Genomic DNA, 57,671 nt, shown 5'->3' on the forward strand with positions numbered 1-57,671 from the left:
TACCCGCTTGTGCTCCTTTCGTCCATTTAGCTACTTTATCAGTATTTGCTTTAATCCATTTGTCAGCTGCTTCTTTTGGATCCATACCACCTGATACATCTACCATTACTTTCTCCATATCACTTGTGTCCCAAGAGAATTGATCAAGTATTGTATATGCACCTGGAGCATCTTCTTTTAATCCTTTTCGTACGAGTGTATTAATTTCTTCTGCGCCACCAAATGTCCCATTAGGATCATCGAGATATTTTAAATCGAAGGAAGCAAACATCCAGTGTGGAGACCAACCTGTAATAATAATTGGTTCTTTCTTTGAATATGCTTTTTTCAATTCAGCAACCATTGCGGCAGAAGAACCTTCAACAAGCGTCCAATTATCTAATTTATAATCTTTCATCGCCGTTTTTGCTTGTGCCATTAGTCCAGCGCCAGGTTCAATACCAATAATTTTATAATTTGTCGATTCACCAATTGCAGAACCAGTACCTTTAATAGTGTCCTCTTTTGTAAATGTATTAAATAATGCAGCAACTACAATGAGGATACCGACGATACTAAGGACGATTTTACGACTTACAAGTTTTTCATATGCAGGTTTACGGATGTTTTGCGTAATGCGGTCTAAAATGATGGCAATGAACACAATAGAAAGACCTGCTTCAAAACCTTGTCCAACATTTATCTGACTCACCGCACGGTAAACATCTGCACCAAGTCCAGGCGCACCTACTAATGAAGCAGTAACAACCATTGATAGGGCAAGCATAATACTTTGGTTAATACCTGCTAATATGGTTGGTGTTGCTAAAGGTAATTGAACTTTAAATAATTTTTGACTAGATGTTGAGCCGAATGCATCTGAGGCTTCAATCAAATCTTTTGGTACTTCTTGAATACCGAGATTCGTCATTCTTATAGCAGGCGCAATCGCGAAAATAAATGATGCAACAATACCTGGCACTACACCAATTCCGAAAAATAGTATCGAAGGAATAAGATAAACAAATGCAGGCATTGTCTGCATAAAGTCTAAAATAGGTGTAACGATATTTTGTACAGTTTTATTTTGGGCACACCATATACCGATAGGAATACCAAGTAAAATGATAAAGAATCCTGATACTAACACAATCGCTAAAGTTTGAATCGTTGAATCCCAATAACCTAAGTTATCAACTAATAACAAACTCACTACAGTAAATATACCTAATGGCCATTTACTGGTGTAGCCGACTAGTAAGGCTAACACAATAATTAAAACAATCGGGGGACCTACACTTAATACGTCAACAATTATATTTAACAGTCCATCGATTAAATTTGTAAAGAATGAAAACAGTGCAGCAAACGTGACTGTGATCCAATCTACTAAAGAATCTACCCATTCACCTAATGGAATTTTTGTCATATTCATCGTTTACTCACTCTCCAAATCGTTCAAGGAATCTTTGTTACCAGCTAATGCACCTATGACAGCTCCGCGAATAACAATTCCTTTGATTCTGTGTTTATCATCTACGACTGATATTGGAAGTGCGGAGGTTGCCATAACATCCATTAAGTCAACAAGGAGTGCATCTTCAGGTACTGTTGGTACTTCGGTTGTCATGACTTCTGATATTGATAAGTTTTGATCAATTGCTTGGCGTGCTTGTTCGGCAGAGATAGCCCCAAGTAATTTTTGCTTACGATCCACTACAAATATACTTGAATAACCTTCTTTACGCATGATCTCTAGAGCAACACGTGGACCTCTATCGACACCGATTTTCTCTGGTCGTTTCATAATATGTGAAGCTGTTAAGACTTTAGATAAATCGACATCTTCAACGAATTTTTCAACAAATTCATTTGCTGGGTTCATCATGATTTGTTCCGGTGTACCAAGTTGGATGATGCTACCGTCTTTCATTAAAGCAATACGGTCACCAATTCTTAGTGCTTCGTCTAAATCATGTGTAATAAAGATAATCGTTTTTTTGAAATTCTCCTGAATCTCAAGTAGTTCATCTTGCATGTCTTTACGGATTAATGGATCTAGTGCACTAAATGCCTCATCCATCAGCAAGATATCGGTGTCACTAGCAAGTGCGCGAGCAAGACCTACCCTTTGTTGCATACCACCGCTTAGTTGTGAAGGTAATTGATGCTCATACCCTTTAAGTCCAACGATTTCTAAAGCTTGCATAGCCTTCTCACGTCGATCTTTTATAGGTTTCTTTTGGATCTCAAGCCCAAATTCAGTGTTTTCTAAAATTGTTTTGTGGGGGAAAAGAGCAAAGTTTTGAAATACCATACTAATTTTCTGTTGTCTTACTTCTCTCAGACGGGAAGCACTCATTTTTACAATATCTTCATTATCAATTAGGATCTCACCAATGGTTGGGGCAATCAGACGATTAAACATTCGGATTAACGTAGATTTACCACTACCAGACAAGCCCATAATTACGAAGATCTCTCCAGGGTAAATACTAAAGTTCACTTTATTTACACCTAATGTTTGTCCAGTCTCTTTCAAAATTTCTTTTTTAGAACGACCTAATTCTAAAAGCTCCAGTGCTGCTTTGGGAGACTTACCAAAAATCTTTGATACGTTTCTTACTTCTACAAAAGGATCCATTTAAACACCTCGTTCTTAATATTCTTTTTGAAAACAGAAGCAGTCATGAAATAACGATTATTAAATTTAATTATCTTGAAAAATAAATAAGAAGTTATTGATTTATCATGTGCGAAGTTGACCAAATCAATCCTTCTTACTTGAATTTCCAATTGTTTAATAAAGTAAATGGAAATTAGTCATTATATTTATGCTTGCTTTACTCATATTTTTACCAATTATTGATATGTGTTGATGATGAGGGTAAAGAAAAAAGGGGAAAAACAACATCAAATAAGGGATTTTTTTATGGGCAAAATAGAGTGTTTACTTTATTACTATATCGTTTACTAAACTTCATTTCAAATGATAGCCGTACTTAGATCTATTGATTTCAATAACTTTTTCGCAGTACTGAAATATTTGAAATATAATATAAACGTTGGTGTGTATGTGATTATGGCTTTTTTATCAGCAAATTTAATAGATAGAATAATAGATGAAATATATTTGTAAAATGTGAGTTTAGACCTATTTAATTTTCCGGGGTAAAATACTAGTTTGCAATGGTGTATAAATGGATATTTTTATTTTTGAAAGATGGATAAATAGCTAAAAATTAGCAAGTGATAAATTGAATATTTTTACTTATATGTAATTTGATTTTTTGCCGAAATGGAAAATAAAAAACGATGATTTTGATTGCTTATTAATAAAATTGAATGAAGAGTTACTATTAATAGTGCGACAGTTTCAACGACTAGGACTGAACTCTTTCTATTAACAACGAATTATCTAAAATACTTATGTATAATTCAACCATTTATATAGGTCCTTCATTTTCTAGGTTAGTTATTATGGTATTCAAAAATACCCTTATTTGCTATTTCAGAAAATTCGTGTTATAAAGATAGCGGAAACTATTTTTCATTGTGTAAAATAGTTTGTTTAATTACATATTAATTGGAGGTCTTTTATATGGGACGTTTAAGCGGTAAAGTGGCAATTATTACAGGTGCAGCATCAGGTATGGGTGCTAAAGAATGTGAGTTATTCGCTAAAGAAGGAGCATGTGTAGTTGCTACTGATATTCAAGAAGAACTTTTAAATGAAGTAGTTGAAGCAATTAATGCAGCTGGCGGTCAGGCAATTGCATTTAAGCATGATGTAACTTCAGAAGAACAATGGAAAGAAGTTGTAGCTTTAACTGTTGAGAAATTCGGTAAAGTAAATATTCTTGTTAATAATGCTGGTGTGTCTTGCACGAGTGTAATTGCTAATATCGAGATGTCTGAATGGAATAGAGTAATGGATATTAACTTAAATAGCTGTGTACTTGGTATGAAATATGCTGTTCCTGAAATGCAGAAAAACGGCAGTGGTTCAGTTGTTAATATTTCTTCTATTGGTGGACTTGTGGGGATGGCAGGCTCAAGCCCTTACACAGCTTCTAAAGGAGCATTGCGTGTATTATCAAAAGCTGCTGCAATTGAATACGGTAAAGATAAAGTTCGTGTAAACTCAGTACACCCGGGAATTATCGTTACTCCAATGACAGAGCCACATATGGGACCTGCTATGCCTTATTATGAAGCACATACTCAACTTCCTTATATGGGTAACCCAGAAGATGTTGCGTACGGTGTATTATTCTTAGCGAGTGATGAGGCACGTTTTGTTACTGGTTCAGAACTTGTTATCGATGGTGGATGGACTGCACTTTAATCTTTAATTTGATAGAAAAGGGCTGATTATTCAAAGTCAGCTCTTTTTTTTATGAGTAATTTTGTTTGAATTAAGTTATTTCGCTTTTTCATATTATTTTTTGTATAATATTGGAATACGTACATTGATCGGGGGTATTGCGACTAATGAAAGAAGGATTGGATCCAAGAGAAATAAGAAGCTTAGAAAGTATTAAAAATGCATACTTTAATATGCTCACTTCTTCAGAAACTATTTCTATTAAAACACTCTGTGAAAGTGCTAATATTACACGTCCGACATTTTACAAACATTATTCGTCTATTAATGAACTAATGGATAAATTTTCTGAAGAGATGTTAAATGATTTAACATCACATATTGCAGTTCAGCAAAAAATGGCCATTCGCGATTTAAGTTCAACCAACTTACCTGAAAACATGGTGTCCTTATTTAAACACATTAAGGATAATCATTCTTTTTATGAAAGGTTCTTATTACAAAATCGTAAGACAAAATTTGCGAAAGAATTTAAGCGTATTATTCGTTCTTTTGTAGAAGAAGGTATAGGAGCGGCACAAGAATCAGGTATGACAGTAATAGTACCTAAAGATATACTGATTCAGTATGCTACCGGTGCATTTTTAGAAGTAATCATCTCGTGGTTAGCAGACCTTGATAGGTATACGCCAGAAGAGCTCACAGAAATCCTTTTGAAAATCTCAATTTCTGGTCCTTATATAGAAGATATTAGCTAGTTTAATATAGGAAGAATTCATTTTTAAGGAGTGTCTCTTATGTGGCCATTCAATAAAAAACGTAAAGAAAATAAAAGTATTAGCCTAAAGAAAGAAGCTGATTATTCACTAGCTGGTAGCAATAATGAAGTAACAAATACAGGTTTTTTTGCCTCCGTATTTGGTGATTCATCTAATTCATGTGGAAGTTCTTCAGCAAGTTCGGATTCTTCTGATTCAGGATCTTCTTGTGGCGGTGGGGACTAAAAAAATATTGAGCAGTTTTATTAAATCACCTCTTTGGTTTTTCTTTGAGGTGATTTTTCTAATTTAATGGAAATAAAAAATATTGGAGGAGTGTGTTTGGAATTAATTACGAGTAAGCTTTATTCTTATGATTGAGACTTTAGCCTATTCTACGCGAATTTCTGGTACAAGGGTAATATTACCTTCCTAAGCTTTACATTTAGTTTATTAATTCGACAATTCTTTTTTGGGGCATATTTGACCTTAACAGTGTAATGATTTTTACACCTACAACAAAAAAAGAACTGCCCTAAAAAGCACAGTTACTTGTAAAAGTTTATTTGATAGCTTTAAAAAAAGCTTTACCTTTGTTGTAGACAAATCTTTCCCATTTAGCTAACATACCATTACCATTCTCGCCACGTGCTATTTCTAAAGCGTGATTTTTGTGGAAATCTAATACCCGTTTATTATGCTCTTTTTGCCGTTGGTGCAAAATATTACTTTTCATTTTTTAATCTCCTTTTCAACTAGTCTTTTAATTATATGATTGGTATGGATAAATGAAAAGTAATTTATATTAAGTCGATTGAATAGAAATTGATAGCTAATTTTAGTATGTTGCGGGAAGCGTTGGCTGAATTAGCTGATTAAATTTTTTGAAGACGAAGAAGTAATTTGATGTATGAAGAATAATTCTAGGATCGATCGAGAAAACAGAAAAGGGTGTGAATCAATGTTAATTAAAGGTCATATTGTCAATATTCCTAAGTTATATTGGAGTGAGTTACTATAATATTTTTTTGATTGGCAATTGCAATACTTAAGCGTAACTGAAGCTGAAGATTTTGGGCGATATGTATTTGTCTTATGTCTAAGTTTTTGCCAAGGATTTATTTACATTTTATTAATTAGGTTGTTAGTCTCTTTATTAAAAAATATATTTATTAATAAAAAGCAGAATTCTTCATCATAAGTGGTTGCTATAATGAACAGCAACTTCAAAAATATAAAGAGGCACTTCTTAATGCTTCAAAAATTATCTCTTTAACTAAAGGATAAGCATCTCACGCATTACAGATTTGAATGGAAGTTAAGGGGAGACAACACTTTTAGGGGTTTATGTGCTATTTCAATTAACAAATACTTCTTTTTTAATCAATAGTTTTAAAAGAAGTACAGACAGAATATAAAGTTCTTGCTACTTTAGACCCATTCCTAATCAGTCTATCAAAACGAGTTTTCTCCTTAAGTTTATTTAGCATGCGATTAATTGTCTCTCCACTTACAGTCTCTCTACAATAATTGTATAGTCTTTTAATGTGGAGGATTTAATTATACTTTTTACAATGGACTCCATTTCCTTTTTAACCGAATTAAAATATTCTTCCTTTCCTTCAACTTGTATCAACAATTCTTTATTTGAATTCATTTTTACAACAAACCCCTCGTATTTTTCATGTAGTTTTTCACTTACTCTTTTCAAGGTAGTTATATTGAGTACTTCTTCTTTAGTAGCTAAAGGTTCTTGTTTCTCTTTAGTTGGTACAGAAGTATCAACTTCTAAAGGTTTATATAACAGGCTAAATGAGGCTATTCCCACTATAAGTATTCCAGCAATAATCAATATCCTTTTTAACAAATAATCCCTCCCGTAAAGAAGGTATGCCCTATATCACCTCAAAATGCCACGAAAACATAATGTCTTTCTGTATGTGTGTATTCTGATGAATCAAAATGGCTAATGGTTGTACTCTTACAATTATTTATTTTTTGCTACGCAATTTCTTTTCAGTAATGAGTGATGAGATAAAAACGCATATTGGTATTTTGATAAGTATCATTATAAAAAAACTAACTTTTCTAAGTATATAGGTGGTAAGTTTACTGTTTAAAGAAGTAATGACTCGGGTAATGAGAAAAATGATAAAGAAAATAGTGAAAACTTCTTTACGTATATAATTCGGTTGTGAACTATATTGAAAGAATAGAAGAAATTAAGGTATAACCGTAATACATAAATATACTAAAGTTTCAAAACTTCTTGTACCTTGTGATTTAGTATATATTCGGGCGTAATAGATAGAACAGTGCTTTATTAAATAGTAAATGATAAAGAAAAAAACAAGGTATGTGTTTGTATTGTTCTATCCAAATTCATTAAAAACTTTGTATCAATTTTAAAAAAATAATAATAGTAAATAAATTGGAGGAGTAAGAATGAACGGTGAAGTTATTCAAACACGCTATGGAAAAGTAATCGGAATACCATCAGATACGCAAGGTGTAACTGTATTTAAAGGGGTACCAATTGGTGCAGACACGGGGAAAGAAAATAGATTTCGTGCTCCTCAGCCTCCAGAATCTTGGGAGGGTATAAGAGGCTGTGATCATTATGGAGATCGTTTTTTGCAAAATCCAGATCCAAATTGCCAAGGAACATTTTGGTATAGTGAATTTAACTATGCTTCAGAATATAGACCATCAATAAGTGAAAACGGTCTAGTAGTAAATATTTATCAACCAGAAGTACAAGATGGAAGAAAGTTACCTATATATGTTTGGATTCATGGTGGTGCAGGTAATTATGGTAGTGCATCTGATATTAAATTTGATGCAACAAAACTAGCTGCAAAAGGTGTTATCGTTGTATTAGTTCAATATCGATTAGGTTTCCTTGGATGGTTGACGTTACCTGAACTGTGTGAAGAAAATGAGCATGGTGTGTGTGGTAACTACGCTGTACTTGATAATATATTTGCATTGCAATGGGTTCAAGAAAATATCGAAGCTTTTGGTGGGGATAAAAATAAAGTTACTATTGGTGGGCAATCTGCAGGTGCTATGCAGGTTATGAATCTCCTACGTTCACCACTTGCAAAAGGTCTTTTCCAACGCGCTATCATTCAAAGTGGATTAACTGGACTCCTAAATGACCCAGGCGCTATGGGAAAAGTACTTGGAATGAGAGAACCATTTCCTACAGTAGAAGAAGCTGTCTCTCTTTCAAAAGAAGCTATTCGTGAATCGTTTGGTCGCGATGTTACGTTGAAGGAGCTTCGGGAAATGGAAATGGAGGAATTCTTGAAACCGCCAGTTGCTAAAAATGTTGAAAAGGGAGTAATGCAGTCCGCAACTATTTTGGAAGACTTAGCTGACAGAATACAAGGAACGGTACTTGATGGTTATGTGTTCAATGAGGAGTCTATTGACCTTATGAATCAGAGAAATATTGAAGGTATAGATATTATTATGGGTGGAACTACAGATGAAATGACATCCTTGATGGCAGTTAATTCTACAGAAATCCCAACTTCAAATGAGATATTAATTACAAAACTTAAAGGGATGTATGGAGAGGACATCCTGTCTCTTTACCCAACTTCAACAAAAGAAGAAAGCTATGCTTCTTTTTTACGTGCCTTCAGTGATGATGGGTTACAGAGATTGTTATTATCAGCCGGGCTGAACCAAGTGGCTAAAAAACCTTATGTTTATTCCTTTGCTCATGTAGCTCCAGGTAAAAATGAAGATTTTTATGGAGCCTATCACTCTGGAGATTTATGGTTTACAATGGGTTCTCTAAAGCCCGGGAGAGCTCATAGAGAATGGAGAGAACAGGACTGGGGGATGATGGATGTTATTACAGATTATTGGTCTAGATTCATTAAAACTGGAAATCCAAATAAGGAAAGTTTATCTGAATGGATACCTTGTGATGAAAAAGATGGATATCCATTCATGCAGTTTAAGAGTGGGCAAGCAAATCTAATAACTACAAGTGGAGAAGAAAAAAGAGAAAAGTACTTAAGAAATATTATATTAGAAAGTTTGATTTTAAAATAAATTTTAAAATAATAAGTTTAATTTTCGAGGGCCGAATAGTTAAACATAAGCCCTAAACTAAATTTTTGATTAGTTTAATCTCATTACTTAATGGTATATCATTATTACCTATTGATTGAAATTGCGAAATAGAAGTGCAGACTACCAAATTGTTTAGAAACATTAAATGAAATAGATAATTGAAAACATATATTTAAACAGAAAAAATAACCAAAGAATGGCTATTTAATCGGTGTTTAAGCAAGAAGACTCCATATGTATTTGACTCCATCCCATATAGCTAAGGCTAAGATAAGTGTTAGGATACCTTTAAATATATCTTTCATGTGGACACCTCCATAGAAGTCTTATTTAAATATTTACGAAAGAAAGTTCTAAAAGTTTCATTTTGATAATTTCATTGAAACACAGTAAGTTTCTTCGCATTTCGCACATTATAGGTCCCTCTAGAAAAAAACGGTTCCATAAGTCTTATTTGAGCTTGTCTCGGATAATGGAGGGAGTATCATTCAGCTGCACTTCTTCCCAGGCTTTCACATAAGTTCTCTTTGTATCAACTTTTAAGTATGCTCCCTCACGTAATTGTTTACCGGCAGTGAAAGTAATCTTTATTTTCTTGCCATCTTCATTAATTCCGTCTAAGGTATACTCGTATGTTTTTTGATCAATCGTTTTTCCAATTTGATCAATCTTTACAAAAACATCCTTTTGATGAATAAAAGGGTTTAACATATCCGCAAGCTCGTTTTTAACCAAAAGAGACATAAACAATATTATAATAACTGCTACAATCAGCGTTCCAATTGCTATCTTTAATGCTTTCATAGTAGAATTCCTCCTTATTTTCTTCTTTCTTACATTTTATAAGAAATAAAAAGTAGTAGCCTTCGATTAGAGTTACAAATTAAACGAAGAAGTTACGATATTGTCACTTTCTACGTAAGTACGGTCTAATATCTGCAGTTCATCATACAAAATAGTGATTCTCGGAAAATAAATGGGATAATGTCCATCCTTGCATTATTTATTTTTTGTTTCCATTTACATTTTTAAACTAACTGGTGCTTTAGTAGAAAAACTTTGAGCTGTTCAGACAGCTTTTTTTATTCACCTAATGGGGGGGAGTTGAATGGGAAATGTTATAATTTGGATGTAAGCAAAGAGAAAGAGTATTTCTATAGTCGATTAGTTAAACAAAAGGAAGTTTTGATAAAGGATGTTTTCTAAAAGTTGCTATACAACTAAAGAAGCAGTTATGTATAAAAAAGATACCTTTTGAAGGTGGCAGATTATTAGTTGGGGGTTATAAAAATGGCAGCAAAAAAGTTTGATATTTTAATGTTATTTCAAATAATTTTTTCAATCCTTGTTATGTTAATTAGTATTTACAGTAAGGTTACGGAAAACTACAACTTACTACCATTGATGTTAATACTTATGAGTGTAATGTTACTTATAATAGGATTACGAGAATATAAAAGAACACAGAGTTTATTGTGGGGTGTCTTCTATTTATGTACTTCGTTATTCATTTTATTCGTTGCGTTTAAAGGTTTTTGATTAATTAAATAGAAGTGATATTAAACTAAAGGGGCAGGAAGGTATTCATTTTTGAAGAACCGGAAGTCTATAAATAGCAGCCGGTTCTTTTTGAAAAAAAAGTACGAAAAAATATTTTTATTTTCATCAATTAGCGAGGGATATATACCCTCGCTTTTTTATTTTCGTACAACAAAGAAGGACTTTCAGAATCCACTAATTTCACAAATAATTGTCTTGCAGAAGAACAGAGTCTTAGTTTTTCCACAAGTTGAGATAGGTTATTTTGTACTTAGTATTAGTAGTAATAGACTCATAATGTGCAGATTTACTATCTCCATACTCCATCTTCGTGTTTATTCTGCAATTCACAATAATCAGCTATATCATCACTATAGATACTAGTAAAATCCTGTATTAATTTAAACAGGGTTTTTCTTTTTTGGGTTTTGTTAATTTAGTTAAATTCCAATCATGTTACTCCAGAAAAGTGCTATTTAGTTGAAGAAGAAGGAAAAATAAATTGAGGAGGAAGAGGTTTCTTTCCCTGTTGAATCAAGGCGATGGGGATATTTTCTTATTGCTAGGAGTAGGGGGGCAAGAAGGCACCCGTAATGCGCACATGAATGAAAATGCGCAGGAGTTATCAATACATTTATTGGATGTGCACCTTTCTATTTTGCCACTTTTGATTAAAAAGTCCTTACGCTTTCCTTTGAAGGGAACAAATCTGGTAAATAATAGGACTTTATTAGTGAATCACTGGATTGTACTTGACCATTAACTATTTAATATATATCATTACCTGTATGTTCCAATTGATAATGATTATCATTATTATTTAGGATATTGCAATTTACAGTAATAGTTAATGGATTAAGTCATGAATCTCCCGTTTATGAGGGAGATGGTAATTGGGCTACTATAAATTGAACTTTTGGATTAGGAAAGGAAGTGTCAGTGTGGACTTTTTAGAATGTAGTGGGAAAGTTGCACTTGTAACGGGCGGTGCTCAAGGTATCGGTGCAGCAGTCGTCCAGGCTTTAGCAACGCGGGGTATGATGGTGGCGGCAATTGATTATAATGCCGAAAAGCTAAATGGCTACGTAAATGAATTGAAGTCTCAAAGGTTGGACGTATATGCCTTTCCAGCGGATGTAAGTGATAGTCACGCAATCATTAGCATAGTTGATGAAATTGAACGTGATATTGGTCCAATAGAGATACTGGTCAATGTAGCAGGTGTGTTGTGTACAGGAATGATCGAATCATTTAGTGACCAAGATTGGGCAAAAACCTTTGCTGTCAATTCCACTGGTGTTTTTAATGTCTCCCGTTCAGTGAGCAAATACATGATAACTAGAAAAAGAGGTTCGATTGTCACTGTGGGTTCAAATGCAGCAAGCGTCCCAAGAATTTCATTAGCTGCGTATGCTGCTTCCAAGGCAGCTGCCGTCATGTTTACTAAGTGTTTAGGGTTGGAATTGGCTAAATATAATATTCGCTGTAACATCGTCTCACCTGGATCTACTGATACTGAGATGCAATGGTCGATGTGGAACGATGAAATTGGCGAACAAGATGTTATTAATGGGATGCCTGAGACATTCAAAGTAGGGATACCACTGAACAAAATAGCTATGCCTTCGGATATAGTCGACGCCATTCTATTTTTCATATCTAATCAATCGAACCATATTACGATGAGTAATTTATGTGTGGATGGTGGGGCCACTTTAGGTGCTTGACAAGGACCGTTCATTATAAGGTTGAATATTACATGAATTTGGAGGGTTTTAAAAAATGATGAAGATTAGAGAGAATTCAACTGTTTTGAAAAAAGAGTTGTTGGACGATTACAAGGAAGGTGACTTTTTTCTGGCGACGCCTTCCCAAACATTACTTGGAAAAGGTTCCTTTCTGACAGTTCCAAGTGATAAGGAGAACCGTAATCAAATGAAAAGCCTTGCAGAACGAGTGGCGGCTGTATTAAAAACTGCAAAAGAGCAAGGTCATGCCAATCCAATGGTAACTGGTGCCGTACCCTTCGATTATAGAAAGGATGCCCAACTGATAGTACCCGCAAATATATGGTCATCAGTCCCAATGCAAGACAAATGCACCGACCAGCCTACGAAAACGAAGAAGCCTATTTATGAAATCAAATCGGTACCGGAGCCTTCTCAATATATGGCAGGTGTGGAACGGGGCCTTACTCATATTAAAAGCGGTCATCTTGACAAAATTGTACTATCAAGATCCTTGCACCTTACTTCATCAGAAACGGTGAATATCAATCGGTTACTTCAAAATTTGGCATGCCACAATAAGAATGGTTATACCTTTGCCGTAGATTTACCTCAGTCGGAATCGAAAATAGTGGATTCCCTAATCTCGAAAACCCTTATTGGGGCTAGTCCTGAATTGCTTGTTTCAAGAACAGGATTAGAAGTTGTGGCAAACCCTTTGGCGGGTTCTAGGCCAAGGAGTGATGATCCAATCGAAGATAAGAGACGAGCGAGCGAGTTACTCTCTTCCACTAAGGATTTACATGAACATGCTGTTGTTGTCCATGCCGTAGCAGAAGCTCTACGACCATTTTTCAAAAAGATAGATGTACCAGAAAGACCAATAGTGATACATACCGAAACCATGTGGCACCTTTCTACAGAAGTAACAGGAGAGCTTGAAGATCCTGCAACTTCCTCGTTGGAGCTAGCAATCGCGCTTCATCCGACTCCTGCCGTTTGTGGCTCACCGTCTGACTTGGCCCGAGTAGCCATTCAGGAAATCGAACCGTTCGATCGTGGATTTTTCACGGGTATGGTCGGCTGGTGCAATGCAGAAGGAGACGGCGAGTGGATCGTTACCATTCGGTGCGCGGAGGTGGAAAAACAAACTCTTCGCTTATTCGCTGGGGCAGGGGTAGTTGCAGAATCGAAACCAGAAGAGGAATTGGCGGAAACTTCAGCTAAATTTCAAACGATGCTGCGTGCAATGGGAATAGATGCAAAGTCATTAAACTAAAGTATGTAGGGGGATAAAGAATGTTAGCAGGGTGTTCTTCTTGGCCTAAAGATTATTCAGATTTATATAAAAGGGAGGGATGTTGGAAAGGGGAAACCTTCGGGGAAATGTTGCGTGATCGTGCCCAGAAACAAGGTAATAGAATCGCCGTTACATGCAGAGACAGAAACGTGAGCTATGCGGAATTGGATAATAGGGCTGATCATTTGGCTGTAGGATTACAGGAACTGGGGATAAAGAAAATGGACAGGGTAGTCGTCCAGCTTCCCAACTTAATCGAGTTCTTTGAAGTTTGTTTTGCATTATTTAGATTAGGCGCTTTGCCTGTGTTTGCACTTCCTTCACATCGAAGCAGTGAAATTAACTATTTTTGCGAGTTCGCTGAGGCGGTTGCCTACATCATCCCTGATAATCACGCTGGTTTCGATCATCGTACTCTAGCAAGAAGTGCAAAAGATAAGAATGAAAAATTAAAAGTTATTGTCACGGGTGATGCAGAGGAATTTGTGAATTTGGCGGATTTATATATTGATTCCCCTAAAAAAGTTGAAGCAAAAGTGGCTTCAAGTGACATTGCCTTTCTTCAATTATCCGGCGGAAGTACAGGTCTATCAAAACTGATCCCAAGAACACATGATGATTATATATACAGTTTGCGGGTTAGCGCCGAAATTTGTCAGTTAGACAAGGATAGTGTATATCTGGCCGTGCTACCAATCGCCCATAACTATCCACTGAGCTCGCCAGGTATTTTTGGCACGCTATATGCGGGAGGCAGGGTGGTCCTTTCATCTGGCCCTAGTCCTGACGAAGCATTTCCGCTTATTGAAAAACAAGGCGTGACGATTACTGCTCTTGTACCGCCCCTTGCCTTGAGGTGGCTTGATGCGATATCCACCCGTGACCATGATTTATCCAGCCTCCAAGTCCTGCAGGTTGGAGGAGCGAAGTTTAGTGCGGAAGCTGCTCGTCGGATATATCCTGCTTTTGGCTGTAAGTTACAACAAGTATTTGGCATGGCTGAAGGACTAGTTAACTATACAAGATTAAACGATCCAGAAGAGATAATCATCAATACTCAAGGCAGGCCGATGTCGAAATATGATGAAATTCGTATTGTTGATGAGGAAGACAGGGATGTTGAGCAGGGAAAAGTAGGGCATTTGTTAACCAGAGGCCCTTATACCATCCGTGGTTACTACAAAGCCGAAGAGCATAATGCGAAGGCATTCACATTGGACGGATTCTACCGAACAGGTGATTTAGTAAGTATGACCTCTACCGGCTATATAGTTGTAGAAGGCCGAGATAAGGACCAAATCAACCGTGGCGGAGAAAAGATTGCCGCTGAGGAAGTTGAAAATCATCTCTTGGCACATGATGCGGTACATGATGTAGCCATCGTTTCCATGTCCGATGATTATTTAGGGGAGAGATCATGTGCCTTTGTGATACCGCGTCAGAAGGCCCCTACGGCAAAGGAACTTAAACAATTCCTGAAGGAGCGGGGACTTGCGACTTTTAAAATTCCTGATCGAATAGAGTTTACCAATTCTTTTCCAAAAACGCCTTTAGGAAAAGTGAGTAAAAAAGCATTACGACAAATTATATCAGATAAACTGAACAATCGAATTACGCTGAAGTAAATAAAAAACAATAGAAGGAGTGATTTGATGGCTATTCCTGCTATCACACCGTATGCAATGCCTGTGGAATCCGAGTTACCAAAAAATAAAGTTTCGTGGAAAGTAGATCCGTCGCGTTCGGTACTTCTTGTTCATGATATGCAACAATACTTCCTAGATTACTATACAGTAACCGAATCACCGATAACGGAACTGATATCGCATATACAGTCAATAAAAAGTCGTTGCGTAGAACTAGGCATCCCTGTCGTTTATACAGCACAACCGGGCAATCAAAACTCTGAGGATCGCGCACTGCTTACCGATTTTTGGGGTCCAGGGCTTGATGACGATATCAATCAAACAAAAGTCGTTGACGAGGTTGCTCCAAGCGAGGATGACATTGTCCTTACTAAATGGCGTTATAGTGCATTCAAGCGGACAAATCTTCTCGAAATGATGAAGGAGCAAGGCCGTGATCAACTTATTATTTGTGGCGTATATGCACATATTGGCTGCCTTCTGACAGCAAGTGAGGCCTTTATGCTGGATATAAAACCATTTTTGGTATCTGATGCAGTAGCGGACTTTTCATTAGAAGAACATAAAATGGCGATTAAATATGCAGCTGAACGCTGTGCTGTAACAATTTCTACATCTCAGTTGCTTGAACAATTGAAAAGCGGAGAGCAAGTATTGGCTGGGACCTCACAAGAAAATGATGAGCATTGTTTGACTTTGGATGGTCTAAGGATTCAAATCGCTGAACTCCTAGGTGAATCACCATCGGATATCGGTGACAACGAGGATATAGTGGATATAGGTATGGATTCGATAAGAATGATGACCCTTGTTGAAATTCTAAGAGGAAAAGGGGCAGAGATAAATTTCATGCAGATGGCTGAAAAACCTACGATTGCCGCCTGGTGGGAACTATTATCTTCACAAAAGGTGTTAGCTTGAATTAAAAATAGGAAGGAGGTAAGGCAGAGTGCTTAATATTCAGGATCAAGATGTGCGCTGGACGTTGTCCGGCGCGCAATCCGGTATCTGGTTCGCTCAGCAGCTTGAGCCAGATAACTCGATTTATAACACAGGGGAATACATAGAAATTGTTGGACAGTTTGATATAGAGCATTTTGAACATGCACTGAGGCAGGCGGTTAAGGAAGCGGAGTTTTTACATGTCCGTTTTGGCGAGGATTACAATGGACCGTTTCAAATCAGTGGAGAATCGGTTGATTTCCCTTTTAATTTCATGGATATGAGTAGAGAGGAAAATTCTCAGGAGAAGGCTATACAATGGATGAAAAAAGATTTGGCTCATCCTATTGACCTGAAAAGTGACCCGCTCTTCAATCAGGTCTTATTCAAGGTGGATTCGGACCGCTTTTTCTGGTATCAACGCATTCACCATATTGTCATGGATGCATTTGGATTCTCACTTATATCACAACGTGTAGCCAAACTATACACGGCACTGCAAAAAGGACAAAGTTTGGACGAAGGTGCTTTTTCTCCTTTACGTTCACTTCTTGAGGAAGATAAGTCGTACCGAGAATCCGAAAAGTTCGACATTGATCGTAAGTTTTGGCAAGAACGTTTTGCAGATCAGCCGGAGGTTATGAGCCTAGCAGATCGAGCACCTAGGACCTCTAAAGGCTTCCTTAGTCAAACGGGTTATCTATCATCTTCCGCGACACAAGCCTTAAAAGCGAATGCGCATATATATTCGGGAAGTTGGCATGAAGTGGTGATTGCAGTAACGGCTGTTTATGTGAACCGTTTGACAGGTTCGGAAAAGGTCATCCTGAGTTTACCGATGATGGGTCGCTTGGGTTCTTCCTCTTTGAATATCCCTAGTATGGTAATGAATCTATTGCCACTTCGGTTGTCTGTACAGCCAGAGATGAGTTTTAAAGAGTTGGTGAAGCAGGTTTCTAAGGAAGTCCGCACTATCCGCCGCCATCAAAAATACCGACATGAAGAATTGCGACGTGACCTTAAATTGCTTGGTGATAATCAGCGATTATTCGGACCACAAATTAATGTCATGCCTTTTGATTATGGACTCGATTTTTCAGGGAGTAAGGCGATTACACATAAGCTAGCCACCGGTCCTGTCGATGATTTGTCGATTAACATCTACGACAAGTCTGATGGAAAAGGGCTGAGGATTGATCTAGATGCTAACCCCGATGTATATAGCATAGAAGATTTAAGTACACATCATTCGCGTTTTTTGAGTTTTCTTGAAAAGGTCGCGATTGCAGAGAAGAATCAATCGATTGGGGAAATTGAGCTTCTTTTTCCTGAGGAACACCAGCAAGTCCTGCTTGAATGGAATCGAACGGCAAAAGATCTTTCATCTGGGCTTTTACCAGGATCGTTCGAGGATCAAGTTTCTAAAACACCTGATTTGACAGCAATAATGGATGGAAATACTAATCTTACTTATAAAGATTTAAACAAGCGAGTCAATCGACTGTCGCACCTCCTTTTGGAGAAGGGACTGGGACCAGAAAAATTCGTGGCTATAGCTCTGACGCGTTCTATGGATATGGTTATTTCCATGTTGGCTGTGTTAAAAACCGGTGCAGCATATTTACCTATCGACCCAGATTATCCATCAGATCGAATCGAATTTATGCTTGATGATGCCATGCCTGCAGCAATCATAACTAGTAAAGGGATTGCTTCTAAATTATCTGTTACCGAAGGAACGGAGCGCATCATATTGGATGAGAAAAAGACCATTACTGCTCTGAGGAATCAGCCAGATATAAATGTGGAGGATGAAAAAAGAAATGGAACCATGTCCCCACTTAACCCGGCTTATATGATTTACACGTCGGGTTCTACGGGGAAGCCAAAGGGTGTCGTAATCCAATCGGCAAGCCTTATCAATTTCCTTACTTCGATGCAAAGCAAATTTTCTTTAAATCAACGAGATCGGCTATTGGCAGTTACAACCATCGCTTTTGATATATCTGTTTTGGAAATCTTCATGCCACTTCTGAATGGGGCAAGCTGTGTCATAGCTACTAAGGAAACGGTTCAAGACCCTAGGACTTTGTCTGAGATAATCGTTCAACATGATATAAGCATCATGCAGGCCACACCTACACTTTGGCATTCACTTGTAGCGAATTATCCTGAAGTGATAAAGAATCTTAGAGTGCTAGTAGGAGGAGAGGCACTTTCAATCAGTCTAACCAACGCCTTACACCAATTAGGATGTGAAGTGACGAATCTGTACGGACCGACGGAAACGACAATATGGTCCACATCCATTACGCTTGAACCGAATCAGGGTGGTATGCCCTCTATCGGCAAGCCCATTTGGAATACACAGGTTTATGTGCTGGATGCTGCTTTGAAGCCTGTTCCTAAAGGAACTGTAGGTGAATTATATATTGCCGGTGCAGGGCTAGCACGTGGATATTTAGGTCGCCCGAATTTAACTGCTGAGCGATTTGTCGCTAATCCTTATGGTTCAAAGGGTAGCCGTATGTATCGAACCGGCGATCTTGTTCGTTGGCGTGGCGAGGGCTCACTGGATTATATAAGTAGGGCTGATCATCAAATTAAAATACGAGGGTTTCGTATTGAAATAGGGGAAATTGAAGCAAAGCTTACCAATCATCCTGACATTGAACAGGCTGCAGTCATCGTTCGCGAAGATCAGCCCGGGGATAAACGCATCGTTGCCTATATCGTTCGTTCTATAGATGCACCAGTAAATATTGTGGAAATTCGGGAATTTGTAGGCAGTGGTTTGCCGGAATACATGGTTCCATCCGCTATTGTTGAGATGAATGAGTTGCCATTGACTCCAAATGGAAAGCTCAACCGGAAGGAATTACCCGTGCCTGATCTCACTACACTTGTTTCTGATCGCGCTCCTAGAACACCGCAGGAGGAAATAGTCAGTGATCTTTTCGCCGAAGTTCTTGGTCTTTCACGAGTAGGTATAGATGATAGTTTCTTTAATTTAGGCGGTCACTCTCTTCTTGCCTCCACTTTGATGGCGCGAATAAGAGATACATTCGGAGTTGAAATAGGCATTGGTAAACTGTTTGAGACACCGACCGTTTCTGGTCTTGTCAAACAGCTTTCCAATGGGAGGAGTGCGAGGTTGCCTGTTAAAAAGGCACATAGACCAGAACAGGTCCCTCTTTCCTTTGCCCAACGGCGATTATGGTTCCTTCATAGTCTTGAAGGACCTAGCCCGACGTATAATATTCCGCTCGTTGCTGAATTGTCCGGCGAAATTGATACCAGGGCTCTCGAAGCTGCTATTAATGATGTAGTCGAGCGCCATGAAGCTTTACGAACGATCTTTCCCGTTACATCGGGTACAGCTCATCAATATGTGCTAGATTCTCCCGAGGTGCATGTGGAATTATTGGTATCACACATTTACGAGGCTGAGCTTGAAGCAGAAATTTTTATCGCTACGAGATACAGTTTCAATCTTGCAAAAGAACCGGCCATTTGTGCCCAGCTTTTCACAATGGCACCTGACAAGCATGTATTGGTTTTATTATTGCATCATATTGCAGGAGATGGATGGTCACTTACACCGCTTACTCGCGATCTGACCGCCGCTTATGTGGCGCGAAGTAAAGGTGTCGAGCCTAACCTATCGCCGTTGCCAGTACAGTATGCAGATTATGCGCTCTGGCAGGAAAATCTTTTAGGAAGTGAAAGTGATGAAAACAGTTTAGCCAATGAACAAATGGATTACTGGAAAGAGACATTAGCTAACTTGCCAGACCAATTAGAACTGTCTACTGATTATCCACGTCCCCTGGAATCCAGTTATCGAGGGGGTACGATTGAATTTTCGATAAATCCCGAAATGCATCAACGTTTATTGGATTTGGCTCGTGAAAATGGTGTCAGCTTATTCATGGTGTTGCAATCCGGTCTGACTGCCCTTCTCACTCGACTTGGAGCAGGTAACGATATTCCGATCGGAAGTCCGATAGCAGGTCGAAGTGATGATGCTTTAAGCGACCTGGTAGGGATGTTTATCAACACCTTAGTCTTACGGACGGATACATCCGGTAACCCTACTTTCCGAGAGCTTCTTGACAGGGTGCGAAGGGTCAATTTACATGCTTATGAGCATCAAGATTTGCCATTTGAGCGTCTGGTGGAAGTATTGAATCCAGTTCGGTCCCGATCTAGGCATCCATTATTCCAGATTATGTTGGCGCTGCAAAATACACCTGATCCTAAATTGGAGTTTCCAGGGGTACAATCCAACCTGAAGTTATATAGCGTAGGTGCTTCGAAATTCGATTTGACCATAGAATTCCGTGAAGTGCATGCTGAAAACGGCAGTCCGGATGGGATTAGCGGATTCCTTGAATATAGTACAGATCTATTTAAGCGGGAGACCGCCGAGATGTTAATATATCGTTTATTAAGGCTATTGGACGGCGCCATTTCGGAACCGAATCAGCATATTGGACTTTTGGATATACTGGCACCTGATGAGCGTCAAAAACTACTTGTGGATTGGAATGGGAGTTCCGAGGAAATAGCGCAGACGAGCATACCTGCACTACTTGAAGAACAGGTGAGAAAGTATCCTAACAATATTGCATTGGTATATGGGGACGCTTCATTGACATATGAAGCGGTAAATGAAAAAGCCAACCAGCTTGCCCATCTGCTGATTGCAAATGGTATTGGGCCGGAGCAGTTTGTCGCATTGGCCATGCCTAGATCATTGGAAATGGTTGTAGGATTGATAGCTGTACTCAAGGCAGGTGCCGCATATTTGCCTCTAGATCCTGAATATCCAAATGATAGATTAACGTTTATGCTTCAAGATGCTCAGCCAACTTGTGTCCTAACAAGTTCGAGTGTAGCTACGAAGCTTCCCGAGATGCATGATATTAGGCAAATCATACTTGATGAAGAAAGTACGATAGAAGAATTGGTACAACATTCTACACTTAATCCAACGGATAGTAATCTAATTCAATCATTATCACCTTTAAATTCAGCTTATATTATTTATACTTCCGGTTCTACCGGTGTACCAAAAGGAGTCGTAGTTCCCCATCAGAATGTAATTAGACTGTTTGCATCAACGGAACATTGGTACCAATTCAATTCTGAAGATGTCTGGACCATGTTCCACTCTTACGCTTTTGATTTTTCGGTTTGGGAGATTTGGGGAGCATTACTTAACGGAGGCAAGCTAGTTGTTGTTCCTCATTCAATCAGCAGGTCACCGGAGGAATTTTTACAACTACTTGCAAAAGAAAGAGTAACGGTACTAAACCAGACCCCATCAGCATTTTATTCATTAATGCAGGCAGATCGGGAAATGCCGACAATAGGTCAGGAACTTGCATTACGTTACGTAATCTATGGTGGAGAGGCACTTGAACTAAGTCGTTTGAAGGACTGGTATAGCCGTCATCCGGAGAATTCGCCATATCTAATCAACATGTATGGAATCACGGAAACTACCGTCCATGTCAGCTATCTTGAGCTTAATCAGAATATTACATCACTAAAAGCAAATAGCCTCATTGGCTGTGCAATACCTGATCTGGGGGTGTATGTGTTAGATGCTAGCTTACAACCAGTTCCGTCAGGAGTGGTGGGGGAACTCTATGTTTCCGGACCTGGTCTAGCCCGTGGTTATTTGGGTCGCCCAGGTTTGACGGCGGACCGTTTTGTCGCGAACCCATTCAGTTTATCTGGTGACAGGATGTACCGCACTGGAGATTTGGCTCGATGGCGCGAGGATGGATCTTTGGATTATATGGGACGTGCTGATCATCAGATTAAAATCCGCGGATTCCGTATTGAGTTGGGTGAAATCGAAGCATCGATTGCTCAACATTCCGATATTGAACAAGTTGCAGTAATGGTTCGTGAAGACAACCCAGGTGACAAGCGTCTTGTCGCATATGTAGTACCTGCATCGAATGTGACCTTTGATCCTACACAAGTACGTCGCTTTGTTGCTGAAGGCCTTCCTGATTATATGGTTCCTTCCACTTTTGTTGAAATGGAAGAATTACCTTTGACACAAAATGGTAAGTTGGATCGCAAGGCATTACCAGCGCCGGAATTCGGTGTCATTCGATCAGGGCGCGGTCCGAGAACCCCACAGGAAGAGATTCTTTGCGACCTTTTTATGGAGGTTCTCAATTTGCCTCATGTCGGAATAGAAGACGGATTCTTTGATCTTGGTGGTCACTCGTTGCTAGCTGTCCATTTAATGAGCAAAATCCGTGAAGCGCTTGGAGTTGAGCTGAGTATTGGTAACCTATTCGAGGCTCCGACTGTTGCGGGGCTCGCTGAGCGACTTGAAATGGGTACAAGCCTAAGTGCTTTGGATGTCCTGCTGCCGCTTAGGGAAAATGGGGTAGAACTTCCGTTATTTTGTGTACATCCAGCAGGTGGACTTAGCTGGTGCTATGCGGGGCTGATGACTGCTCTAGGACCTGACTATCCAATCTATGGGTTACAAGCACGTGGCATATCACAGAAAGAGCAATTACCGAAAACGCTGATTGAAATGGCAGCGGACTATATAGATCAGTTACGGACTATCCAGCCAAAAGGACCTTACCATCTATTGGGATGGTCTCTCGGAGGCAATGTCGTTCATGCAATGGCAACCCAACTACAAAATGAAGGAGAGGACGTTCGCCTTGTCGCAATCCTCGATGCATATCCAAGTCATTTCTTGCCGATAAATGAGGCACCAGATGATGAGGAAGCTTTAATCGCGCTGCTTGCATTGGGTGGATACGATCCTGATAGTCTAGGAGACCAGCCGTTGGATAATGCCAGTGCCATAGAAATACTGCGTAGGGACGGAAGTGCATTGGCTAGTTTAGAAGAAGAAACGATTCTGAACCTTAAAGAGACCTATGTGAATTCAGTTCGGATTATGAGTGAGTATAAACCAAAGACCTTTAAAGGGGATGTACTGTTCTTTAGATCGACGATTATTCCGGACTGGTTTAATCCCATTCACCCAGAAACATGGAACCCATTCATCCATGGGGAAATTGAACAGCATGATATCGATTGCCGCCATAAGGATATGTGTCAACCAGGACCGCTTGCTGAAATAGGCAAGGTGATTGCTGAAAAACTTTTCAATATGAAGAAGTTAGCTGAGATTAATTAAGGAGGAAATAACGGATGAGCAACCCTTTTGAGAATGAAAATGGTATCTATAATGTATTGATAAATGAAGAAGGTCAGCATTCCCTATGGCCCTCCTTTCTGGTTATTCCAGAAGGCTGGTCCATCATATACTGGGAGGAAAGCCGACAGGATTGCTTGGAGTACATTAACAAGAACTGGACGGACTTGCAGCCAAAAAGCTTGAAATTAGTTGCGAGTAGTGATGGAACAAAGTGAAAGCAAGGATACAGCTTGACCCTAAATTAGTAGTGAGCATCGTTTATGTAGCAGCGATGTTCATGGTTTCGATGGACGGGACGATCGTCAATGTGATCTTGCCAACGATCAGTAAGGAATTTAACATTGAACCCTCGTCAACGAGTGGTATTAACGTCGGATATTTAGTAAGTCTGGCAGTATTCCTCCCTGTAGCTGGGTGGCTTGGCGATCGTTTTGGGACCAAGAAAATCTTCTTGATGGCCTTGGGAGTCTTTACGGCGGCCTCCCTTTTATGCGGAGTTGCTAATAATCTTCAAACCTTGAACTTGTTCCGGATTTTGCAAGGGGCAGGAGGAGGTGTCCTGACACCAGTTGGGATGGCCATTTTATTTAGAACGTTTCCTGCTGAAGAACGACCTAAGGTATCCAGGTCCCTTGTGCTTCCCATTGCCTTCGCACCAGCCATTGGTCCGATCATTGGCGGTTTTTTTGCGGAACAGCTGTCATGGCGCTGGGCGTTTTATATAAATGTCCCTTTCGGAATTATCGTCTTGTTATTTGGTTTATTGTTTTTAAAAGAACATAAGGAGCCCGCCACTGGTAGGTTGGACCTCCCAGGATTCTTGCTATCGGCTGTAGGCTTTTCAATGTTAATGTATGCACTTAATATAGGGCCATCTAAAGGGTGGAGTTCCCCTGTCATAATGTATACAGGATTTGTGGGTTTCGTATGTGTTTGTTCGTTTGTACTGATTGAATTGCGTGTGAATAAACCAATGCTCGATTTGCGTTTATTAAATGATCGACTGTTTCGGACCTTAGGCATCATTTCATTATTTTCAATGGCCGGATTATTGGGATTGCTCTTTGTGTTTCCACTAATGTACCAAAATGCAACGAATGCCACACCTTTAGAAAGTGGACTTGCTACTTTTCCAGAGGCACTGGGTTTGATGGTTGCGTCTCGAATGATGCCTTGGACCTCCAAGAAACTAAGTATAAATCAGGTGATTTGGATAGGACTACTGTTGACAACTATGATTTTTTCACTGATAAGTATTGTTGGTCCTACAGCGAATTCTTGGTTCCTTCGGGTCCTATTGTTTAGCGTTGGCCTATGCTTGGGACATACTGTGGTTGCAGTCCAGTTTTCAACTTTTACTAATATCACTTCGGCTTCTATGGGAAGGGCCACTACATTGTTCAATGTTCAAAACAGAATTGGTTCTGCCTTTGGAGTAGCCATCTTAGCTAGCATTTTAGGGGCGGTGGGCAATGGATTGGTGGAAACATCTGGTGGAGAACCTTTTAATTTGGTTTCCTATCAATTAGCTCTATTCGGTTCTGTAGTTTTCCTCATAATAGCTCTATTATTTGCACTAAGTTTAAGGAAGGAAGATTTTAAGGCGGTTATATCGAAACAGGTTACTCCCAAGCCTTCTCATATAGAACCAGTCATAAGAGGAAGGGAGTAAATCAGTTTTTATAATGGGGGGGTTGCTGTGATTTTAAACAGTGACCTCTTTGTCTCTTTGTTTTCAAACATTTTGACACTCAATTTATCGGTCAGTTAAGCGGTAGGAGGTAGGAGAATTGATTGAAGTATATATTTGTAAATTACCTGCAAAAAGAGATAAAACGACTTTAAACAGTTTGCTTTCTTATGTATCAGCGGAAAGGCAAAATCAAGTGAAGAAATTCATGAAGATTGATGATTCGTACCGCTCATTGATAGGAAATCTGATGGTACGTATTCTTCTTAAAGAACGATACGGTTCTAGTATTGAGGAAATAGAAGTGTGTATAAATACATATGGTAAACCTTTTTTATGTGGGTATCCTTCTTTTCACTACAATATTTCCCATTCCGGTGAGTACGTGGTTTGTGCTGTTCATGATGAAGAAGTTGGTGTGGATATAGAAAAAGTAAGACCATTAGACTTGCAGCTTGCAATGGGATTATTTACAGAAGAAGAATATCGGGATTTGTTGAACGCCAAAGAGGATAGAATTCATGCTTTTTATGATATATGGACCTTAAAAGAAAGTTATATTAAAGCCATTGGTAAAGGACTGTCGTGTCCCTTAAATTCTTTTAATGTAAAAAAACATAACCTTGACTCTATTCAATTAACGGATGTACTTATAGGTAAACCAATTACTGATTATATTTGCAAACAATATATGATCGATAGTGACTATAGCCTTTCAGTTTGTGCACATCAGGCGAATATCAATCAATTTAACCAATATCTTAATTTAGTTTCCTTTAAAGAAATATGCTGTGCTTTATGAGTTATCTAAAACGTTAACTTTCTTCTGAATACTTTTGCTACCTATTAAAATCAGTAATTCTAGTCTTTTTTAATCAAACTTAATGATTGGTTTCATAATCTTGAGATATTGAACGGTAACATTATCTTGGAACATGCGCTTTAGTAGAAGATCTTTGAGCTGTTCAGACGGCTCTTTTTTCTTCTTCAACTAAAGGGGTAGATTAATTTAATAAGAGACAATACTTAGATTTTATAATTAAATATCACTTCACAACTTATATTGATGATAATGTATGAAAATATTCTTGAATAGTATTTGTGCAAAATAGATTCAGATATGTGCATTGAGGAGGTTCTATGTAAGGAATATAATGAAAAGTGAGTCAAATGATAATGATTATCATTTCGTGGCTACAAAAACTAAATAAAGGAGTGAGCATATAATTATGGCGATGCGAAAAATAGGAAACATTCGTTGGTTGATCGTCCTACTAGTTATTATAGTAAGTTTAACAGGTTGTAACGGTGAAAAGGAAACTTCGACGAATAATGAAGAGAATAATGAAGATAATAAAAAAATAAGCAATAAGGAAGAGGGTAATGATACAAGGAAGGTTAAAGATGCTTTTGGCGAAGTAGAAATTCCTGTCAAGCCGAAAAGAGTAGCAGGAATTTATTTAGAGGATTATATGTTGGCACTAGGAGTGGAACCGATTGTACAATGGTATCATCCAAGTTGGGGTAAACAAGAGTATTTAGGACTGACAGATGTTCCTTTATTCGATATAACAGGAAGTTTGGAAGCTATGCTGGAAAAAAAACCCGACTTAATTATATTGCCGGGGGCAATGGATGAATCTTATCAATTGTATTCTAAAATCGCGCCTACTTATCGCGTACCTGACGATGTGCTTGGGGATGCAGAAGAAACACTCAAAACAGTTGCTGATTTATTAGGTATTCCAGAAAAGGATACTAGCGTACTAGCAGATTACAAACAGAAGATTGCCGACACCAAAGTGAAGTTAGAAGAGGTTATTGGCAGAGAGACAGTTGCTGTCGTACGTCTCGATGTTGGGGACAAGCCGGAGTTCCGTTTATTCGGTCTGAATAATGCATATACGGGCATGATTTACAAAGACCTTGGTTTGGAACCGTTCAAGTGGGTGAAAAAGATTAAGGCACATGATGTTATATCACAAGAAAAAATCCCAGAGTTTACCGCTGATCACATTATCATCTTCCCATCTAATGGTACGTGGGACTCCGAGTCCAATGAGAAGGCAGTTGCACTGCTTGATGATCCGTTATGGAAAGGTATTCCCGCTGTTAAAAACGGACATGTTTATCAACTGGAACGATCTCATTGGCAGTCAGGGGCGATTACAGCGAATTCTATGAAAATGGAAGATTTGCTAAATTTGATAGTGAACTAATAGCTTTAGTAATAGGGTATCGAGAAACAAATGAGAAAGCTCTTTCAGCTTCATTGAAGAGCTTTCTTTTTAAGATTATCATAATCGAAAGGGCGATGTATGATGTGTAGTGGAGTGGTGCCTCCCTGTTATCCGGCAGTTTTTTATATTATGGTTGGTATCAGGCATATCAATTTGAATATGTTGAACAGTGTAGAATTTATTGATGCTGAAGAACACATGCTATTTGCAATAACGGACGGCGAGGCAAACATGGATATTGGATATGGTGCCCAAGAAATTGGTAGAGGGAGTCTAGCTATAGTGAAACCAAATCAAGCCGTTCACATCGATCCATATAAAAATAGTATTTCTTTTTATGTTATTACATTCAAAGTGATTCAAATTCCAAATTCGAATACTTCTAATCATAAGCGCAAATCTTCAATTTTTCCAGACACTGGTCCGTGGAATTGTGTTCCATTTTCGAAATGCATTGATTTGTTAGAAGATATTGAACGGCATAGTCATGAGAAAGACGAATTGTTGCAATTTTACAATCATGTACGATTCGAAGAATTACTTAGTTTTGTGCTTCAGCAAAGTGTAAGTTTTGCCTCCGCACCAGATTTACGGAGTGCTGTTAAAGGCTCGATTGCTTATTTAAAAGACAATTTTGCTGAGCAAGTGACAGTGGCTAAGCTTGCAGAAGAGGTGAACATGTTTCCGTGGCAATACTCGCAAATATTCAAAGAGCTTACTGGACAAATTCCTCTTAGTTTTGTAAATAATCTGAGAATCGATCAAGCGAAGCATTTACTATTAAAAACAGAGGATCGTATACATGAGATAGCCCATCATGTTGGTTTCAACAACGAGTTTTATTTTAATAGGCGCTTTAGTAAGGCGGTCGGTGTAGCTCCGGGACAGTATCGTAAACAAAACCGAAGTACGATTCGTATTGTTTCTTTATTTATGGAGGATTTACTAGTAACATTAGGCATTACTCCCGTTGTTCAGTGGTTCCACCCAGCATGGGGGCAGCAAGATTATCTCGGACTTATGCATGTTCCAACATTTAATGTTTTGCAAGAAAGCTACGAATCACTTTCTAAATATGAGCCCGATTTAATTATTGCACGTGGAAGTGATTACGAGTACCAACCCAGCAAATATGAGCAATGTAAGCAATTTGCAAATACTGATATTATCACACAAGATGACGCAGACTGGCGTTTAACATTACGAACTCTAGCGGAGCGATTAGGGCGTATCGATCAGGCCGAGAAGGCCATTCAGCAATATGAAGATAAATTAAGCAGTGCTAGGAATTTGTTGATCCATTCAAGGAAAAACCAAACGTATGCCTTCATAAGATTTAAGGTCGATTGCATCGTTATCGATCAACAATATACTAAGCCATTTCTTTCCGAGGATTTAGGTATTACTCTTCATCCGATGGCTCAGAAGCTAACTCTTGAGGAGAGTAGAGCAGGCGTATCATGGGAATGGTTAAAATCGCTAGATGCAGATTATATTTTCTTCGTGTTTGATAAATGGCATGAGGAAGAAATAGGGGCAGAAAGACTTCAGATTAATCATCCGTATTGGAAAGAAATCCCGGCTGTTCGAAATTGCTGTGCATTTGAAGTCGACTTTATGACATGGATGAATCATGGACATCTAGCCAGTAGTAAAAAACTAGATGATGTACTGAAAATGTTAATTTAATATTGAGATAATGCCATAGAACACTTTTAAGAAGGTCTATAGTTCCTATTAAACTCCCCTGGAATGATATGTTCAGGGAAGGTAATGTGTTGGACAGGATGGTTCCAAAATAATTGACAGTGTTCAAAACATTGCAAATGGAAAACTGGGTCATACTATTGAAATAAAGGGTAATGATGAGTTAAGTCAACTTGCTAAGAATATCAACTATATGTCAAAAGAGTTTGAAAGTAAGTTCGAACATGGGAGGAAAATAGAGAGTGCAAAAAACGAACTGATTACAAATATTTCTCACGATTTGCGTACACCTTTAACTTCTATCATTGGATATGTAGATTTGCTAAGAAAAAATGAATATAAAGATGAAGAACAATTATATGATTATCTGGAAACCATTTATTCTAAATCACAAAATTTCAGCCAACTCATTAATGAACTATTTGAATACACAAAACTTACGAGCCCTGATCTAAAATTAAAATTTACTGAAGTTGAATTAGGTGGATTATTAGAACAAATAATAGGAGAGTACTTGCCAATATTAGAAAAAGAAGGCCTGGATATTCAAAAATCAATAACGGAAAAAGATATTCTCGTATCAATGGATATTGAAAAAATGATACGTGTCTACGATAACCTATTAATGAATGCGATACATACATTGTGAAACCCTCTTTAATAAAGATACATCTTCAGATAGTAGGTATTAAAGCTGTTTTTACAATATCTAATCAAACAGAGAACTTACAAGTACAAGACGTTTCTAAATTATTTGAGCGTTTTTATCGAGGGGATAAGGCAAGAAATGAAGATGGAGGGTCTGGTAGTGGACTTGCTATCACTAAAAGAATTATAGAGCTTCATGGTGGAACAATTGAGGCTGATTATAAAGAAGGCTGGTTAACCTTTACAATTGAATTTATCGATAAAGAATAATGGCTTATAGGAAAACGATTTCCTGTAAGTCATTTTTTATATTTTGGTTAGGGCTGCTGTTATGATTTATTGAATGTATTTTTTTTGGGGATTCACAAATAATATATAGAGAATTTATTTGTGGGGAGTGAAAAAATTGAAACGAATTATTATGATTTTGTCAGTATGTGCTATTTTTATCTCGATATTTTATTTCACATTGATTACTTCCGCGGATAAAGGAAGAAAGTATTACGAACAAGCAGGGCAGATTGTTTGGGAAATCAATACGGAAGAAAAAATTATTGCCTTGACGTTTGATGATGGCCCTCATAGAAAATACACGCCTGAGATTTTAGATTTACTTGCCAAATATAATGCAAAAGCAACCTTTTTTATTGTGGGTGAAAATGCAGAAAAGAATCCCGGAGTCATTTTACGAATGTATGAAGATGGGCATGAATTAGCAATTCACACATATACACATCCGCTTAAAACTAATGTATCCAATTTAATGAAAGAAATAAAGCAAACACATGAAACGATTTATGGTATTACTGGCTATTCTCCCGTATTATTCAGACCTGTCGAAGGACAATACACGGATGGGATGATAGATGCAATTGTAAAGGCCGGGTATAAAGTGGTTATGTGGTCTTGGCATCAAGATACAATGGATTGGAAAAATCCTGGTGTTAATAAAATTATAGATACTGTTTTAAAAGGTGCAAAGGAAGGAAATATAGTTCTTTTTCATGATGGAGGTGGGAATCGAGAACAAACAATTAAAGCATTGGAAGAAATCCTACCAAAACTCAAAAATGAGGGATATAAATTTGTAACGATTTCAGAGTTACTTGAGGTGCAAAAAGCAAAAGAAAAATAAAAAGACGCTGCTTTTGTAAACGATGTATACTCCCTTATCTAATAATTCACTGAAGTAGGTGGAATCTTATTATAGTTCACAATATCAGTCGGTAAAGGGAAAAGTAGGGATTAACTGTTTAGATAAATAGTTCAGAGGAAATGTAAGCAATTCTGAATCCATCACAAACAGAGAAATCCTTACTCGACCTTGATGTTAGACCACCAAATTTTATAGTGCCATTGATGCCTGAACTATATTACAAAGAGGATTTAGAGCCTAGACTAGAAGGTTTAACTGTTTTAGTTTTTTTCGTAAGTTAAAGCTTTTTTCTCGATGCTTGTTATACGGGATATCACACTATGTCCCAATCAGCATAATAATGTGTTATCAAGTAGAGGGTGAAAATGTTAGTTGTCGGGATTAAATCACTCGGGTGCCTTAGTTCTACCCTGGCTACTATCAATCTATAAATTGAATGCAAATAGTCAACCAAATTACTCTGGCTAACCTTATAAAACGAAATGAGTACTTTAGTAGAAGATCTTTGAGCTGTTTAGACAGCTCTTTTTTCTTATTGAATAAAAGGGTCAATTTAGTTGAATAAGAAAAGTCTTATAAAGATAACTCGGGTATAATTGGAAAATAAGAGAGGTGAATAGATGGATGATGTAATTGGTTATGTAGTAATTGTTTTTTTAATTTTAGTTTTCACATACGGTTTAGTAATACAAGTTCAACATACTTTAACCTTCCAAAAAGCTAATACATCAGATGTATCTAATTACAGAAGATTGTTATTAGGCAATTATGTAATGTGTGTTTCATTTTTTGGTTTTCTTATTTCTTTTAGACTAAACGTTTTAGTTGCGTTGCAGATTATCCAGTTAAATTTCATTACAAGTGATAATACTGGTTTTAGTTGTTTTGTATTTTTAGTGGTTCTTTTAATTGCTAAATTCGGAGTTATTCCTATTCCTAAAAATCGTCAACGAAACGAATTATTAAAATGATAACAGGTTATATTATGTTTTATTAATTTTTCACTTAAACTAACGGGACAGTTTAGTTAAATATCGAGTTTGTTGTGCCGTTTAACAATACAGAAAAAGGGTTGAAGAAATAAGAAGTGCTAAAAGAATAATCCTTGTTTTAATGAACTGGAACTGTATCCTAAATAAGGACGGCTATTCAAAAGGAGTTAAGTGACCTACACTTAACTCCTTTATTTCTGTCTTGAATAACACTAATACAGGAAGAAGTTGTTCTCCTAAATCTGTTAATCTGTTCTCTACGTTGATAGGTAATTTATCAAATATTTCTCTTTGGATTAAACCATCATCTTCTAACTCTTTTACTTCTTTTAATTTGGCTGTTTTCTCAAAGATTGTTGCTTTTAATTACTTAATTGAACAATAGTCAATGACCTAGTTCAATTAACCTGCCCCACTGCCGTAATTTTGCAAGTTGAAATTGCAAATCTAAATATATCAGAATTTATTTGTAAAGTACCTAACACTATGCCAAGACCTGTTTGTTCCACGTTAAAATTAGTTGCAGTATCACCATCACTTACTAAAAGATTCACTGTAGAACCGATAAGTGTACCCAGCAATTGTCTAATTGGTCGTTCACGACAATCACATTCGCACCCAGAATCAACAGGTGGTAACAAGTTAATTGTAGGTCCCGGCGGCAAAAATCCTACCCCTATAACATCAGAAATATTTACCGCATAGGTTATTACCCCGTCTGTAACAGTGACTAAAAAATCATTCACTTTAGTAATAGTGAATAAAAAAAAGAAAGGCGGTGCATTTACCTGGTCTACAATGGTGGCAAGAATTACAGTTTGCCCAATAAGTTGTTTTAAGACGGACTGAAGCGGGGAAACACAACAGTCACAAATACTCAAAGAGGGGGCGGCTGGATGACAACAACTATTAAGTGCTTTGTGCTTAACCGGTGGACACCATTCGTTAGGCTTCATTCTAATAATTTTCTTTTTATTGGACATAAATCCACCTCCACATTTCTTATATAATATGTTTTTTAAGAAGTATGAGATGAGAGTAATGCCTAATCAGGTTCTTGTTGAATAGCAACAATCTTTTCGAAAACAGCCTTTAATATAAATCTACACTATTAACACAATATTGCCCTTGTGTTAATGATAATAAGATTGCATATGCATATGCAATAGTGACATATAGTTGTGTTATAGGAAGGAGATTAACTTTAGAAACTGAGGTTATAGGAGTTTGGGGTAATGTACTCGATTATGTAGAAGGGGAGGAAATTAGGTGGAAGCCATTAAGGTGAAAGAGAAATATCATTTCGAGCCTTTACTGTACGGAATAATTTCTTTTTTTATACCGGTTTTAGGATTTTTCGTTGCAATAGGTGGGATTATTTCTTATATAAAAGCAAAAAAAGAAATTGCTACAAATAAGGGTAACTCTTCTATGCTTGTTAATTTTGGTTTAGTTGTTATTATTTTAGGAATAATATATCAGTTGCTACCAATATTAGCTATATTAACTGTCAGGAAATTACTAACAGGGTGATAGCAAACCTGTAAGTTGCATATAAAAAATCCCTAGCAACTTCTTTCTGCCTTCCTCAATTCTTAGATATTCATAAATATGGACAAGTTAAATAAGATTAAAGATACACTGTGTTCCTGTAAATATTTTAATAATAGGAACAAGATTGATTATTTGTAAAGTTAGATTAAAATCATCTCACCTCTATTGATTTCCTAGAGTTGAGATGATTTTTTTATTGGATATTTATGTTAATGTTAATATAGAGATTTTGTAGAAATGAACTTAAACAAACGGAGTTCAACAAGATATTGAAATCTTGTTATATTTATATAAGTGAAGCTAAATTAATATTTTTTTGGGAGGGATAGCAGAATGAGCAATATTATCTTGATACAGCATTGTCAATCTGAACACCATATAAATAATATGTCAGGAGGATGGACGGATACTCCTTTAACAGATTTAGGAAGAAAACAAGCAAAACTTTTAGGGGACAAATTAAAAGAGAAAATAGTAGATCATAACGAATATGCTTTATATTCATCTGATTTATTAAGAGCAGCACAAACAGCAGAAATAATTGGCAATCAGATAAACTTAAGAGTCAACAAAAATAAAGGACTTCGTGAAATAAATACTGGGATTGCAACAGGGAAAACAAAAGATTGGGCAAGAGAAAATAGAATACCAATGAAAAATAGTAGATTGGATTTAGATCATCAAGAGTTTAAAGACGGAGAGACATGGAGACAGTTTTATAGTCGTGTTTGTAGTTGTATGCTTAGTATATCTGAAAAAGAGAAGGGGAAAAATTTATTGATTGTCACACATGGTGGTACTTTGGGGTATATTACTGCTTGGTGGATGAAATTTGAACCTGAAATGATTGTGGACGCATATTTTTCTTCATCAGTAGGAGGTATTACGGTTCTAAGTCAAAATAGCTTTCAACAGAACGTTATAAATAAGTTTAATGATACCTCTCATTTATCTTTATTGAACTAATGAGGTGCGTTAGTGGAATAAGGAAATTGCTTTGATATGCAAGGAGATTTTAAGTGAAGGGTTATTATTTATTATTAATTTGTTTTATTTTTGGATCAATATTTTCAATAATCCTAAGTTTTAAATGGACTAAAAAAGAAGCTGCAAGAGGGACAGGGCCATCATGGACAATTAGTGCTGGTAACCCTTTGATTAATTTTTTATTAGGTATAGTTAAATGTATGTCATTCAAATTCCAAAAAATTAATGTTATTATTTTATCATTTCTAAGTTTAATATTTTTTTCTTTGTTACTCTTTTTTACATAACAAAATTGAATTGAAAATAAGATTGTTCATTTATAATGAAGATTGATAATTTGTAATATAGTTTGATTAAGATCATCTCACCCCTTTATATTTCTTAGGGGTGAGATGCTTTTTTATTTTGATATGTAAGTTAATTCACTATAGATATTGTGGAAAAATGTACTTAAACTAACATGGAAGAATAATTGGAGAACATTTAACTAAATGTTCTTCAATTGCTTGTCCTTTAGGCAAAAAAACTGAGCTAATTTAATTTGGAAAGAATTCATTTTGAGCATTCATTTTCAAAATGAATGCTTTTATTTTTCAATGAATATAGATACATTTGTTCTTTTAGTGATATTGAAACCCTTTTCATGTTAGTTTTTCTAACGTAATTTCTATTTATTCTGAAAATTCTGTTGACAATAGGTGAGAACAAGGTAAAATAAAGAATACAAATAAGATGTTATGTTTTCTTACACCAAAATAACAAGAAAACTAACATGCTGAAAAGGGGAGTATGAGGATGGATGTTATGTATTTGATGAACAGCCTGTGGACGATGCTAGGTGCAATTTTAGTAATCTTTATGATTGGTGGATTTATCTTACTTGAGGCTGGTTCAACAAGAATGAAAAACGCTGGCCACGTAGCAGGAAAAACAGTCTTTACTTTTGGTTTAGCATCATTAGTTTTCTGGGCATTAGGCTATGGGTTTATCTTTGGCAGTGATGCAAATTTCTTTGTCGGCATGTCAGAATTCTTCTATTCAGGAGAATTGGTTAAGGATTCAGGGCTTGCTACAACTGTATTTTTTGTCTTCCAACTAGCATTTGCAGGTATATCAGTTACAATCGCACTCGGTGGATTTGCAGAGCGTGCGAAGTTCTCAGCATACGTCATCTTCACGATTCTATTTGGAGTATTAGTTTATCCAGTCATTGCACACTGGATTTGGGGCGGTGGCTGGCTAGCTGAGCATGGAAAACAAGATTTTGCGGGATCAACAGTCGTCCATTTAACGGGGGCAATGGCAGCTCTTGCAGCGACTATCTTGCTGAAACCAAGAATTGGGAAATATAATAAAGATGGTTCGGCGAATAATCTTGCTGGTCATAATCAAGTGTATACTGCTTTAGCTGTATTAATCTTGTGGGTTGGTTGGTTTGGATTTAATGCAGGTAGTACTGTATCTGTTGATGGTGCATTTTTTGGATTTGTTGCTTTAAATACAAATCTTGCTGCAGCAGCAGGTGCAGTCGCAGCGACTCTAATTTCGTGGGTAGTGTTAGGTAAACCTGATATTACAACGATTTTAAATGGTGCGCTAGCAGGGTTAGTAGCAATTACAGCATCATGTGCGTTTGTAGATGTTTGGGCTTCTGTAGTCATTGGGTTCGTAGCAGGTGTCATAGTATTCTATAGTACTAGATTTTTTGAAAAGAAAAAAATTGATGATCCAATCTTCGCATTATCCGTACACGGAACAGCAGGTATATGGGGCACATTATCAACAGGGCTCTTTGCTACACCTGAACTTGCGACAGTAGGTAAACCGGGCTTACTTTATGGCGGTGGTTTTGAACAGTTAGGTGTACAGTTAATGGGAGTTGCAACATCTGGTGCTTATGCATTTACTGTATCGTATGTCATCTTATATATCATGAAAAAAGTAATGGGTGGTATTCGAGTTAGCGAGGAAGAGGAAATTATGGGACTTGATATGAGTGAGCATGGTAACTACGGGTATCCTGAGCAAATGGTTTTAGAAGAGTCAAACCTACGTCCAGTTGTAGAAACTAAGTAACATTAATATTGCAAAAGCCCCTTATAAGGGGCTTTTGGTGTAAAAAGGGAAGTGTTGCTGTGGAAACAGATGTTAGAACGTATGAATCTATAAAGGAATGGAAGGATAAAAATATTGCCTCTTTTCTAGATGATACGGATTCTTTGAATAAATTTCATGATCAAGTAATGTCCAAAGTATTTGATTTAGCTATCAGTCGCGTGAACAAGGGAAGCCCCCCCTGTGAGTTCTCATGGTTTATAACAGGGAGCGGTGGCAGATGTGAGCAAGGAGTCATCAGTGACCAAGATCACGGATTGATATATGAAATATCGAATGTAGAAAATGATATCTATTTTAAGAAACTCGGTGAAGAAGTATCTTATGGACCATTCATCGTTGGTTATCCATATTGTCAAGGTAATGTCATGAGCTCAAATTCACTTTGGTGTAAGTCAAAGCATGAATGGAAAGAGCAGCTTCTAAAATGGATGGAAGACGAAAGCTGGGATGCTATTCGTTACTTGCAAATATTTTATGATGCAAGAGTTTTAACAGGGAGAAATTCATATGTAGAAGAATTGAAAATGGTTATTTACGAATATCAATTAAAACATCATACAGTTTTAAAGCGTTTTATGGAGAATGTTACGCATGTTAAGAATGTCATTGGTCCACTTGGTCAAATTTTAGTAGAACAACATGGCCTGTACCAAGGTAGTGTGAATCTAAAATATGCAGCGTTTTTACCTTATGTGAATGCTATTCGATTATTGTCCATAAAAGAAGGTGTTTATGAAACTTCTACCCTAGATAGAATGAATTGCTTGAAGCAAACAAAGGGATATTCAAAGGCATTAAATGGTTGTGAGGACAATTTCTTAACGTTATTAAAATATCGTCTTACATTATTTCAAGTGGAATCCTATACGGATACACATTACTTAAATATAGAAAGTCTTCATAAGGAACAACGTAAAGAAATAAAAAGAATTCTAAAAGATGGTAAAAAGCTTCATGATTATATGATAGCTCTTATCGAAAAAGGGTGTTAACAATGGTTTTTGAACCGTTTATCCAACTATTGAGAGGAATTCAAGGTAAAAGAAACACGGGTAGAATAGGTGATATTCAAAACTCACAACAAATGGCTTATTTAAGGCATTTGCAAAAAGAAGTGAATCAAGAAAAAGCATTAAATACGCCCTTGGATGAACTAAATGTAGTAGTTTTCGATATAGAAACAACAGGCTTCTCTCCTGAAAAAGGAGATGGAATACTCTCAATTGGTGCAATTAAAATGAGTGGAGAAACTATCATAAAAGAAGAGGAATTTTACTCGCTTGTTCATTTTGAACAGAACATTCCCCAGGAAATTATTCGGCTTACCGGTATCACAAATGAACAAATAATAGAAGCTCCAAGTTTATCTGAAGTTCTCATCCATTTTCTTCAATTTAAAGGGGATTGTACACTTGTAGCACATCATGCAAATCATGAAAGGCAATTTATGCAACAGGCTAGCTCAAAGTTATTTCGCACACCTTTTAAACATCGAATTGTGGACACTTCCTTCCTATATAAGATTGTTGAGCCAAAATCAAAAAATGTGAAACTTGAGGAATTATGTGAGCAAAATGGTATTTCAGTGGTGAATCGTCACCATGCATTAGGGGATGCCAAGTTGACTGCTGAACTGTGGAGCTTATATGTAGCAAAAGTTCAGCAATTGGGTTGTGGAACATTAAATGATGTTTATGAGCGTTTTGCGAGGATATAAAACATAATGATGCAATGAAAAATACAATAGAATAAATTATCTTGATATAATAATGTTTTTTTATGATTTTTAATAGAAAATTGATAGATTTGAATGAAATATATGATGCTTCATGTAAATGGAAGCATTTCTATAACGATAAAGTTTTTAATGGGGTGTCAATGAGTCTTAATAGGACTTATTAGACAGCCCTTTTTTTAGTCGTAGAACCTAAACGAAAAATCTAAGAAAATAGTGTTTGATGTTGTGTATAGATTTATTTGGCTAAATTATTTAAATTCCCATAAATAAGGTGATTTCAATCAAATCTAGTACAAAAAGTGAAAATATTTTAATATTAAATTGTTAAATGCAAAAATTATATTGAAAAAAGAAATGAATATGTGGTATTTTTATATAATATCAATTAGACAACTTGTTATACAAGATGTTCGTTAGATATATAAGTTGTCTATTTTTTCTTGAAAAGAAAGCGCATTCAGATTTTTAAAGAAATAGAGTACTTTAATGTATAAACGACTTTATAAAACATTTTCAAAGGAGACTTATTTGATGAGTACAAATCACAAAGAAACACCACACATTAAGCCTAATGGAGTAGAAATTGCAGAGACAATTCTATTACCAGGTGATCCATTACGAGCTAAATTTATTGCAGATAATTATTTAGAAGATGTTGTGCAGTTCAATGAAGTGCGTGGCATGCTTGGATATACAGGTACTTTTAAAGGACAAAAAATTTCTGTAATGGGTACAGGTATGGGAACAGCTAGCATGGGGATCTATTCATGGGAATTAATTAACGTATTCGGCGTTAAAAACTTAATCCGTATTGGATCAGCTGGTTCAATTAAAGATGACCTGAACTTGTATGATATTGTGTTTGCAATGGGATCTGCGACAGACTCTAATTACGCACACCAATTTAATCTACCAGGTCATTACTCAATTACTGCATCATATGAATTACTTGAAAAAGCTAAGAAGGTAGCTGATGAAAAAGGATATCCTGTTCGCGTAGGGAATGTACTTTCTAGTGATGTCTTCTACAATGCTGATCCAACAGCAATGGAAAGATGGAGTAAAATGGGCATTTTATGCGCGGAAATGGAGTCTGCTGCACTTTACATGAATGCTGCGCAAGCAGGTGTAAATGCTCTTTGTATCATAACAATTAGTGACCATATCTTTAAACATGAGCAAACAACGCAATTAGAAAGACAAACAGCATTTACTAAAATGATGGAAATTGCATTAGAGCTAGCTTAATAACTATTTAAGTGGAATAAAGCGAATGTAAATTAGAGGAAGCAGTTAAATTATAATATTTAACTGCTTCTCAATGTAGCAGTTGATTTCATGTCAAATGGCATGTTAAATATTGGAATAAATTAAATTTTCTTAAGACAGGGAGCCATAGAATGGTCGCAATAAGTGAAAAATCATCAGCATCACAAAACCATAATGTGAAAAAGGCAGTACCTATAATTTTACTTTTCTTTGTTTTCGCATTGACTATTGATAATTCGTTTAAATTAGTTTCAGTAGCAATAGCAGATGACCTTGGAATTTCAGTAACAACGGTTAGCTGGCAAGCTACTCTTGCAGGTCTTGTAATTGGTATTGGAGCAGTTGTATATGCTTCCTTAGCTGATTCGATTAATATCAGAACGCTTTTAATTGCTGGTGTTATTATGATTTGTGCGGGTTCTGTGATGGGTTACGTTTTTAAAGATTCGTATGCGATGATTCTTTTTTCGAGAATTATTCAAACAGCTGGTTTAGCATCTGCTGAAACATTATATGTAATTTACGTTACAAAGCACTTGCCAAAAGCTGAACAGAAAAAGTTTTTAGGGTTTAGTACAAGTAGTTATTCATTGTCACTTGTAATTGGTTCTGTAACAGGAGGGTTTGTTTCAACATATTTACATTGGACGACTCTATTTATAATTCCTTTAGTAACAATAGCTCTTGTTCCATTTATCATGAAATATTTACCGAAAGAAGAGTCTAAAAAAAGTTACGTTGATGTAATTGGATTATTTTTGATTGCAGCAATTGCTACATCGGTAATTCTCTTTATTTCAGACTTTAATTGGCTATATCTAGTTGGTTTTATTATTGCTATGACGTTATTCTTAGTGTATATAAGTAAAAGTCCTAAAGCTCTAATAGATATAACTTTCTTCAAAAACAAGAATTTTATTAGAACTTTATCAGTTGCATTTGTAATTTATACAGTTCAATTAGGCTATATTTTTACTTTCCCATTTATTCTTGAAGGAGTATATGGTTTAAAACTAGATGTTATCTCATTATTATTAATCCCTGGGTACATTGCAGCAATTATTGTTGGTATGCTTTCTGGGAAAATTGCAAAATATTTAAGGAGTAAACAAGCAATCACTATTGCACTTATAGGTATTGCAGCTAGCTTATTAATTCCAGGCTTATTTGTTGGAAGTCCTGTTGTCATTTTTGTTATTTCTATGATGTTATTCTCAGGTTCATTCGCTTTCATGTATGCACCTATGCTTGAAACATGTATTAGAACAATACCACAAGATAAATCAGGAACAGCAATTGGTTTCTACAATTTAACATTGAATGTGGCTGCTTCTATTGGTATCACATACACTGCAGCAATGCTTGATAAAGTAGAAGCTTCAACTATCCTAATTGTCCTTTCAATTATTGCATTTGTTAGTTTAGGTCTGTTTGTGGCTTTATTGGGTAAATCAGCAAAAACAAATTAACAGAAGTTAGTTTAAGTAAATGTGTCACAGATAATAAACTGTGACACATTTTTTATTATATATTAGAAAAAGATAAATATTTGGTAAGTTAATAATACATATAAAAGAAACAAATAGATGATCCATAATCTAAAAATAATATAGGTGTGTGTGAAGATGGCATTCAAAATCACGAACTTGCAAGAAAGAAAAAAACCATTGTATATTACTGTGTATGATGAATTATATAAACTCATCATGAATGGCACGTTTATATTAGATAGTAAATTACCAGCGGAACCTGCACTAGCAAAAATGTTCGGGGTTAGTAGAATGACATTAAGACAGTCCCTTTCTCTACTACAAGACGATGGTCTGGTTAAAAGAGTACATGGAAAAGGGAATTTTATTACTAAAATCCCAACTAATAATCAAAAAATAGATTTAGAGAAAATAGGGAACCCTCTATATAAATCCCATACGAAACTAATAGACGATGTTGAGATGATTTTTAGAATTGATTTGGATAGTGAATATACGCAGCAAGTGTTAAGTAAGAAGTCTGCTGCAGTTGTTGCGTTTGAGCGCTGGTATAAAAGTGCAGGGGAAGTTGTAGCTTATTCTTTTACGAATATGGCGATTGAAACGGTATCTGAATTGAATTTAGATTTGCAAGATAATGATCTATTATTAGAAATGCTTGAAACTGGAATTTATGAGCTAGCAAATAAATCTACAATTGACATAAAGCGTTCAACTTCTGTTAATTCCTCATCACAAGAACATAAAGTAGTAAGTGGAGAAAACTGTGATTTAATATTAGAGAGTGTTTTTAATCATGAGGATTACCCATTAGTTTACAATAAATACTATATACCTAGAGCGTATAGTTGCTTAAAAGTAAATGCGGTGAAGTAGAGAATAGCTATTAACTTTACGTATGCATTAACTTGGAAGCCGAAGAAGTTGTTCCATTAGCAGTTTTTAGAAGAAACTAATACTTTTAGAAGATTCTTTTATCGTTTTGAATAATTGCCAAGTTCAAATGAAACTTTGTAATTATATTAATAAGGAGAACCGTATCATAACTAAGTGAAGTTTATAAAGGACAATAGTCAATACTGTCTCTAAAGAAAGGGCTTGCCTGGATGGCAAGTCTTTTTATTTTGCAATTTCTCTTGACCTATAGCCTACAATAACGTATAACCTCAAATAGAGATTTGAAAAATAACCCTATCTTTCAAATTTATTATAACTCAATAAATTATCTCTAATTTAGAGTTATAATAATTTTTATAAAGAACGATTATATATCAGGGAAAAATGAAAAATTACAAATTTAAGCGTTGGATTTATGAATGGGAGTGCACTTATGAAAATTCTATTAGCCGAAGACGACCATCGATTAGGCAAGATGTTAGAACATATGCTAAAAAGAAAAGAAGGATATTCAGTGGAATGGTATACAAATGGAAATGAAGCATATGAATATGCGCTATCTTCACATTATGATGTATTAATTTTAGACTGGATGTTACCTGAACTAGATGGAATTACGGTATGTCAAAGGCTAAGAAAAAGTGGATATACAGGAGCAATAATAATTTTAACAGCTAAAGATAACGTAATGGATAGAGTAAAAGGTCTTGATTCTGGGGCGGATGATTACCTTACTAAACCGTTTGAATTTGAAGAACTTTTTGCTCGTATACGTGTTCTTGCTAGACGAAATTTTGCACCTTTACATGGTGACGTTTTCATTTTGGGAAATCTAACTATAGATCGTACAAAACATACTTTACACCGTGAGGGCATTGAAATATCTTTAACCCCTCGTGAATTCCATTTATTGGACTTATTAATACGGAATAAAGGAAAGGTTCTCACTCGTGAAGTAATTCTTGATCGAGTATGGGGTTACCATGCAGATGTGGGGAGTAATTCCGTTGATGCATATATTAAATTACTCCGAAAAAAAATAGATGTTCCTGGAGAAAAAACGATTATTAGCAGTATTCGGGGAGTAGGGTACTCCGTTGAAAAATAATATAAACTTATTCGCTACTACAAGAAAAAATCTAGCACTATATAACAGTAAAATGCTAATTATTTTCTTACTTCTATTTAATGTCGTAATAAGTAGCTTCCTTTTTATAAATATGTACACTGAACAAAAAGTCGTGTTGTTCGATATCGCTAAACAAGAGATTAAAGAGTTAATTATAAACAAAGCAGGAACCCAAAATGGAGATAGGAATAATGTTCCAGTTTCTAATATAAATAACGTACAAGGAGTATTCTTAACTTATTATTTGGATACAAATAGAGAACTAATAATAATGGATGAATTTTCACCCGAATTACGTGAATCTATTTTGGGGAAAGTGGAAAATTGGAATCCAGATAAAATGGAAACTAAATATGAAAAGATACAATTGTCAAATGACGAGTCACTCTATCTACTTATAGCTTCTCAGAATATTTATGAAAATGGTGTGCTAAAAGGAACTATTTATGTTGGTAAAGATATTACTTTTTTAAGAAGTATGTTTATTCATTTTTTATTTATTTTACTTGGAATATCACTTTTCTTTTTGATTGTGGCACTTATAGTCGGACAAATAATGACAAAACGGGCGATGAAACCAATTATTAATTCGTATACTTTACAAACGGAATTTATTGCCAATGCTTCGCATGAGCTAAGGACACCTTTAAGTGTCTTGAAAGCTGGAATAGAAGTCATTGAATTTGAAGAAGGTAAGAAGTTTTCATCATTTTCTAAAAGTGTTTTATCTGATTTAAAAGAAGAAATAAGAAGTACAACACAATTAGTGAATAATTTGTTATTTCTAATACGCTCAGACTCAGGGGAACAGGCTACTGTTGTTGAAAGTTTTGATTTATTAGAGTTAATGCAACAAACCCTACGCTCATTTGGACATATATCAGAAGCAAAGAAGATAAAGCTGAAATTACAAATGCAAAATCCATTAATTGTATGTACAGAAAAAGAAAAAGTAAAGCAATTGTTGTATATATTAATTGATAATGCAATAAAGTACACACCGAATGGGGGGCAAGTAAGCGTTTCGTATAAACTTAAATCTGATAGTCAAAATGAGCAACTCTATATTGAAGTTAAAGATACTGGGATTGGTATTTCTAAAGAGCTTTTAGAGAGAATATTTGACCGTTTTTATAGAGTAGATAAAAGCCGTTCTCGAAACAGTGGAAGTTCTGGTCTTGGACTATCAATTGGTAAATTTATTGTAGAATCTTTAAATGGCACTATAGAAGTTTCAAGTACATTGAATAAAGGAAGTAAATTTACTATAATAATTCCACTTTTAAAAACCAACTAAAATAAATAACTATGTTTTTCATTCACGTTAGAAAAGATTAATAACTAATCTTTTCTAACGTTTTTTCATTTATTTTTCATAATTGTATTATATAGTTTCACCATAAGGGTTGAGGGCCAAAAGTTGCATGTACCTTATTAAATCTGAAAGGTATTTATGCTACAAAAGAGATAGAAAGAGTTAGGGAGGAATAGTAAATGGAATATAGCAATAAGCAGGATAAGAGTAGAAAACAAGGGATTTCTACTGAAGCCGGAGAAATAAGACAAAACGACAGACAGATGCTGTACAAGGTTCCAGTAGTCATCACGATATTCTTTTGGATCATTAAAATCATGGCAACAACGGTAGGGGAGACTGGCGCAGATTATATGATCGAAAAGTTGAATTTGGGTTTAACCAATACGACCATTGTCATGAGTATTCTTTTGATTATCATTTTGTTAATCCAGTTCAAAGCTAGAGTCTATGTGCCAAGTATATATTGGCTTACAGTTGTGTTAATCAGTGTGGTCGGTACGCTGGTCACTGATAACTTAACTGATAATTTAGGAGTCCCTTTGCAGATGACTACTATATTCTTTATGGTGGCACTAATGGTTACCTTTGTGGCATGGTACGTAAGTGAGAAGACACTATCTATTCACTCCATCTACACGATCAAGCGAGAAGCTTTTTATTGGTTGAGCATTCTATTCACCTTTGCTTTAGGTACTGCAGCTGGTGATCTTATAGCAGAGGGACTCGACTTAGGTTACTTGATGTCAGCGCTAATATTTGCCGCACTAATCGGGCTAGTGACCATTGCTCACTATGTATTCAAAATGAGTGCAGTGTTGGCTTTCTGGATTGCTTATATTCTGACCCGTCCTTTCGGTGCATCACTAGGAGATTACCTTTCACAGTCTCAACATGCTGGCGGCCTTGGTTTAGGTACGTCTGGTACAAGCATAATTTTTCTTTTAATAATCATAATCTTGGTCTTCTACTTGACTAAGACGAGAAGAGATGCTCCAAGCTTGACTGTGGAGTTGGGTAAGAGCTGATAGCAATTAGTATAATGCGAATCACCCATGTATAGCTAGTATACTAATGGGATTATTGAATCTATCGAAAGCATTAAACAAGGGCTCCACGGTTTCTCTTATTAAGAAAAAATAATTTATAAAAACTCATCAATACATTGAAATGACTCAAGAAAGTTAGATATATGTTAAGAAGCTTAAAAGACCTAAGTTCGGTATTTCACGGGCTTAGGTCTTTTAATTTGGCTGTTTTCTAAAAGATTGTTGTTTTTAGTTATAATTTTATTGAAAAATTAATTATGTAAAAAGTATTTGACATTTTTGAAGCTAATGCTACAATAATAAGTGTCAAATACTTTTTACATTTTGATAAGGAGGGAACTAAAAAATGGATTGGGTTAAAATTGTGTATTCAGTCATATTGTTAGTTTGTGGAATTTTGATTTTTGTTGCAACATTTTCTCAAAAGGGTGATGAAAGAAGGAAGTTTATCAACACGAAAGCTCAATCATATGCATTTATCGTAGTCGTAGGTATGCTAATTTTAGAAGTTGTACAGTCAATTTATCTAACTATTCAGGAGAAAATTTCTTATGATGGTAATGGAATTTCGCCGATAGCGTTTCTGACGGTGATTTCCATTATATATATGGTAACATTACTAATTTACAGAAAAAAATATGGTGATTAAATGAATAATCACATTAAGAAATTAAGGAAATCAGCTAAATTATCCCAGGAAGAACTGGCTAAACTCTGTAAAGTATCCAGACAAACAATAAATGCAATTGAAAATAATAAATACGACCCTACTTTACAATTAGCGTTTGACATAGCCTCTGTATTGGATACCACAGTAGATGAGCTTTTCATCAGTAGTTCTATTAGAGAGTGATAAATTGACCTCATATCGAGGCCTTTTTTTACACTCCTCAACATTTGAACAGTCCTGTAATTTGAATTTTGACACGCTGAAATAAGCATTTGCTCAAATAAGGCTTGTTGGTCTGTTTTCTTTAATTTACTTACTGCTTCATACACTTATCTCCACATTTTGACCGCATCGTATATTCAACCATAATCGGTATTTTTAAGGGAGCAACAATCTTTGAGAAAACAGCCTTTAATTTTTCCTGTAATCGTTTTGTAATTGTAATAGTGGATATAATCTGTGAGCTCTTGTTCAAAATGCGTCATGGATTCAATTTCTTGTATGTCCTGAGGTTCAGATTTTAATCAGCCAAAGAAGTTTTCGATGACTATTAAAAGGTGTATTTATTTTAACATTAGGTAAAATAACACAAAACATTTGTTTGTTTATCAAAAAAACACTATTATATATATAATTATGACTATGATTAGTGTAATGTGAAAGGGCACACATTTTAATAGAATTAAGGAGAATTACAAGCATGACAGGAAATACTCACATCTTAGGCGGCATTACAGCAGGTCTTGCTTTTGCACAAATTTCAAATTACGATCCATTAATACTTATTGGTTCAAGTGTTGTAGGGGCATTGATTCCTGATATTTGTCACAGTGGCAGTAAAATAGGACGGACGTTCCGTATGACATCAAAAATCGTCAATAAGATATTTGGGCATCGATCGTTCACACATAGTTTGCTGTTTTTATTATTAATGTCCTTTGTTATGAATACATATATTTCGAATGAATCCATCACAGCAGGCGTATTACTAGGAATGGTCAGCCATTATATCCTTGATATGGCTACAAAAAATGGCATTAAATTATTCTTCCCAGTAAAAATTACAGTGCGATTCCCGCTTACAACTCGAACAGGAAGTAAGGTGGAGAATATAGTGGCTACTGTATTAACAATTATTAGCGTGTATTTCGCATTTGAAACTATTGTTCATTTACTCTAGAACAGAGATTTCCTCTTAAGTCTAAATTGACTTAAGGGGATTTTTTAATAAGAGATCAGTTATTATTTTTATTTACATTAATGTTATAATATGGATATAGGTTGAAGGTTTGGAGTTAATTCAAAAGATATAATGACTAATTGTTCTTCGTAAAACGAAATGTATTTGCATTTTTTCTTGTCGAAGAAAAACTTTCGAAAGCTTAGAAAAGGGGAGTGAGATGAATGAGGAAGCAAAATTTTAAATTGAAATATCAGTACCAAAATATGACTAATGGAAATGTTGAAGTATGGTTTTCAGAACCAAAAGAATCTTCCACACAACAATATATCACCACAGAACCTAATCTTAAACCAGAGAAAATATCTGAACATGCATTTTTGAATAATCTGTGGTATTACAATTTAGATCCAGGTCAAAAATTAGAAATAACAATTGATTATCAAGGTAGCAGAAGAGATAAAACTTATACATCGAATATAACAAAAGAAGAAAAGGAATTTTTTTTGCGTTCTACAAATCTAATACCTGTAAGTGAGGAGATTAAAAAAGAAGCTCTAAAGATCGTAGAAGGAGTAAGTACAGATATTGAAAGGGCTAAAAAGTTATTTCTTTATATTATAAAAACGTACAAGTACTCCTCACATTTTTCTGGAAGAGGGGTTGCGGCTTTTAAAGAAAGGAAAAAAGGTGACTGTGGAGAGTTTGGTGCCATTTTCTGTTCGTATTGTAGAGCGATTGATATTCCCGCAAGAATGTTATATGGAACTTGGACACTCAAGAAATTTTCACCTCATGCATGGAGTGAAATTTATATTGAAAATGAAGGATGGATTCCGGTTGATCCGAGTATGGGAAGGATGAAAATGTATTTACACCCATTTATAAATATTTCATCAGCTATACAATATGGAGTTTTCCCGAATAAAAAAAGATATTTTGGCGATCACGAAGGGAAAAGGTTAGCAATATTCTATTGACCCTGAAAGATTGTTAGAACCGCAATACATTGATAATATGGAATATTCACAAGAATTAACAAAAGAATGCATTGACGGTAAAGAAATAGCATGGGGGTATGAATCAATAGAAGGTAAAGCTCCTTTTTTACAGCCTATTTATCCAAAATTACATAGTAAAGAAGCTCAAACTTCAATTAAAGCATTATTTGGAGAGTGGACTGGACAACACACTTCTATTCTGAAGAATTTAACTTATAAAGTAAAATTGGCAAGTTTCAATATAGGTTTTCTTCTCATAATTTTAGAAATGATGAATGATTTCGTTTTAAAAAACGAAATGTTGCTTAATTTACTACCACTCTTAGCATATCCATTTCTATTATTAGGCACGATTCTTTCCATTGTAAGAAATGAGGGGAATCTACTTCTTTATGTATTTGGCTTTTTCTTAACGTTGTCATGTTTAAGTATACTTTCGAACATTTAAGAATGCCAACAACCGAAATTATACCTGGTTCTATTACGACTAATAGTCAGAAAATTTATAACGAGAGATGATTTTGATGTAATATACTAAATCAGAGCTATAATTTAAGAATCTAAAAGATGATTTTAGAAAAAGGAGCTAGGTGACCCATTGGTTACCTAGCTTTTATCATTCTCTTATATTCTAGAATGCTAAACCTTTATTGCAATACCTACTGTATAGTTATAGGAATACAGTAATGACTAGATGAATATATAAATTTCTTTTTTTCATTATTAACCAAAAGTGAAACTTAAAATTTATGAGCGTTGTCTAACACATATCAAGGGGGAGAGCTGATGGAGAAAGAAGAGCGCAATAGGCAGCTGCAACTAGCCATGGATTTGTACGGGAAGTATCTCGTAAGGCTTGCTTATACGTATGTGAAAGACGAATCAAAAGCTGAAGATCTCGTGCAAGAAGCATTTATACAATATTACATACATCTTGAAGATTTTGAAGCAAAATCTAGTGTAAAAACATACTTATATCGAATTATAGTGAATATTTGTCGCAATTATTTAAAAAGTTGGTCATATCGAAAGCTTGAGTGGACGGAAACAATTTCAAAATGGCTTGCCACAAGTGATGGCCCGGAACAGAGAGCTATTATGAAGGAAACGAGTAGTGAAGTAAGTGCATTACTTTCAAAGTTAACCCCAAAATATAGAGAAGTTCTTTGGCTCTATTATTTAGAGGGATTTTCGATACAAGAAGTTAGTAGAATTTTAGAATGCTCTGAGAATACAGTAAAGACCAGGTTAGCGAGGGGAAGACGTTTAGCTAAAACAACATTTGAGGAGGGCGTGCTAGATGAAAACTGAATGGAAAAGCATATTAGATCAAATAGTCCCTAAACATGTCACTTTAAGTAAAGAAAAACAGCAAACAATCCTTGAACAAGCAGAAGCACGTCTTGAACAAAAAAAGAAACCTAAACGTAAATGGCAACCTGTTCTAGTTGGAGTAGCACTCGCCGTTATTGGGTGTTTGTTTGCGGTAATTTTCTTAAACGAACAGGTAATTAGACAAGAAAAAAATGCAGATGTGATGTATGAAAAAGCAATTTTACCTTATGAATATCCAAATTTAATAGATGCTCAATATGATTATTCAACTCATTCACTAATTACACTTAGTTCAAATCGAAAAAAGGTTTTAAAGTATGATTTAAACATGCATTTTGAGGAAGATTTAATAAAATCAACAGCAGTTCCTATACAAGATATTACATTCAATGAACAATGGTTGGTGTATGCTACTGTTTCGTCTATTTATGTACAAAATCGAAATTCAAATGAAACATATAAATTAAATCAGCAATTTGTTGGAGACTTACAAATTTCCAGTAATAGAATTTCATTTTTAGATGCTTCATCAGATAAAGTGAATTTCCGGATGGTAAATCTTGATACGAAACAGATTACGAAAATCCCTATTAAATTAGAAAGCTCGAATAGTCATTCAGTGTTAAATGATCAATATTTTATTACTGCAAATAAAATTAAAGATCATCAAGCTATTTACATTTACGATATTGGTAATCAAGAAGTGAAAGTGTTTAATGTAGAGGCAGATCTTGTACAAAGGCTATCTTATGCTAACGATTCAGTATTTTTTATCGGAGATGATGTGCTACAACAGATGAATCTTAGTACCGGTAAAATTTCGCCTATTCAAACAAATGACTTTAGTGACTTCGGCATTTATCAAAATCATATTGCATTGACAGAAGGAGATACGGTAAAGCTCTACACGTTAGCTGATTCCAGCCTTACGGATACCCATGCATTCGATAATATTCCTGATAGACTTGTAGTTCCAAGATTTTCGCCAGAAGGTGTCCTTGTTGTTAATGCAGAAGATGAGGATCATTCCATCTACACACTTGATGTCAATGCGAATAAAATTCATTATGTTGGTGAAAGTAAAAACTGGAAAGCAACATTTGAATATACTTCCTCTGAGCATTGGGGAGAGGGTACGGGTAAAATAGATTACAAAAATAATGATAAAAGCAAATTAACCGTGCATTATAAAGGAGACTTAAAAGAATTAGCTCTAAGCAAGAAGATACACATTTCATATGCTGTAGCTGGGGGGGGAAGTTCTCTCAATCAAGAATTAAATGAATCTATTGTTCAACGTGAATATACCTTAACTAGTGCTTCTATAGGCGGTTTGCTTATCCGTGAAGAAAAGGTAATTCCGGTCACCGTAAAATGGGGAAATCAAAAAGAGATCATTGAGTTGAAGTTGAAGCAAAAATAGAACATAAGTGAATATTGTAATGTACACCCAGATTAAGCAATTCTGAAATAAAAAGGACTTGAAACTGTGCAAACGGTATAATAAATAGGCAGAAGTAAACATTAAAAAGAAATGAATTGTTTTTTTATAGAATGAAGATAACATTTAAATGTTTTTCGTTATTACTTCATTTAAGAGAAAGTTTATATATAAAGACAAAAAAGGAGAAACCATGACAAAAAATAATGAAACAGGTTGGAACTTTGACAACAGTTATAACAGTCTGCCGAATACTTTCTTTTCAAGCATCAATCCAACTCCTACAAATTCGCCGGAGTTGATCATTTTCAATAGTGATTTGGCAACATCTTTGGGCTTAAATATTCAAGAATTACAAAAAGAAGAGGGTATTGAAATACTTGCAGGAAATCAGATTCCTGAAGGCGCTTCGCCACTTGCTCAAGCTTATGCGGGGCATCAATTCGGTCATTTTAATATGTTAGGAGACGGCCGAGCAGTACTGTTAGGTGAGCACATTTCTCCAAATGGGCAGAGGCTAGATGTTCAGCTTAAAGGATCAGGTAGAACGCCATACTCCCGCGGGGGTGATGGACGTGCAACTCTAGGACCAATGTTACGCGAATATATTATTAGCGAAGCTATGCATGCCCTTGATATCCCTACTACCCGTAGTCTTGCAGTAGTAACAACAGGTGAGTCAGTTATCCGTGAAACCGAACTACCGGGCGCAGTTTTGACTCGTGTGGCAGCTAGTCATATACGTGTTGGAACCTTTCAATATGCTACAAATTTTTGCACTATAGATGAACTCCAGGCACTTGCTGACTATACACTTGAGCGTCATTTCCCTAACAATGAAGCTAATGAGAACAAATATCTTTCGTTACTTCAAGAAGTGATAGAGCGTCAAGCGAAGCTTATTGCCAAATGGCAACTAGTTGGTTTTATACATGGAGTGATGAACACAGATAACATGACCATAAGCGGTGAAACTATTGATTATGGTCCTTGTGCTTTTATGGATGTCTATGACCCAGAAACCGTGTTCAGTTCCATTGACACTCAAGGACGCTACTCTTATGGTAATCAGCCATTATTAGCAGGTTGGAATCTAGCGCGCTTTGCTGAATCTCTATTGCCTCTACTACACGATGATTTGGAGCAGGCTATAGAACTGGCCCAAAATCAGCTATCTGGGTTTAATGAGTTGTATCAATCCAATTGGCTCGCGGGAATGAGAGCCAAGCTTGGGATATTTAACGAAGAGGACGAAGATGAAGCTCTAATTAATGGACTCTTAAGTATAATGAAGAAGTATCGTGTAGATTATACTAATACTTTTCGCGCTTTAACTTTAGATGCGATGGATGAAACTGCCCTTTATGGGACTCAAGAATTCGCACAGTGGTACGAGCTTTGGCAAGCGAGACTAAGCCGACAACAGGAATCCCAAACATCATCGAATCAGTTGATGCGAGAAAGTAATCCAGCGGTAATCCCACGTAACCATCGTGTAGAAGCTGCACTAGAAGCAGCAGTGAATCAAGGTGACTATAGTGTGATGAAGCGACTTTTAAATGTACTTTCAAATCCTTATGAGTATTCAGCCGAACAAACTGAATATGCCACGATATCTACATCAACAGTGCCATACCGTACTTATTGTGGTACTTGATAATATAGCTTTGTAAAAAAATTGATTATTTATATTTAAGATTGATTAAAAATCATCTCACTTCTATTGAATTCTTAGAGGTGAGATGATTTTTTTTGTTGGATATTTATGTTGATTTTTTCTACAAAAATTAACTATACATGAAAAAAATTAAAAATTTCTGTAACGAATAGCATTTTAAATCTATATATAAGTGTCACAGGTGAAAAATTGGAGAGAAGGGGGGAGGAAGGTGGAGGATTTAAGTGATATATACAATTCATATGCAGATGAAGTAAAACGTTTTCTTATTTGTTTAACTTCAAATGTAGATTTAGCTGAAGAACTTACCCAAGAGACCTTTTATCAGGCGGTAAAGTCTATTCATCGATACAACGGTAAATGTAAAATGTCTGTTTGGTTATGTCAGATTGCAAAACATACATATTATAACTACTTAAAAAAGGAGAAGCATTCTAATAATATTAGTGTCGAAAATATGATGCAAATGGGGATGGATATCCAGTCTCATGAAGAGCAGCCAGACGTTGAGATTGTCAACCGGAATACACTTATCTCGATACATAAAGAAATACATCTGTTAAGTGAACCTTATCGTGAAATATTTTTATTAAGAACATCCATTTCTCTCAGCTTTAAAGAGATTGGTGAGATTTTTGATAAAAGTGAGAACTGGGCGAGGGTGACCTATTATCGTGCCAAACTAAAATTAGCGGAAAGGATTGATCCTTATGAATTGTAATATTATTAAAGATTTATTGCCATCTTATATTGATGAGATTTGTAGTGAAGATACTGCAAAATTAGTTGAAGACCATGTACAGCATTGCGAAGAATGTAAGCAGACATTAAAAAGGCTACAGCAGCAAACAGATTATGTTCAAATGATACCGGAAGAAGTAAAAAAAGCAATTACACCTTTTAAAAAAATTAATTCAAAGCGGCGTATCCAAGTTATTACGGCAATTGTTATGACTTCTTTAATGACCTTTTTTATCACGACTGTAAGTTATCTCGTTTATCAGGATGTAGGTGTTGTTCATGATTTCTTTTCCCCAAAGGTGAGCACAGTTGTGGATGTAGAAGATGATTCGGAAGAGTGGCAAAGCGTAAACTTTAATGACAAAAATTATCTAATATTTGATAGTGTTTTCTGGAAGAAGTCTATCGTAAATGCCGGAAGTAATGAAATTGATAGTGGAAATGAAACTGAAAGTGATATCCTTCTAAGAGTAAAAGATGTAAATGGTAAAGTAATAGTTGATGAAATTCAAGTAAAGCCTGCAACAAGCGTGAAATTGGATGGCTTAAAGAAAAACGAAAAGTATTTCTTTGAAATAAAAGCGCCACAAGGAAGGTTTTTTATTAATGCGTTTTGACAGAGACCTAGATGCTTCCTAGGTCTTTTTTTATAACTGATAAGCATAAGTAAGGGACTACTATCTACTATCGCACTGAAAGGGGGAATAGGAGTAAATCAATATTAAATATAGTATAATAGTTACTTCAATATGAGATGGAAAAGAGGGAACGGATGCCTACTATACTGGTTGCTGACGACGATGCGATCATTCGCGAACTTGTTTGTTTATTTCTACGCAACGATGGATTCGAAACACTTGAAGCCGTGGACGGTAAGGAAGCACTGACTGTCTACGCCTCGAAGCATGTGGATCTTGTAGTACTTGATATTATGATGCCGATTATGGATGGTTGGACGTTATGCAAGGAGCTTCGAAGAGCCAATCCTGATCTTCCTTTACTTATGCTGACTGCAAGAGGCGAAACATGGGAGAAAGTGAAGGGCTTCGAACTTGGAACAGATGATTATTTGACGAAACCATTTGATCCATTGGAGTTGACGGCTCGTGTTAAGGCATTATTGAAACGATACCGCATTGGCTCTACGGAGACGATCCAGTTCGGTAACATTATCCTTGATCGGAAGACTTATAAGGTGATGAGTGGGTCAGATTCGCTTACTTTGCCACTCAAGGAGTTCGAATTGCTGTATAAGCTCGCTGGAACACCGGGACAGGTTTATACTCGTGAGCAGTTGATAGATCAGATTTGGGGGATCGATTACGCTGGAGATGATCGAACGATAGACGTACATATTAAACGTCTGCGTGAACGTTTCTCTACTACAACAGATTTTCGTATTGAAACTGTGCGTGGACTTGGATATCGGCTTGAGGTGTACGAATGACCAGATCTTTATATACGCGTGTTGTCTTGACATTTCTGGTCTCCGTAATAGGGGGCACTATCATTGCTTTTTTTATGTCAACTTGGGTATTTAAAGATAAATTGAACGAAAACTTAAAAATCCCCTTACTTCACTTTGGTCAGGACATTGTGCGGATTTATGAAACGCTTCCGTTAGGTGAAGCGGAGTTATTCGTCAGTGGAATGAAGCAGCTTGATTCATATCATATCCGAATTTATGATGAAACGGGTCAATTCCAGTCATACGGCTCACTTAACGGACACAATCCGGTGACTGTGACTAATGAACAACTAAAGGATGTATTTGATGGAAAAGTTGTTCAAGTCAATCCAAATGGTGTTGCTAGTTTTTTCTTAGGATTACCGTTGAAAACGGAAATGGGAACAAGAGCAATGTTTGTAGAGCCGCTCGCGCCCCCTTCTACCGCTTTTACTAGAAATTGGGCGATAACTTTTTTGATCTATTCATTGATTGCAGGAAGCTTTTTAATTCTAATTGCAGCCATGTTTCTTATAAGGCCGATCAAAAAGCTGACGCAAGCAACTAGGCGTATAGCAGCTGGAGATTTCAACGTTAAGCTGAATATTAAACAAAATGATGAGCTGGGTACTTTGGCTCGCAGCTTCGAAGAAATGACGCATGATCTACATCAACTGGAGCAGATGCGTAGGGATTTCGTCTCGAACGTGTCGCATGAAGTTCAATCGCCGCTCACTTCGATATCCGGTTATGCTTTAGCGCTCAAGCAAGTAGAACTCACAGATAACGAGAGAAGCCGTTATCTCGACATTATCATCGCTGAAGCAGATCGGATGTCTAAGATGAGTGATAGCCTGCTCAAGCTGAGTTTACTTGAATCGCAGTCACAGCAACTTCAGCTGGTAACGTTTAACCTTGATGAACAGATTAGAAGAGTCATCATTGCGATCCAGCCACAATGGTCAGCGCGTAACATTCGCTTCGAGCTCAATTTAAAGGCGGTTCGCTTAATGGCTGATTATGATCAATTAAATCAGGTATGGACGAACATACTGGGCAATAGCATCAAATTTTCCAATGATGGTGGCGTTATTAACGTCAACATCGAACAAGATAACAAAAATGTAATGGTACTAATATCCGACACGGGTATTGGTATTTCACTTGCGGACCAGAAGCGTATATTCGAGCGATTTTTTAAAGCCGATCGTTCTCACAGTCGTAAATATGGTGGTAGCGGTATGGGACTTGCCATAGTTAAACAAATTATATCACTTCATGAAGGGGATATCCGAGTGGAAAGTGAGCTTGGCCGAGGAACGACTATCATTGTCACCTTGCCAATCACAACGTCAACAGATTAGTTAAATTGATAAGTTATCAAATGGAATATATAAGAGCGGTTTTTGTATTCTCTATACTACGTAGTTATATGGAAGTTTTCTTACATATAACGTCGTAGTATTTTTTTGCTTGTTCATACTCAGTTCATATTGTCGTCATAATGAGTACATCTTCGTCATTTAAGCTTTCTTTAACGGCTTGTTAAGGTAGCCCAATAAACAGATGAAGACAGGAGAAGATAAAAGTGAAACTAATAGAGACAATGAAAATGAGAATGGGTATGAGGACAACTAAAATACTAACCATTATACTCAAAATAATAGGAGCAATAATTATAGCATTCGGAATTTTTTTAGCAACGGTTTATATAGTTCATATTGTCTGTAATAAATCGGAGCAAGGAAAAATAGAGTCTTATGGTCAGTCTGTAACAGTCGATGGGAAAAATATGAATGTTTTGATTCAAGGAAAAGGCGAAGAGACTGTCGTGCTACTACCTGGATATGGAACAGCTGCACCAGCACTTGATTTTAAGCCACTAGTGGATGAGCTATCTCCATATTATAGAGTCGTCGTGATTGAGCCTTTTGGTTATGGATTAAGTGACAATACCGAAAAAGAACGAAGTACAGAGAATATTGTAAGCGAAATTCATGAAGCATTGCAGAACCTGAATATTGAACGATATATTTTAATGGGTCATTCCATTGCAGGCATTTACGGGCTGGATTATGTGAACAAATATGAAAATGAAGTGAGTGCATTTGTCGGGATAGATAGCAGTGTTCCTACACAAGGCGGTATGGATACTAAATTCCCAATAAAAACGTTTAAATTTCTCAAAAAATCAGGTTTAGCCAGATTGGTAGTAAAACTAACTGGTGATCCATATGCTGGACTACCATATGATGACAAAACAAAAGAACAAATGAGAATTCTTTCTCTCAAAAATATGTATAATTCCAGTACATCAAACGAAATGGAAAATTTCAACACTAACTTTAAAGCTGCTGAAAATTTAACATTCCCCAAAAATCTCCCCCTGTTTTTCTTTATACAAGAGAATAATACAGGTGTGAAAAGATGGATACCATTACATGAAGAGCAAGTAAAAGGTTCGGTACATGGAAAAGTGATGACACTTAAAGGAGAACATTATTTACACCATACCAAATCAAAAGAAATCGTTGAAAACTTTAGAAAATTTATTGAAGAAACAAAATAAATGCATTGAAATAAGTCCATCTTCAATCTAGTGGATGTGTATAAGTCATAAAAAACCGCCCTTTAGGGCGGTTTTTTCACATTTTGTTTATGAAGCGAAGGGGCCGA

Annotated in this window: 48 protein-coding genes and 3 pseudogenes (1 of these 51 only partly in view); 43 read left to right on the forward strand and 8 right to left on the reverse strand. The window is 36.2% G+C overall.

The window, feature by feature from the left end:
- Both AMD00_RS24080 and AMD00_RS00305 read right to left on the reverse strand, forming a co-directional pair.
- Positions 1–1,414: the 5' portion of a glycine betaine ABC transporter substrate-binding protein gene (locus tag AMD00_RS24080; protein ID WP_053415115.1), read on the reverse strand. Its footprint begins 314 nt before the window's first position; 1,414 of the gene's 1,728 nt are visible here — the first part of the coding sequence; it begins with the start codon at positions 1,412–1,414; its stop codon lies beyond the left edge, outside the window.
- A 3-nt stretch (positions 1,415–1,417) separates the two neighbouring features.
- Positions 1,418–2,623: a quaternary amine ABC transporter ATP-binding protein gene (locus tag AMD00_RS00305; protein WP_053415116.1), complete on the reverse strand. Its 1,206-nt coding sequence runs from the start codon at positions 2,621–2,623 to the stop codon at positions 1,418–1,420.
- Between the two features lie 957 nt (positions 2,624–3,580).
- Here AMD00_RS00305 and AMD00_RS00310 point away from each other — a divergent pair.
- From AMD00_RS00310 to AMD00_RS00320, 3 genes are all read left to right on the forward strand, one after another.
- Positions 3,581–4,327 (forward strand): SDR family NAD(P)-dependent oxidoreductase, encoded by a 747-nt coding sequence (locus AMD00_RS00310; RefSeq protein WP_053415117.1) that lies wholly within the window; start codon positions 3,581–3,583, stop codon positions 4,325–4,327.
- Positions 4,328–4,473: 146 nt separating this feature from the next.
- On the forward strand, positions 4,474–5,064 hold the full coding sequence (locus tag AMD00_RS00315; RefSeq protein WP_053415118.1) for a TetR-like C-terminal domain-containing protein: 591 nt from the start codon (positions 4,474–4,476) through the stop codon (positions 5,062–5,064).
- A 39-nt stretch (positions 5,065–5,103) separates the two neighbouring features.
- A complete protein-coding gene (locus tag AMD00_RS00320; protein ID WP_053415119.1) occupies positions 5,104–5,310 on the forward strand; it encodes a hypothetical protein in 207 nt (68 codons plus the stop codon).
- Positions 5,311–5,626: 316 nt separating this feature from the next.
- Here the strand turns inward: AMD00_RS00320 and AMD00_RS23360 are convergent, their stop codons facing one another.
- Positions 5,627–5,800 carry a hypothetical protein gene (locus tag AMD00_RS23360; RefSeq protein WP_169786283.1) on the reverse strand — a complete coding sequence of 58 codons (174 nt, stop codon included), beginning with the start codon at positions 5,798–5,800 and terminating at the stop codon, positions 5,627–5,629.
- A gap of 774 nt (positions 5,801–6,574) precedes the next feature.
- Positions 6,575–6,931 (reverse strand): hypothetical protein, encoded by a 357-nt coding sequence (locus tag AMD00_RS00325; RefSeq protein WP_053415120.1) that lies wholly within the window; start codon positions 6,929–6,931, stop codon positions 6,575–6,577.
- 578 nt (positions 6,932–7,509) lie between these two features.
- Between AMD00_RS00325 and AMD00_RS00330 the strand changes: the two genes are divergently transcribed.
- Entirely contained in the window at positions 7,510–9,135 is a 1,626-nt protein-coding gene (locus tag AMD00_RS00330) for a carboxylesterase/lipase family protein (RefSeq protein WP_053415121.1), read from the forward strand.
- A gap of 471 nt (positions 9,136–9,606) precedes the next feature.
- On the opposite strand, the gene AMD00_RS00335 is transcribed toward AMD00_RS00330, so the two are convergent.
- A complete protein-coding gene (locus AMD00_RS00335) occupies positions 9,607–9,960 on the reverse strand; it encodes a YxeA family protein (protein WP_053415122.1) in 354 nt (117 codons plus the stop codon).
- A gap of 612 nt (positions 9,961–10,572) precedes the next feature.
- Here AMD00_RS00335 and AMD00_RS24225 point away from each other — a divergent pair.
- The 15 genes and pseudogenes from AMD00_RS24225 to AMD00_RS00410 all read left to right on the forward strand — a co-directional run bounded on the left by AMD00_RS24225 (position 10,573) and on the right by AMD00_RS00410 (position 31,935).
- Entirely contained in the window at positions 10,573–10,695 is a 123-nt protein-coding gene (locus AMD00_RS24225; protein WP_227752144.1) for a DUF3953 domain-containing protein, read from the forward strand.
- Between the two features lie 529 nt (positions 10,696–11,224).
- Positions 11,225–11,458, forward strand: coding sequence for a hypothetical protein (locus AMD00_RS00345; RefSeq protein ID WP_053415124.1), 234 nt, complete (start codon positions 11,225–11,227; stop codon positions 11,456–11,458).
- A gap of 178 nt (positions 11,459–11,636) precedes the next feature.
- The gene (locus AMD00_RS00350) at positions 11,637–12,422 is read left to right on the forward strand and encodes a 2,3-dihydro-2,3-dihydroxybenzoate dehydrogenase (protein ID WP_053416731.1); all 786 of its coding nucleotides are present in this window, start codon (positions 11,637–11,639) and stop codon (positions 12,420–12,422) included.
- A 58-nt stretch (positions 12,423–12,480) separates the two neighbouring features.
- Entirely contained in the window at positions 12,481–13,701 is a 1,221-nt protein-coding gene (gene dhbC / locus AMD00_RS00355; RefSeq protein ID WP_083446164.1) for an isochorismate synthase DhbC, read from the forward strand.
- 20 nt (positions 13,702–13,721) lie between these two features.
- Positions 13,722–15,347: a (2,3-dihydroxybenzoyl)adenylate synthase gene (locus AMD00_RS00360; protein WP_053415125.1), complete on the forward strand. Its 1,626-nt coding sequence runs from the start codon at positions 13,722–13,724 to the stop codon at positions 15,345–15,347.
- A gap of 27 nt (positions 15,348–15,374) precedes the next feature.
- Positions 15,375–16,289 carry an isochorismatase gene (locus AMD00_RS00365; RefSeq protein WP_053415126.1) on the forward strand — a complete coding sequence of 305 codons (915 nt, stop codon included), beginning with the start codon at positions 15,375–15,377 and terminating at the stop codon, positions 16,287–16,289.
- Between the two features lie 28 nt (positions 16,290–16,317).
- Positions 16,318–23,502 carry an amino acid adenylation domain-containing protein gene (locus tag AMD00_RS00370; RefSeq protein ID WP_407701107.1) on the forward strand — a complete coding sequence of 2,395 codons (7,185 nt, stop codon included), beginning with the start codon at positions 16,318–16,320 and terminating at the stop codon, positions 23,500–23,502.
- A 14-nt stretch (positions 23,503–23,516) separates the two neighbouring features.
- On the forward strand, positions 23,517–23,738 hold the full coding sequence (locus AMD00_RS00375) for an MbtH family protein (RefSeq protein ID WP_053415127.1): 222 nt from the start codon (positions 23,517–23,519) through the stop codon (positions 23,736–23,738).
- Positions 23,735–25,195: an MDR family MFS transporter gene (locus AMD00_RS00380; protein WP_211258594.1), complete on the forward strand. Its 1,461-nt coding sequence runs from the start codon at positions 23,735–23,737 to the stop codon at positions 25,193–25,195. The genes AMD00_RS00375 and AMD00_RS00380 overlap by 4 nt, the downstream gene beginning before the upstream one ends.
- 118 nt (positions 25,196–25,313) lie before the next feature.
- Entirely contained in the window at positions 25,314–26,015 is a 702-nt protein-coding gene (locus tag AMD00_RS00385) for a 4'-phosphopantetheinyl transferase family protein (protein WP_053415128.1), read from the forward strand.
- Positions 26,016–26,475: 460 nt separating this feature from the next.
- Positions 26,476–27,432 (forward strand): ABC transporter substrate-binding protein, encoded by a 957-nt coding sequence (locus tag AMD00_RS00390; protein ID WP_322787031.1) that lies wholly within the window; start codon positions 26,476–26,478, stop codon positions 27,430–27,432.
- 150 nt (positions 27,433–27,582) lie between these two features.
- Positions 27,583–29,142, forward strand: coding sequence for a helix-turn-helix domain-containing protein (locus tag AMD00_RS00395; RefSeq protein WP_169786284.1), 1,560 nt, complete (start codon positions 27,583–27,585; stop codon positions 29,140–29,142).
- Between the two features lie 109 nt (positions 29,143–29,251).
- Positions 29,252–30,078 (forward strand): annotated as a pseudogene (locus tag AMD00_RS00400) (HAMP domain-containing sensor histidine kinase); the annotation flags it as partial.
- Between the two features lie 151 nt (positions 30,079–30,229).
- Positions 30,230–30,943, forward strand: a complete 714-nt coding sequence (locus tag AMD00_RS00405; RefSeq protein ID WP_053416735.1) for a polysaccharide deacetylase family protein — start codon at positions 30,230–30,232, stop codon at positions 30,941–30,943.
- A gap of 641 nt (positions 30,944–31,584) precedes the next feature.
- Complete coding sequence (locus AMD00_RS00410) at positions 31,585–31,935, forward strand: hypothetical protein (RefSeq protein ID WP_053415131.1); 351 nt, start codon at positions 31,585–31,587, stop codon at positions 31,933–31,935.
- A 174-nt stretch (positions 31,936–32,109) separates the two neighbouring features.
- Here the strand turns inward: AMD00_RS00410 and AMD00_RS24230 are convergent, their stop codons facing one another.
- Positions 32,110–32,310 (reverse strand): winged helix-turn-helix transcriptional regulator, encoded by a 201-nt coding sequence (locus tag AMD00_RS24230; protein WP_083446165.1) that lies wholly within the window; start codon positions 32,308–32,310, stop codon positions 32,110–32,112.
- Between the two features lie 44 nt (positions 32,311–32,354).
- Positions 32,355–32,831 (reverse strand): annotated as a pseudogene (locus AMD00_RS00415) (hypothetical protein); the annotation flags it as partial.
- 394 nt (positions 32,832–33,225) lie between these two features.
- Here AMD00_RS00415 and AMD00_RS00420 point away from each other — a divergent pair.
- The 13 genes from AMD00_RS00420 to AMD00_RS22635 all read left to right on the forward strand — a co-directional run bounded on the left by AMD00_RS00420 (position 33,226) and on the right by AMD00_RS22635 (position 46,355).
- Positions 33,226–33,489, forward strand: a complete 264-nt coding sequence (locus AMD00_RS00420; protein WP_053415132.1) for a hypothetical protein — start codon at positions 33,226–33,228, stop codon at positions 33,487–33,489.
- 354 nt (positions 33,490–33,843) lie between these two features.
- The gene (locus tag AMD00_RS00425; RefSeq protein WP_053415133.1) at positions 33,844–34,476 is read left to right on the forward strand and encodes a histidine phosphatase family protein; all 633 of its coding nucleotides are present in this window, start codon (positions 33,844–33,846) and stop codon (positions 34,474–34,476) included.
- An 816-nt stretch (positions 34,477–35,292) separates the two neighbouring features.
- A complete protein-coding gene (locus AMD00_RS00435; protein ID WP_053415135.1) occupies positions 35,293–36,573 on the forward strand; it encodes an ammonium transporter in 1,281 nt (426 codons plus the stop codon).
- A 59-nt stretch (positions 36,574–36,632) separates the two neighbouring features.
- On the forward strand, positions 36,633–37,607 hold the full coding sequence (locus AMD00_RS00440; protein WP_053415136.1) for a DUF294 nucleotidyltransferase-like domain-containing protein: 975 nt from the start codon (positions 36,633–36,635) through the stop codon (positions 37,605–37,607).
- 2 nt (positions 37,608–37,609) lie between these two features.
- Positions 37,610–38,332, forward strand: coding sequence for an exonuclease domain-containing protein (locus tag AMD00_RS00445; protein WP_053415137.1), 723 nt, complete (start codon positions 37,610–37,612; stop codon positions 38,330–38,332).
- A gap of 552 nt (positions 38,333–38,884) precedes the next feature.
- Positions 38,885–39,601: a purine-nucleoside phosphorylase gene (deoD, locus tag AMD00_RS00450; RefSeq protein WP_053415138.1), complete on the forward strand. Its 717-nt coding sequence runs from the start codon at positions 38,885–38,887 to the stop codon at positions 39,599–39,601.
- Between the two features lie 152 nt (positions 39,602–39,753).
- Entirely contained in the window at positions 39,754–41,091 is a 1,338-nt protein-coding gene (locus AMD00_RS00455; RefSeq protein WP_053415139.1) for an MFS transporter, read from the forward strand.
- A 156-nt stretch (positions 41,092–41,247) separates the two neighbouring features.
- On the forward strand, positions 41,248–41,988 hold the full coding sequence (locus AMD00_RS00460) for a GntR family transcriptional regulator (RefSeq protein ID WP_053415140.1): 741 nt from the start codon (positions 41,248–41,250) through the stop codon (positions 41,986–41,988).
- Between the two features lie 454 nt (positions 41,989–42,442).
- Positions 42,443–43,117, forward strand: a complete 675-nt coding sequence (locus tag AMD00_RS00465) for a response regulator transcription factor (RefSeq protein WP_053415141.1) — start codon at positions 42,443–42,445, stop codon at positions 43,115–43,117.
- Positions 43,107–44,435: a sensor histidine kinase gene (locus tag AMD00_RS00470; protein WP_053415142.1), complete on the forward strand. Its 1,329-nt coding sequence runs from the start codon at positions 43,107–43,109 to the stop codon at positions 44,433–44,435. The genes AMD00_RS00465 and AMD00_RS00470 overlap by 11 nt, the downstream gene beginning before the upstream one ends.
- Positions 44,436–44,632: 197 nt before the next feature.
- The gene (locus tag AMD00_RS00475; protein WP_053415143.1) at positions 44,633–45,481 is read left to right on the forward strand and encodes a COG4705 family protein; all 849 of its coding nucleotides are present in this window, start codon (positions 44,633–44,635) and stop codon (positions 45,479–45,481) included.
- Between the two features lie 367 nt (positions 45,482–45,848).
- On the forward strand, positions 45,849–46,151 hold the full coding sequence (locus AMD00_RS00480) for a hypothetical protein (RefSeq protein ID WP_053415144.1): 303 nt from the start codon (positions 45,849–45,851) through the stop codon (positions 46,149–46,151).
- Entirely contained in the window at positions 46,152–46,355 is a 204-nt protein-coding gene (locus AMD00_RS22635; protein ID WP_083446051.1) for a helix-turn-helix transcriptional regulator, read from the forward strand.
- A 176-nt stretch (positions 46,356–46,531) separates the two neighbouring features.
- On the opposite strand, the pseudogene AMD00_RS23050 reads toward AMD00_RS22635, so the two are convergent.
- Positions 46,532–46,684, reverse strand: a pseudogene (locus AMD00_RS23050) (IS3 family transposase); the annotation flags it as partial.
- A 188-nt stretch (positions 46,685–46,872) separates the two neighbouring features.
- Between AMD00_RS23050 and AMD00_RS00490 the strand changes: the two are divergent.
- The 11 genes from AMD00_RS00490 to AMD00_RS00540 all read left to right on the forward strand — a co-directional run bounded on the left by AMD00_RS00490 (position 46,873) and on the right by AMD00_RS00540 (position 57,564).
- Entirely contained in the window at positions 46,873–47,352 is a 480-nt protein-coding gene (locus tag AMD00_RS00490) for a metal-dependent hydrolase (protein WP_053415146.1), read from the forward strand.
- A 224-nt stretch (positions 47,353–47,576) separates the two neighbouring features.
- Entirely contained in the window at positions 47,577–48,332 is a 756-nt protein-coding gene (locus AMD00_RS00495) for a transglutaminase-like domain-containing protein (protein ID WP_053415147.1), read from the forward strand.
- A gap of 37 nt (positions 48,333–48,369) precedes the next feature.
- Complete coding sequence (locus AMD00_RS00500) at positions 48,370–48,801, forward strand: hypothetical protein (RefSeq protein WP_169786286.1); 432 nt, start codon at positions 48,370–48,372, stop codon at positions 48,799–48,801.
- 338 nt (positions 48,802–49,139) lie between these two features.
- The gene (locus AMD00_RS00505) at positions 49,140–49,664 is read left to right on the forward strand and encodes a sigma-70 family RNA polymerase sigma factor (RefSeq protein WP_053415149.1); all 525 of its coding nucleotides are present in this window, start codon (positions 49,140–49,142) and stop codon (positions 49,662–49,664) included.
- Positions 49,654–51,111 carry a hypothetical protein gene (locus tag AMD00_RS00510; RefSeq protein ID WP_053415150.1) on the forward strand — a complete coding sequence of 486 codons (1,458 nt, stop codon included), beginning with the start codon at positions 49,654–49,656 and terminating at the stop codon, positions 51,109–51,111. Before AMD00_RS00505 ends, AMD00_RS00510 begins: the two co-directional genes overlap by 11 nt.
- 211 nt (positions 51,112–51,322) lie before the next feature.
- The gene (locus AMD00_RS00515) at positions 51,323–52,786 is read left to right on the forward strand and encodes a protein adenylyltransferase SelO (RefSeq protein ID WP_053415151.1); all 1,464 of its coding nucleotides are present in this window, start codon (positions 51,323–51,325) and stop codon (positions 52,784–52,786) included.
- A gap of 232 nt (positions 52,787–53,018) precedes the next feature.
- A complete protein-coding gene (locus AMD00_RS00520; RefSeq protein WP_053415152.1) occupies positions 53,019–53,528 on the forward strand; it encodes an RNA polymerase sigma factor in 510 nt (169 codons plus the stop codon).
- Entirely contained in the window at positions 53,518–54,165 is a 648-nt protein-coding gene (locus AMD00_RS00525) for an anti-sigma factor family protein (RefSeq protein WP_053415153.1), read from the forward strand. The genes AMD00_RS00520 and AMD00_RS00525 overlap by 11 nt, the downstream gene beginning before the upstream one ends.
- Positions 54,166–54,320: 155 nt before the next feature.
- Positions 54,321–54,995 carry a response regulator transcription factor gene (locus AMD00_RS00530; RefSeq protein ID WP_053415154.1) on the forward strand — a complete coding sequence of 225 codons (675 nt, stop codon included), beginning with the start codon at positions 54,321–54,323 and terminating at the stop codon, positions 54,993–54,995.
- Positions 54,992–56,359 carry a sensor histidine kinase gene (locus AMD00_RS00535; protein WP_053415155.1) on the forward strand — a complete coding sequence of 456 codons (1,368 nt, stop codon included), beginning with the start codon at positions 54,992–54,994 and terminating at the stop codon, positions 56,357–56,359. The genes AMD00_RS00530 and AMD00_RS00535 overlap by 4 nt, the downstream gene beginning before the upstream one ends.
- Positions 56,360–56,601: 242 nt before the next feature.
- A complete protein-coding gene (locus tag AMD00_RS00540) occupies positions 56,602–57,564 on the forward strand; it encodes an alpha/beta fold hydrolase (RefSeq protein ID WP_053416736.1) in 963 nt (320 codons plus the stop codon).
- Positions 57,565–57,671: the final 107 nt, after the last annotated feature.

The organism is Viridibacillus arvi (assembly GCF_001274945.1).
GTDB classification, from domain to species: domain Bacteria; phylum Bacillota; class Bacilli; order Bacillales_A; family Planococcaceae; genus Viridibacillus; species Viridibacillus arvi.

What these genes read in the sequence shown, in the direction of transcription:
- AMD00_RS00525 (WP_053415153.1), top strand. Translation starts at nt 53,518, where the DNA reads ATGAATTGTAATATTATTAAAGATTTATTGCCATCTTATATTGATGAG.
- AMD00_RS00460 (WP_053415140.1), top strand. Translation starts at nt 41,248, where the DNA reads ATGGCATTCAAAATCACGAACTTGCAAGAAAGAAAAAAACCATTGTAT.
- AMD00_RS00540 (WP_053416736.1), top strand. Translation starts at nt 56,602, where the DNA reads ATGAAAATGAGAATGGGTATGAGGACAACTAAAATACTAACCATTATA.
- AMD00_RS00535 (WP_053415155.1), top strand. Translation starts at nt 54,992, where the DNA reads ATGACCAGATCTTTATATACGCGTGTTGTCTTGACATTTCTGGTCTCC.
- AMD00_RS00335 (WP_053415122.1), bottom strand. Translation starts at nt 9,960, where the DNA reads ATGAAAGCATTAAAGATAGCAATTGGAACGCTGATTGTAGCAGTTATT.
- AMD00_RS00375 (WP_053415127.1), top strand. Translation starts at nt 23,517, where the DNA reads ATGAGCAACCCTTTTGAGAATGAAAATGGTATCTATAATGTATTGATA.
- deoD (WP_053415138.1), top strand. Translation starts at nt 38,885, where the DNA reads ATGAGTACAAATCACAAAGAAACACCACACATTAAGCCTAATGGAGTA.
- AMD00_RS00455 (WP_053415139.1), top strand. Translation starts at nt 39,754, where the DNA reads ATGGTCGCAATAAGTGAAAAATCATCAGCATCACAAAACCATAATGTG.
- AMD00_RS00410 (WP_053415131.1), top strand. Translation starts at nt 31,585, where the DNA reads ATGGATGATGTAATTGGTTATGTAGTAATTGTTTTTTTAATTTTAGTT.
- AMD00_RS24225 (WP_227752144.1), top strand. Translation starts at nt 10,573, where the DNA reads ATGAGTGTAATGTTACTTATAATAGGATTACGAGAATATAAAAGAACA.
- AMD00_RS00500 (WP_169786286.1), top strand. Translation starts at nt 48,370, where the DNA reads ATGGAATATTCACAAGAATTAACAAAAGAATGCATTGACGGTAAAGAA.
- AMD00_RS00475 (WP_053415143.1), top strand. Translation starts at nt 44,633, where the DNA reads ATGGAATATAGCAATAAGCAGGATAAGAGTAGAAAACAAGGGATTTCT.
- AMD00_RS00495 (WP_053415147.1), top strand. Translation starts at nt 47,577, where the DNA reads ATGAGGAAGCAAAATTTTAAATTGAAATATCAGTACCAAAATATGACT.
- AMD00_RS22635 (WP_083446051.1), top strand. Translation starts at nt 46,152, where the DNA reads ATGAATAATCACATTAAGAAATTAAGGAAATCAGCTAAATTATCCCAG.
- AMD00_RS00480 (WP_053415144.1), top strand. Translation starts at nt 45,849, where the DNA reads ATGGATTGGGTTAAAATTGTGTATTCAGTCATATTGTTAGTTTGTGGA.
- AMD00_RS00305 (WP_053415116.1), bottom strand. Translation starts at nt 2,623, where the DNA reads ATGGATCCTTTTGTAGAAGTAAGAAACGTATCAAAGATTTTTGGTAAG.
- AMD00_RS00405 (WP_053416735.1), top strand. Translation starts at nt 30,230, where the DNA reads ATGATTTTGTCAGTATGTGCTATTTTTATCTCGATATTTTATTTCACA.
- AMD00_RS00515 (WP_053415151.1), top strand. Translation starts at nt 51,323, where the DNA reads ATGACAAAAAATAATGAAACAGGTTGGAACTTTGACAACAGTTATAAC.
- AMD00_RS00435 (WP_053415135.1), top strand. Translation starts at nt 35,293, where the DNA reads ATGGATGTTATGTATTTGATGAACAGCCTGTGGACGATGCTAGGTGCA.
- AMD00_RS00315 (WP_053415118.1), top strand. Translation starts at nt 4,474, where the DNA reads ATGAAAGAAGGATTGGATCCAAGAGAAATAAGAAGCTTAGAAAGTATT.
- dhbC (WP_083446164.1), top strand. Translation starts at nt 12,481, where the DNA reads ATGAAGATTAGAGAGAATTCAACTGTTTTGAAAAAAGAGTTGTTGGAC.
- AMD00_RS00510 (WP_053415150.1), top strand. Translation starts at nt 49,654, where the DNA reads ATGAAAACTGAATGGAAAAGCATATTAGATCAAATAGTCCCTAAACAT.
- AMD00_RS23360 (WP_169786283.1), bottom strand. Translation starts at nt 5,800, where the DNA reads ATGAAAAGTAATATTTTGCACCAACGGCAAAAAGAGCATAATAAACGG.
- AMD00_RS00425 (WP_053415133.1), top strand. Translation starts at nt 33,844, where the DNA reads ATGAGCAATATTATCTTGATACAGCATTGTCAATCTGAACACCATATA.
- AMD00_RS00365 (WP_053415126.1), top strand. Translation starts at nt 15,375, where the DNA reads ATGGCTATTCCTGCTATCACACCGTATGCAATGCCTGTGGAATCCGAG.
- AMD00_RS00320 (WP_053415119.1), top strand. Translation starts at nt 5,104, where the DNA reads ATGTGGCCATTCAATAAAAAACGTAAAGAAAATAAAAGTATTAGCCTA.
- AMD00_RS00465 (WP_053415141.1), top strand. Translation starts at nt 42,443, where the DNA reads ATGAAAATTCTATTAGCCGAAGACGACCATCGATTAGGCAAGATGTTA.
- AMD00_RS00330 (WP_053415121.1), top strand. Translation starts at nt 7,510, where the DNA reads ATGAACGGTGAAGTTATTCAAACACGCTATGGAAAAGTAATCGGAATA.
- AMD00_RS00445 (WP_053415137.1), top strand. Translation starts at nt 37,610, where the DNA reads ATGGTTTTTGAACCGTTTATCCAACTATTGAGAGGAATTCAAGGTAAA.
- AMD00_RS00490 (WP_053415146.1), top strand. Translation starts at nt 46,873, where the DNA reads ATGACAGGAAATACTCACATCTTAGGCGGCATTACAGCAGGTCTTGCT.
- AMD00_RS00505 (WP_053415149.1), top strand. Translation starts at nt 49,140, where the DNA reads ATGGAGAAAGAAGAGCGCAATAGGCAGCTGCAACTAGCCATGGATTTG.
- AMD00_RS00395 (WP_169786284.1), top strand. Translation starts at nt 27,583, where the DNA reads ATGGTTGGTATCAGGCATATCAATTTGAATATGTTGAACAGTGTAGAA.
- AMD00_RS00360 (WP_053415125.1), top strand. Translation starts at nt 13,722, where the DNA reads ATGTTAGCAGGGTGTTCTTCTTGGCCTAAAGATTATTCAGATTTATAT.
- AMD00_RS00530 (WP_053415154.1), top strand. Translation starts at nt 54,321, where the DNA reads ATGCCTACTATACTGGTTGCTGACGACGATGCGATCATTCGCGAACTT.
- AMD00_RS00310 (WP_053415117.1), top strand. Translation starts at nt 3,581, where the DNA reads ATGGGACGTTTAAGCGGTAAAGTGGCAATTATTACAGGTGCAGCATCA.